Below are 56,997 nucleotides of genomic sequence, written 5' to 3' on the forward strand. Positions count from 1 at the left end.
GCCCCCCCCGCCCCCCCCGGACGCCGCCGCGCCCCCCGAGGCGGCCCCGCCACCCGCTGCCGCGCCGCCGCCGGTGGCCGCGGCCCCGCCGGAGCTGCCGCCCGAGCTGCCGGCGCCGCCCGTGGACGGCTTGCCGTCCACGATCTTGCAGTCCAGCGGCTGGCCCTTGGCGTCACAGGCGCTGGGCTGCGGGGCGCTGTCCAGGATGGTCAGCCGGCCGGCGGCGTTGAAGGTCGGGTTGTTGCAGTTGGAGAGGGTGTTGGGGTCGACCGGGCTGGCGTTGCCGGGGATGTGCTGGGCCTGGAGCAGTCCGCCGCGGACCAGGCCGCGCGGGATGGGCGAGTAGCCGAGGTCGTCGGCCTCGCCCTGGCCCTGGCAGAGCACGTAGGAGAGGAACTTGCTCAGTGCGCCGCCCTTGTCGTTGCTGAAACGCGGGAGCGCCTTGAGGGAGTTGGCCCGCGGCACCACCAGGTAGCTGTAGCTGGAGAGCGGGTAGGAGCGTGCGTCCGAGTTGGTGTAGACCTCGTCCAGGTTCTGCTGGAGGTAGTTCGGGTCGTCCGGCGAGGTGTTGTCGTCGACACCGCGGATCTTCGCGGCGGTGAGCGCGATGGCGACGTTGGGGGCGGTCGGCAGGACGTAGTAGCCGGCCGGGTTGAGGACCTTCACCACCGGCCAGTCGCTGCGCTTGGCGAACGCGTACTCGTCGTAGCCGATGGTGCCGTCGCCCGAGCTGGCCTTGATGTAGCCGGCCACCGTGTCCGAGCCGTTCTGGGCCGTCATCCGGCCGGACGGCGGGAAGAACTCGGTGAACTCACCGCAGGAGACCTTGTTGACGGACTTGCAGTACTCCTCCCACTGGGCGGGGAAGGTGTGGCTCATCCACCGGGTGAACTGGGCCGTCGCGCCGGAGCCGTCCGAACGGATCACCGGGGTGATCGGCAGGTTGGGCAGCGTCCGGCCGTAGTCGGCGGTGACCTTCGGGTCGTTCCAGTTGGTGATCTTGCTGGTGAAGATGTCCATGATGGTCTGGGGCGAGAGCCGCAGGTCGCGGACCTGCTTGCCACCGATCTTCAGGTTGTACATCAGTGCCGTACCACCGGCGGTGATCGGGACGTAGGAGTAGCCGTACACCGGGTTCTCCACGCCGCCGCCGCCGCTGCGCAGGACCTCCTCGCTCGCACCCGTGTCGATCTGGGTGCGGAACGGCACGTCGGAGGCGGTGAAGTCGTTCTGGCCGATGGACCACTCCTGGCGGCCACGGGCCGAGCCGACGGCGCTGAAGTCGATCTGGATGCCCTGGGGCCCGACGTCCTGGCGCCACTGGTCGATCGCCGGGTACGCCCAGCTGGAGCCGCTGGCGGTCAGCGCGACGGCCGCGTGCGCCGGGGTGGCCTGCCCCAGCAGCAGCGAGCCGGCCGCGAGCAGGGTGGACATCAGCACGGCCAACGGGCGTGCCAGGGGGCGGCGTTCGGCCTCCCGCGACATGGGAACTCCTCCGGTACTGAGGGTGGTCAATCGGAACATCAGTGCTCCACGGTGGCGACGACGGGACCGCCGAGGTGGGCGGGGGTGGGCTGCTCCGGCCGGGGGGCCCGAGCGGGTTGGGCGGCGCGGGCGAGCTTGCGCTTCTGGCGCCGGCTCATCTCTCCGGGGCCGCGACCGCCGAGCAGACGCGCGGTGACGAAGAGGATCATCACCACCGCCATCAGGGTCAGACCGGCGGCGAAGGCGCGCGCGGTCATCTCGGGGACCGGCAGCTTGACGTAGCTCCAGATGTAGAGCGGCAGCGAGATCTGCTGCCCCTCCAGGGGGTTGGCGTTGAGGCGCGAGGTGAAGCCGGCCGTCAGCAGGACCGGCGAGGTCTCGCCCACCGCGCGCGCCATGCCCAGCACGACGGCGGTCACCAGACCGCGCCGCGCGGTCGGCAGCACGACGTTCCAGACGGTCCGCCACTGGCTGCCGCCGAGCGCGTACGAGGCCTCCCGCAGGGTGCCCGGCACCAGGCGGATGACGACCTCGGCGGCCCGGGTGACGATCGGCATCATCATCACCATCAGCGCCAGGGAGGCCGCGAAACCGCTCTTCTCGAACCCGAAGGTGAGGATGACGACGCCCAGGATGAAGAGGCCCGCGACGATCGACGGCAGCGCCGTCATCGCCTCCACCAGCGTCCGGACCGGACGGGCCAGCCGGCCGCCGATCTCCGACATGAAGACGGCTGCGGCGATGCCCAGCGGGACGGCGAACAGCGTGGCCAGGCCGAGCTGTTCGAGCGACCCGACGACCGCGTGGAGTGCGCCGCCGGAGGTGATCGGGGAGAGCGAGGCCGTGCTCACCATCGTCTCGGTGAAGAAGTTGCTGTGCTGGGCCGCCTCGAACCCCTTCGAGGCGACGTAGCCGATCTGGTCGGCGATCAGCCCGACGACGAACAGGCCGGAGCTCCAGGCGACCACGGCCACCAGTCGCTCACGGACCAGGAGCGGGCCCCACTGCATCCGGCCGAGGAGGAAGTAGCCGACGAGGAAGAGCACGTACCAGCAGAACAGGAAGCCCAGGGCGCCGCTGAACGGGAGCACCCGCTCGTACAGCACCCAGTCCAGTCCCAGCGCGCCGACCAGCGCGCCGGCGATCGTGAGGAAGTCGTCGCGGGTGGTCCCGCCGAGCTTCAGTTTCCGCTCCGGACGCGGGTCCTTCCGGTCCGGTTCGGCGTGCGGCTCGTCCGGCAGGGGCGTCGCGGGTGCCACGGCGGGCGGCCTGTCGAGGGTGGTCATCGGTGCGTCCCTTCACGGCGGAGCGGAAGCGGTCGGCGGGCCCGGCGGCGGGTGCTCCGGCCCGCCCCGGGGTCCTGGTCGGCCGCGGCGCCCTTTCGGGGCGGCCGCCCCCGGTCGGTCGTGCTTCTCTGGTCGGCCACGGCTCAGTCCACCGTCGCCGAGCCGGAACGGGAGCGCGAGATCACGAAGCTCGCCGCCACGTTGACCAGCAGGGTGATCCCGAACAGGACCAGGCCGGCCAGCATCAGCGCGGAGAGGGCCAGCCTGTCCGACTCGCCGAACCGCAGCGCGATCAGCGCGGAGATCGAGTTGCCGCCGTTCTCCAGCACGTGGGTCATGGTCTTGAAGCTCGGCGAGATGATCAGCGCGACGGCGATGGTCTCGCCCATCGCGCGGCCGAAGCCGAGCATCACGGCCCCGATCACACCCCCGCGCCCGAACGGCAGGACGACCGTGCGCACCATCCCCCAGCGGGTGGAGCCGAGCGCGTACGCGCCCTCGCGTTCGCCCTGCGGGGCCTGCGAGAACACCTCACGGCTGAGCGAGATGATGATCGGAATGATCATCAGGGAGACCACCACGCCCGCGACGAAGGTCGACGAGGTGTAGGAGGTGGCGATGTCGCCGGTGCGCACCTTGAGGAAGGGGATCACGTCACCGAGGTGGTTGGAGGCCCAGCGCGCGAGCCCGATGATCTGCGGCTGGAGGAAGAACAGCCCCCAGAGCCCGTAGACGATGCTGGGGATCGCCGCCATCAGGTCGACCAGCGAGATCAGCGTCGCGCGCAGCCGCACCGGTGCGTACTCGGAGATGAAGACCGCCGTGGTGATGGCGACCGGAACGGCGATCGCCAGCGCGATCACGGCGATCAGGATGCCGTTCGGCAGAACGGCCGCGATGCCGAAGTTACCGGCCTGGGTCTGCCACTTCTGTTCCGTGAAGAAGTCGAAACCGACCACGCGCAGGGCATCGGCGCCGCGCAGGATCAGGAAGAACGCGATCAGCCCCATGATCACGAAGACCGAGAGGCCCGCGGTCCGCAGCATGCCGCGGAACACCCGGTCGCCGGGCGTGGCGGGGGCGGTGATGGTGCGGGGTACGTCGGGGTCGGGCTGGCGTGGAGCCTCGGCGAACGGTGCCGCGGGCTCGGCGGCGGCTGTCATGGTCTGCTCTCCGGCGCACTCGGTGGGAACTGCACGGTCCAGGGATCACGGTGGTCGGGGGAGGACGCCGGGCGCGATTCCCCGGGGAAGGGCGCCCGGCGACGGGAAGCGGACTCGGCGGGGCCGGGACGGCGGCCCCGCCGAGTCCTCACCGACCGGGCGGCGTCAGGGGCTGCGGCGGATCCGCGCCCAGACCCCGCGGGTGGCGGCGGTCAGCCGCGCACCGGCCGGGGTACCGCCCAGAACGAGCGCCGCCGGGCCGCCGACCAGCAGCACCAGGCCGGCGATCAGGGCGATCGGCAGCAGCAGCCGGGCACTGCCCGAGCGGTCCGCCGACGGCGAACCGGCCGCCACCGGCGCCGCCGCGAGCGGCCCGCCGTTCTGGCTCGGAGCGGCGCTCGGCGCCGGCTTGGCGGCGGCCGGTGCGGTCGCCGCCGGAGCGGGCGCGCCGCCCGCCGTTGCGCCGGAACCGCCGGTGGCCGAGCCGCCGACGCCTCCCGACGTGCCGGAGCTCCCCGACGTGCCGGAGCCACCGGACGTGCCCGAGGTGCCGGACGTGCCCGACGAACCGGAGGACGAGGCGCTGCCGTCCGTCACCGGCGTACCCGTCGTCCCGGTACTGCCCGTCGTGCCGGTGCCCCCGGTCGTGCCGGCGCCGCCCGTGCCCGAGCTGCCGCCGGTCGAGGCACCACCGGTCGACGTGCCGCCGGTCGTCCCGGCCCCGCCGTCCGTGCCACCGGTCCCGGAGGGGTTCTCCCCGCCGCCCGGTGTGGTCGGCGGCTTCTGGTTGCCCGGCCACTTGCCGTCCTGCGCGGTCACGTGCTGGACCGCGTCCTGGGCCTGCGCCCGCTGCTCCTTGGTCAGCGCGAGGAAGCCCTCGGGCAGCCGGCCGGGCTCGACGCCGTACAGCTGGCCGGTGTCGGTGACGGTCTTGAGGAACGTCCCGATCGCCGCCGCCTTCTCCGCCGGCACACCGCCGGTCGGCACCATCGCGTACTGCACCGTGGTCAGCGGGTACGCCCGCTGGTCACGGGCGTAGGCGCTGTCCGTGGCGCCGTAGGGCAGCAGCTGCGTCCCGGTCGCGGGGTCCACCGGCATGTCCGCGACGGCGGACTGCAGGGTGTCCCGGGACGGCGAGACGAAGGCACCGGCCGCGTTCTTGAGCGAGGCCTCGGGGATCGCGTAGGCCTTCGCCTGGGCGCTGTCCAGGATCGCGAACAGCATCCGCTCGCCGATCACCTGCGGGTAGAACGACGGGTGGTTGCCCTGGGCGTCCGGGTTGGCCTGCTTGGCCGTCACCTGGCCCTGCTGGATGAACCGCAGCACCTGGTTGAGGCTGGTCTGCAGCGGGTTCCACTCGAACTGCTTCCAGTGCTTCACGTGATCCGGCAGCGGTGTGCCTCCGGGCGTCTCCACCCCGCCGCTGTCGTCCTCCCGGACCAGCTGGTCGGTCGGGTAGCCGCCGAACTCGGGCCGCATGTAGCGCGTGTTGACCCGGGTGCCCCACGGGTCCTGCTCGCCCTCCAGGAACCGCGCCGCCTCCGGGTCGCTCGCGATCCACGAGGTCAGCTGGTAGGTCAGGTCGGTCGAGGTGCCCAGCACGATCGGCAGGGACTTCTCCGGGCCGCCGCCGCACTCGGGCCAGGCGAGGCCGCTCGTCGGGGGCAGCGGGTTCAGCGAGCGGAACTCCTCGTCGGCGAAGATGCAGTTCGGGTTGTTGCCGACCGTGGGCATCTCGATCCCGGGGGCCCGGTAGCTCTGGGTCAGCAGCTTCGCGACCAGCCGGGCGTTGAGCTTCATGTCCCGGATCTGCCGACCGGTCGGCGAGTCGACCAGGAAGGCCACCGAGATCCCGGTCGTCGCCAGCGGCGCGTAGACGTACGGCCGCGTCGGCGGATCCCGGTCAGGGAGCGCGGTGAGGCCGACGTCGCGGGTCCCCCGCAGGAACGACTGCCGGGCCTGCGGCTCGCCGCCGCCGGAGGAGTACTGGACGGTCAGCGGGGTCTTGCCGAGGCACAGCCCCGTGATCCACTGCTGCATGGCGCGGTTGAGCATCTCAAGGCCGGACACCACGAAGTCGTTGGCCCGGACGCCGCAGTCCTCGGGAGTGGCGTTGAAGGTGAGCGGGATGACGACCCGGTTGGCCCACGCGCACTGCTCGTTGCCGTTCATCCCCGTGAACGGGTTCTCGTACCCGGTCATGATCACGTCGGTGGCCGTGTAGAAGATCGCCCCGTCGTTGTCGATCATGTGGTCGGCGCAGTCCGGCTGGCCGTTCCGCATCCCGTAGAGGTCCAGCGGATCGCCGCCGTAGTTGGCCTCGACCACGATCGAGCAGGGGTGGGCGGCGTCGCAGCCGAGCGAGGGGCTCAACCGCGAGGACCGCACCTCGATCGGCGCCGTACCGGATCCGTCCGCCCCGGTGACCGCGATCGCCATGTTGCTCGGCAGGTCGGGGGCGGTGGTGCCCTGGGGGGGGTACTTCTGCTCGAAGCCGGCCGCCGGGTCGGCACCGAACATGGTGCTGCCGTAGCAGTCCATGACCTTCGGGTCGGTCCCGCGGCACTGGTAGATCCGGACCGGGTACATCACCTGGTCGGAGTTCTGCTGCACGGCCGTGGCCTGTTCCCCGGTCCTCAGCACGCTCGGCGTGAAGCCGCTCCAGGAGACCTGGATCACCTGGTCGGTGAGGCTCTCCGTCTGCGAGACGGTGACGCTCCCGTGGGGACCGTACGTTCCCGTACCCGGCTCCGCGCCCGGTATCCAGACCTTCGGCCCGGTCACCGTCTTCGCCGAGGCCGCCAGGGCCTGCGGGGCGGTGCCGAGCCCGATCGGCACCGTCACCAGGGCACCCACCACGGCGAGGACGAGTGTGAGCGAGGGTAGTCGCCGGCGCCACCGCCCTCTTTCTCTCGGGTCGGGTACGCGGATTCTCATGGCGGGTACCTCCGGGAATCGCGAGCCGCGCACGAGGGCGGCACGAGGGAATGGTCGCGTTGAGGGGTGACGGCTCCGGTTGCCTACTATTCGGCCATCCGGACATGGCCGGATCAGGTCGACCGGATGTACGAGAACACAACGCGACGACTCCGTACCGGAGTTGGGAACTCCGCATACGAGCGGGCCCGCGCCGGAGCGCGGGCCCGTCATGGTGCGGCGATCACTGACGGGCCGCGGTTCAGCTGCCCTGAGTGAACGTCAGGGCGAAGGTGCCGACCGACTGGCCGGCCTTGAAGAAGCTGGTCTTGAGCTTGGAGTCCAGGTACTCCGCGCCGGCGGCGTCCAGCTGGAGGTCGGTGGTGTTGAGCGTCTGGACGGCGCCGTTGCGGCCGATCTGGCTGTCGCCGGCCGGGTCCAGCAGGGCGACGGGCGCGGTGCCGCCGACCGGCACGCCGGAGATCTGCCAGGAGTCGACACTGAAGTGGAGCTGCTTGAAGGTGGCGCTCTTGCCGGTGAAGACGTTGATGAAGAGCAGGCCGCCACCGAGGTCGATGTCGCCGTAGTAGCCGGAGAGGTTCGCCGAACCGCCGGTCACCGGGAAGGTGGTGGAGATGCCCGTGGTGCTGTCGTACGACGGGGCGGCGGTCGGCAGCGGGATGACGACGATGCCGTTGAGCGCCTGGTCCTTCAGGAAGGTGGTGCTGGAGTTGACCACCGCGCTGCCGGTGGACGGCGTGCTCGCCGGGGCCGCGTCGGCGACGGCCGCACCACTCATGCCGGTGACGGCGAGGACGACGGCGGTACCAGTGGCGGCGAGACGGGCGCGGGTACGGGACATGCTGGACTCCTAAGGAGAGGTGAAAGGTTGTGCTGGGTGGAGCAGACGACCAGGAGGTCGCCTCGTCGGCGCCGGCCCCGCACTGCCCGGCGGGGTCGGCGGCCGAAGATCTGGCCCCCGGCAACGGCGTCGCGGCGCGGCTGCGGGCCCGGCGCCCGGCGCGGCCGGAAGCCGGTCAGGAGAGGGTGCCGCAGAGGCCGGCGGGCAGCGGGAGGAAGCCGTGGGTCTTGATGTCGGTCACCGCGGTCGCGTTCCCGCAGATCCAGCCGGTGGTCCCGAGGAAGTTCCGTAGGGCGGTGCCCTGGGGGGTGTTCGCGACGTAGGCGGCCTGCCGGACCACGTCGTGCACCAGCCCCCCGTAGAGCGACGAGGCGAGCGGCGCGTTGATCGCGGTGGTCGTGGTGTCGACCGGCGGGATCCCGTCGACCGCGCGGACGGTCAGCGGGCCCGGCGCGTCGCCCGGGAGGCTGCGGCCGAAGTACACCTGGCCGATGTAGTGGCCGACCGAGTAGGGGAACACCGCGTCCGGGTCGTTGAGCAGCGGGTGGAGGCCCTGGTTCTCGACCGGGGTGGTCGTGACACACCCGCCCGGGATCACCGAGGTGCCTCCGCCGACGGCCCTCAGGAAGCGCAGCCGGGTGCCGGAGTCGGCCGGCGGCAGGAAGGGCTTGATGACGGCGTTCGGCAGCAACGGGTTGATCTGCTGCCAGTTGGTGAAGGTGCACTCGTAGATGCCCTTCAGCTCGGTCGAGGTCAGACCCACCGGCGCGTTGCCGCCCGACGTGGCCGCCCAGGAGACCGCGTCCTTGGCCAGCGCCACGAAGCTGTTGGTCGCGGGGTCGGAGGGCAGCCGGCCCCGGTCCGACCTGACGAAGTCGACCCCGTTGGGGATCGCCTGGAGCGCGACCAGACCGTTCTGGAGTCCGAGGGGCCGGGAGGCGGCGGGGAGGCCCGTCTTCAGCGTGATGATCTGCGTTCCGACCGCGTCGAAGCTGTACGCCCGCGGCGCGGTCACGTTGCCCAGGGACGTCAGGTACGCGTTGTAGTCGGCGGTCAGCTGGTTGAGCAGCGGGGCGGTGGTCTGCGAGCCGACGCCGACAATGGAGTTCGGTGCGGGGACGACTCCCGCGGGCGGGTCCGCGGCGGCGGAGCCGCTCCCCAGGCCCGCCAGTGAGGCGGTGACCGCCGTGACGGCGAGCAGCTTGCCCAAGACTGTGCGCATCGTTCCCCTGCTCCCTGTGCGGCGGTCGTCCGGTGGGGCCGGCGGCCACGGGCGCGAGGCCCGTGACCGCCGGGTGGTGCACTCGGTACTGATCGTGCGGGTGGCGCGGTGGATCAGATGTGGGTGGTGGAGCCGCAGGCGCCGTTCGGGAGGGCCAGGAAGCCGTAGTCCTTGATGATCGCGGAACCGGCACCACCGTTGGTGCAGATCCAGCCGCCGACACCGAAGATGGCGCGCAGCGCGACACCGTGGGCGTCGGTCGCGGTCCACTCGGCCTCGCGGACCACGTTGTAGATCACGCGGCCGTAGGCGGTGGCGGCGAAGGAGGAGTTGATGACCTTCGGGGTGGCGGTGCTGACCGGCACGATGCTGTTGATGTCACGGATGGTCAGCGGGCCCTGGGCGTCGCTGCCCGAGGCGTGGCCGTTGAAGACCTGGCCGATGTAGTGGGCGACGGAGTAGGGAACGACCGCGTTGGCGTCGTTCAGGACCGGGTCGGTGCCCTGGTTCTCCTGGACGAGCGGGTTGGCCGTGACGCAGGCGCCCGGGACGACGGCGGTGGCGCCGCCGATGGCCTTCAGGAAGAAGGACCGGGTGCCGGAGTTGGTCTGCGGCAGGAAGGGCTTGATGGTGGCGTTCGGCAGGGTCGCGCTGATCTGCGTCCAGTTGGTGATGGTGCACTCGTAGATGCCCTTGAGCTGGGCGGTGGTCAGGTTGGACGGCGCGTTGCCGCCCGACTTGGCCGCCCAGGAGACCGCGTCCTTGCCCAGGGTGACGAAGATGTCGGTGGCCGGGTCGCCGAGCTGCGGGCCACGCGAGGAGCGGGCGAAGTCGACCGTGGTGCTGGTGTTGGTGTTCAGCGCGTTGATGCCGGCGCCGGAGCCGTTCGGGCGGGCGATCGAGGTCGCACCGGTCTTGGTGGTGATCGGCGAGGAGCCGGTCGCGTCCCAGCTGTAGAGGCGCGGCAGGGTGCTGCCGGCCGGCAGGGAGGCGTTGTAGCCGACCGAGAGGCCGTTCAGGACGGCCTGGGTGGTGTCCGAGCCGACGCCCACGATGTCCTGGGCGAGCGGCAGGGTCGGCAGCGTCGACGGGTCGGCGACGGCGGTGCCGCTCGCGACGGTGACGACCGAGGTCGCGATGGCGGCGGCGGCGAGCAGCTTGGCAGCGGTCTTGCGCATGTTCCGGTTCCTCCGGTGGGAGAGACGTACATCGCTTGCCCGGGTACTGGTTGTCAGTCCCGGGGCCGGGTGACCGCGTCCGCGGCGGCCTCTCCGGCAGTGCCGATCCTGTCGGTCGGCGCGGTTCCGTCGGAAGGGTGGTCAGTGACCCGGGGGGATTGTCGATATCTCGGTTCGGAGAGGTTTAGCGACTGGTCAGGATGGTCGAGCAGGGTGGTAAATCCGCAGGTGGGAGGCCGGTTACGTTCTTCTCCAGGTGGCGACTCGGGGGTTTGCCGGAAACCTGCGCTTCACCGGAAAAGGGGGGAAGGGGAGAGGTGGGGCGGAGCGGGAACGGGCGCGGGACCGCGACGAGCAGGAAGAACGGGCCGCACCGGCGAACGGGCCACCGGGAGGAGCACGGGCGCAGCTCCGCAGCGGCACCGGAGCGGGCGGGGTGGGCGGAGCGGGCGCGGCGGGGAGAGGAGGGGCGACCGGAGGCCCGGACTACCAGGGCCAGGTGCCGTCGCGCCCGAGCCGGCGCAACTCCTGGCCCAGGTGCTGGAGCCCGGCGCGGAAGCCCTCCACGCCGGCCTGGCACTGGTCCCGTCTCAGGTAGCCGCGCGCGCTGCGCGCCACCGGGCCGGCCGCGTCGGCGGCGCCCGGACGGGTGGTGCGGACCGGCAGGTAGGCCGTCCAGACCCAGAGCCGCGCGTCGGACTGGCCGACGGTACATCGCAGCGCGGTCCGTTCGATGATCAGTTCCCGGAGGGCGTCGGCGAGTTCCGCCTCGCTCCGGTAGGTCCGCACGCCGACGCCGAGTTGCCGCCCGTTGGCGGCGCGCAGCGCCCAGCCGAGGCAGCGGTCCCCGGCCGGGACGGTCAGCAGCTTCGGTCCGCGTCGTTCAGCGGACATCGGGGAACCTCAACGACACTCCACGGTCCGGGAGTTCGAGAGCGGGTTGCTTCGCCAGCAGCACCACGAAGCGACGGAAGGCGTTCTGACAGGTCGCGTACCGCTCGTACGCGCGGCTGGACCGGACCTCCGGGAGGGCGCGCGAGCCGGGGATGACCCAGACCCACCCGATGCCGTCCCGGACGTGCGTGATCCGGGCGGTGAGGCTCTCGGCCCCGGCCCGTAAGCCGTCGAAGCCGCGCTCCGCCTCCCCGGCCGTGTCGTACGCCGCCGCGGTCACGGCCACCACCCGGCCGTTGGGCGCCTTCAACTGCCAGCGGTACCGCCCGTCCGGTGCACGTTCTGCTCGAAACCCCCCTCGACTTGCCCCCGCTGCGGTGTGACCGCGGCCAGACGCGTCCACTGCTCCCCCACAGTCCGGTACCTCTCCGAGACGGGAGTAAAGCTATGTGTGCACACGAGACCGCCGGAAGCCCAGGAAATGCACAACTTGCTCCGTTGGCCGGGAAGTTCTCTCTCGTTAAACTTTCACCGGGTGCACACCAACCGCGCGCCAACCACTCCCGGAGCCGCTCCGCACCGTCCACAAACAGTTCGAACCGGGCCCATCACCTGCACGGGTGTTCAGAGCCGGGCCGTCCAGCGCACCCTGGTGCCCCGCCCGTAGGGCCCGGGCTCGTGCCAGGCGTCGCCGCCGAGCGCCTCGGCGCGCCGGGTCAGGTTGCGCAGGCCGCTGCGCCGGCCGCCCTCGGGGATGCCGACGCCGTCGTCGGTGACGGTCAGCAGCACGCCGGGCCGGCCGCCGCGGTCGAGGGACTCCGGGTCCCCGCCCACCGGGTGCCCGGCGTCGTCCAGGTGCACGGTCGCCTCCACCTCCACCCCGACCCGGGACGCCCGCGCGTGACGGGCCGTATTGGAGAGCATCTCCCTCAGCGCCGCCAGGAGTTGACGACCCGGTTTCTCGCCGACCAGGCTCTCCACCGGCCCCATGAAGGAGACCGAGGGCTTGAAGCCGAGCGCCGCCGCGGCCTGGCTGCACTCGCGCAGCACCCGGGTGCGCAGGGTGTCGGGCGCGTCGCCGTGGTTGTCGTGCTGGAGGGCGTAGATCGTGGTGCGGACCTCCTGGATGGTGGCGTCCAGCTCGTCCACCGCCTGGCCGATCCGGACCTTCACCTCCGGCACCACGGCCCGCCGGGCGGCGCCCTCCAGCATCATCCCGGTGGCGAACAGCCGCTGGATCACCAGGTCGTGCAGGTCGCGGGCGATCCGGTCGCGGTCCTGGAAGACGGCGAGGCGCTGCTGGTCCCGCTGGCCCTCGGCGAGCCGCAGGGCGAGCGCGGCCTGCGAGGCGAAGGTCTCGGCGAGCTGCTTCTCGGCCTCGGTGAACGGCAGTGCGCCGCGCGGGCGCCAGACGCAGAGCCCGCCGAGCACCCGGCCGGCGGCGACCATCGGCACCGCCAGCGACGGGCCGAAGCTGCGGGCCGCCCGGATCACCACGCTCGGGTCGGTGGACATGTCGTCGAGGTGGACGCTCTCCCCCTTGAGCAGCCGGGCCGCGAAACTGTCCGGCGGGAGCAGCTCGCCGCGGACGAACTCGGCGGCCTCGCCGGAGGCGTGGGCGATCCGCATCTGTGCGGCCTCGGCGCCTGCGTCGGCGTCCACGTCCGCGGTCGGCAGCAGGATCATGCCGAGCGCCGCGTCGGCCAGCTCGCGGACCTGCTCGGCGGCGACGGTCAGCGCGACCTCCGCCTCCTCGGTGGAGAGCAGCGCGGTGGTGACGGCGGCGGCGCCAGCGATCCAGCGCTCGCGGCGCCGCCCCTCCTCGTAGAGGCGGGAGTTCTCGATCGCGACGCCGGCGGCGGCGGCGAGCGCGTGCACCACCTGCTCGTCCTCGGGGGTGAAGGCCCCGCCGCCCTTCTTCTCGGTGAGGTAGAGGTTGCCGAACACCTCGTCGCGGATCCGGATCGGCTCGCCGAGGAAGGTCCGCATCGCCGGGTGGTGCGGCGGGAAGCCGTACGAGCGCGGGTCGGCGCCGAGGTCGCTCAGCCGCAGGGGCTCGGGGCGGTCGATCAGGACGCCGAGGATGCCCCGTCCGACCGGCAGCTCGCCGATCTCGGCGGCGTTGCCGTCGTCGATCCCCACGTGGATGAAGTCGGACAGTCCGTGCCCGCCCGGGGCGATCACGCCGAGGGCCGCGTACCGGGCGTCGACGAGTTCGGCGGCGCCGGTGGCGATCCGGTGCAGGGTGGCGTGCAGGTCGAGCCCGGCGCCGACCGAGACCACCGCCTCCAGCAGGCGCTGCATCCGGTCGGTGACGGCGGCGGCGGACTGCAGCCGCTCGGCGACCTCGGTGACCAGGGTGTCCAGGCCGAGCGAGGCGATCTCGGGCACCCGGTGCGGGGCCGGGTCGGTGCCGGGTTCGGGCGCCGGTTCCGGCCCGGCGGGCGCAGCGGGCACGACGGGCACGGCGGGCACGGCACGGCCGGTCCGGCCGGTCGGGCCCGGTGTCACGACGGGGTCGGCGGGAACGGCGGGGTCGGGCGGCAGGGATGGCGAGGGGTCCATGGTGACGAGCGTAGTTTGTACGGTTTTCCGCCGAAGTAGCGACGCGACCGTCGCCGGTCAGGCCGCCACCGGCACCAGCAGGCCGTCCGCCTCCCGCTCGCGCTCCCGCATCGCCCGCAGCCGCCCGCCCGGCTCGGCCACCAGCTCCGACCACCGGCCCCGCTCGACCACCCGGCCGGCGTCCAGCACCAGCACCTCGTCCACCGTGGAGTCGTCCAGCCCGGCCAGCCGGTGGGTGATCAGGACGGTCGTCCGCCCGGCGGTGGCGGCCAGCAGGTCCGCGGTGAGCGCGTCGGCGGTGGGCAGGTCCAGGTGCTCGGCGGGCTCGTCGAGGACCAGCACCGGGAAGTCCGCGAGCAGCGCCCGGGCCAGCGCCAGCCGCTGCCGCTGACCGCCGGAGAGACGGGCGCCGTGCTCGCCGACCATGGTGTCCAGCCCGTCCGGCAGGGTCAGCGTCCAGTCCAGCAGCCGGGCCGCGGCGAGCGCGGCCCGCAGCTCCGCCTCGCCCGCCGAGGGCCGGGCGAGGCGCAGGTTCTCCCGGAGCGAGCTGTCGAAGACGTGCGCGTCCTGGGCGCAGAGGCCGATCACCCGGCGGACGTCGTCCCCCGCGAGCTCCCGGCTGTCCACAGCCTGTGGACAGCCGGCGGCGAGGACCACGCTGCCGGCGCTCTGGTCCAGGAAGCGGAGCAGCGCCTGGGCGAGCGTCGTCTTGCCGGAGCCGGACGCCCCGACCACGGCGATCCGCCGGCCGGGGGTGAGGTCGAGGTCGAGACCGGCCAGCGCGTCGACCCGCTGCCCCGGGTACCGGGCGGTCAGCCCGCGCACCGCGATCGGGAGCGGCCGCTCCGGCAGCGCCGCCGGGACGGCCGGCTCGGCGACGGCGGGCGGCGCGTCCAGCACCTCGGCCAGCCGCGCCGAGGCCGCCCGGCTGCGCCGGCGGGCCTGGACGGCGAGCGGCATCCCGGTGACCGCCTCGAAGGCCGCCAGCGGGGTGAGCACGACCACCGCGAGGCAGACCGGCGCCAGTGTGCCCGCCTGGACCCCGCGCAGGCCGACGGCCGCCGCGGCGGCCACCGTGACGCCGGTGAGCAGGGAGATCAGGCCGGTGCCGAGCGCGGCCGTGGTCGCCGAGCGGGCGGCGAGACCGGTCAGCGTGGCGTCGGCGGCCCGGACGGCGGCGAGCCGGCCGGGCAGGGCGCCGGCCACGGTGAGCTCGGCCGTCCCGCTGAGGGCGTCGACCACGGTGGTGGCGAGCCGGCCCCGGGCGGGCGCCTGGCGGCGCTCGGCGCCGGCCGACCAGCGGGCGGCCAGCGCCGGGACGACGGCGCCGGCCAGCAGCAGGCCGACTCCGAGGACCAGCCCGGCGGCGGGCAGGAAGGCACCCATCGCCGCCGCCGCGGCCAGCGACACCACGGCGGCCACGGCGGCCGGGAGCCGCCAGCGCAGGTAGTGGTCCTGGACGGCGTCGACGTCGGCGACCAGCCGGGAGAGCAGGTCGCCGCGCCGGAAGGCGGGCAGCCCGGCCGGGGCGAGCACGGTGAGCCTGCGGTAGACGGCGGCGCGCAGGGTGCCGAGGGTGCGCAGCACGGCGTCGTGCGAGACCAGCCGCTCGGCGTAGCGGAAGACGCTGCGGCCGATGCCGAAGGCGCGCACCGAGGTGACGGCCATCATCAGGTAGAGGACGGGCGGCATCTCGGAGGCGTAGGAGATGAGGTAGCCGGAGGTGGCCATCAGGGCGACGGCGCACCCGAGGGCGAGCGCGCCGAGCAGGACGGAGAGCGCCAGCCGGGGCCGGACCACGTCCGGCCCCGGTGCGTCGTCCTCCGCCGCCGGGGCGTCCGGGGTCGGCCGCCCGCTGTGCGCGAGCGCGTCCGCCGGAGCGGCGACCGGGCCCCCGGGAGCGACCGCCGGACCGGCCAGGTGGGCCCGCCGGTCGGCCGCCGCGAGCAGCGCGGGCCGGTGCGCGACCAGCAGCACGGTGCGCGCCGGGTCGGCGGACAGCTCCCGTACGGCGTCGACGACCGCCGCCTCGGAGGCGCCGTCCAGGTTGGCGGTCGGCTCGTCGAGCAGGACGAGCGGCCGGTCGCCGGCGAGCAGGACCCGGGCGAGCGCGAGCCGCTGCCGCTGCCCGGCGGAGAGTCCGGCGCCGTCCTCGCCGAGCACGGTGGCGAGCCCCTGCGGCAGCCGCTCCACGAAGTCGAGGGCGTGCGCGGCCCGCAGCGCCTCCCGCAGCTCCGCGTCGGGGGCGTCCGGCCGGTAGAGCGCCACGTTCTCGGCGACGGTGCCGGCGAAGAGGTGCGGGTGCTGCGGCACCCAGGCGATCTGCCGCCGCCAGCTCTCCGGGGCGAGGTCGGCGAGGTCGTACGTCCGCCCGTCGGCGGCGGTGATCCGGACGGTGCCGGCGTCCGGGGCGGTGAGGCCGAGCAGGACGCCGAGCAGGGTGGACTTGCCGGCGCCGCTCGGTCCGGTGAGGGCGACGGTCTCGCCCGGGCGCAGGGTGAGCGAGGCGTCGTCGAGGGCGGGCGCGGTGCGGCCGGGGAAGGCGACGGTGAGCCCCTCCAGCCGGACGGTCGCCCCGGCCAGGGCGGGCGCCGGGGTGACGCCGGCGGCCGGCCGGTCGGTCTCCAGCACCCGGAAGATCTCGTCGGCGGCGGTCAGCCCCTCGACGCTGGAGTGGTAGAGCGCGCCGACCTGCCGGATCGGGGCGTAGACCTCGGGGGCGAGGATCAGGATCAGCAGCCCGGTCTCCAGGTCGAGCGTGCCGTCGACCAGCCGGAAGCCGATCGAGACGGCGACCAGCGCGACCGACAGGGTGGAGAGCAGCTCCAGCGCGAAGGAGGAGATGAAGGCGATCCGCAGGGTGCGCAGGGTGGCCCGGCGGTAGTCGGCGGTGATCCGGGCGATGGTGGCGGCCTGGGCGCGGGCCCGGTTGAACACCTTGAGCGTGGGCAGCCCCGCGACCACGTCCAGGAAGTGGTGCGAGAGCCGTGACAGGACGGACCACTGCCGGTCCATCCGCGACTGGGTGGCCAGACCGATCAGCACCATGAAGAGCGGGATCAGCGGCAGCGTGCCCGCGATGATCGCGGCGGAGGCGAAGTCGGCGCCGACGATCCGCAGCAGCACGATCACCGGGACGACGACGGCGAGCGCCAGTTGCGGCAGGTAGCGGGCGAAGTAGTCGTCGAGCGCGTCCACGCCCCGGGTGGCGAGGGCGGTGAGCTCGCCGGTGCGCCGGCCCGCCAGGTAGGCCGGGCCGAGCGCGGTGGCGTGGTCGAGCAGCCGGCGCCGCAGGGTGGACTTCACCCGGGCGACGGACCGGTGGGCGGTCAGTTCGGTGAGCCAGCCGACCAGCCCGCGGCCCACCGCGGTGAGCACCAGCAGCGCCAGCGGCGTGCCGAGCTCGTCCAGCCCGGCCCCCTGCTGGAAGCCGCGGACCACGATCTCTGCGATCAGGCTCGCCTGGACGACCACCAGGGCGGCGCCGGCCGCACCGAGCAGGACCGATCCGGCGAGGAAGGCCCGGGTGGTACGGGCGTACCCGAGGAGTCGGGGGTCGACGGGCTTCACGGCGTCAGGCCTGGTCGAGCGCGGCGGCCGGGTCGTGCCCGGGGATGTGCTGGACGCCGATCCGCTTGCGGAACACCCAGTACGTCCAGCCCTGGTAGAGCAGCACGAGCGGGGTGAAGACGGCGGCCACCACGGTCATCAGCTTGAGCGTGTAGGCCGAGGAGGCGGCGTTGGTCACGGTCAGGCTCCAGCTCTCGTTCAGGGTGGACGGCATGACGTCCGGGAAGAGCGAGAGGAAGAGCATCGCGACCGCGGCCACCACGGTCGCCCCGGAGAGGACGAAGGCCCAGCCCTCGCGACCCAGCTGGTTGGCGACCAGCGCGCCGACCAGGGCGAGCACGGCGATCACCAGGGCGGCGAGGCTCCAGCCGTTGCCGCTGTCGGCCTGGGTCCAGATCAGGAAGACCGCGGCGAGCGCCGCCGCCGTCAGGCCGAGCCCGAGCGCCATGGCCCGCGCCCGGTCGCGGATCTCGCCGACCGTCTTCAGCGCGGCGAACACCGCGCCGTGGAAGGTGAACAGGCTGAGCGTGACCAGCCCGCCGAGCAGCGCGTACGGGTTGAGGAGGTCCCAGAAGGTGCCGACGTAGTTCTTCTGCGCGTCGATGTCGACGCCGTGGACGATGTTGGCGAAGGCGACGCCCCAGAGGAAGGCGGGGATCAGCGAGGTCCAGAAGATCGCCTCCTCCCAGTTCCGCTGCCAGCGCGGCTCCGGCCGCTTGGCCCGGTACTCGAAGGCCACGCCGCGGACGATCAGGCAGACCAGGATCAGCAGCAGCGGGATGTAGAAGCCGCTGAACAGCGTCGCGTACCAGTCCGGGAAGGCCGCGAAGGTCGCGCCGCCGGCGGTCAGCAGCCAGACCTCGTTGCCGTCCCAGACCGGGCCGATGGTGTTGATCAGCACCCGCCGCTCGGCGGTGTTGCGGGCGAGCGGCTTGGTGAGGATGCCGATGCCGAAGTCGAAGCCCTCCAGGAAGAAGTAGCCGATCCAGAGGACGGCGATCAGGACGAACCAGACGTCGTGGAGTTCCATGGTCAATCGGTCCTATCGATCCTCAGTAGTCCTCAGTGGTCCTCGGTGGTCTGCGGTGGCTCGCGGTCGGCCCGCGGTCGGCCCGCGGTGCTGCCCGGGGCCGGCCGGTGCAGCTGCCGGGGCGTCAGTAGGCGAAGGCGAGCGGCTTGTCGGCGTCGTCGTCCGAGGACGGCCCCCGCAGCGACGGGTCCTCGGTGGGCGGCTGCTCGGAGGTCACCGGGCCGGCCTTCGCGTACTTGACGAGCAGCCGCACCTCGACGACGGCGAGGATCGCGTAGAGCGTGGTGAAGGTGGCCAGCGCGCCGATCTGGGTGCCGATGCCGACGTTCGGCGAGACCGCGCTGGCGGTCGTCATCAGACCGAAGACCGCCCAGGGCTGACGGCCCATCTCGGTGAAGATCCAGCCGAAGCTGTTGGCGATCAGCGGGAATCCCATGGTGAGGATGCCGATCCGCCAGCTCCACTTGGTGAGGAACGGGCCGAGCTCGCGCTTCGGGGTGAGCATCAGCCGCGGCACCTCGGTGTCCCCGGTGCGGAACTCCGGGGCCAGGAGCCACTTCCGCCGGGTGGTCCAGAGCCCGATCACGCCCGCCACGAAGGAGGTCATCCCGAAGCCGATCATGAGGCGGAAGCCCCAGTAGGTGACGAAGATGCTCGGGATGTAGTCCTTCGGGTCGCCGCCGTACTTGGCCGCCTCGGCGTTGGCGGTGTCGTTGATGCCGGGGACGGAGGAGCTGAAGTCGCTGTTGGCGAGGAAGGACAGTATCCCGGGGATCTCCAGCTCCACCGAGTTGTGGCCCTTGCCGACGTCGCCGACCGCGAAGATCGAGAACGGCGCGGGGGCCTGGGCGTCCCAGAGCGCCTCGGCGGCGGCCATCTTCATCGGCTGCTGGCGGAACATCACCTTGGCGAGCGAGTCGCCGCTGAGTGCGGTGCCCAGACCGAAGACCACCGCGAGGACGAGGCCGAGCCGCAGCGAGGTCCGCATCACCGCGACCTTCTTGACGTCCGCGGTCTCCGGCTTGCGCTTGGCCTTCCAGAGGTGGAACGAGGCGATGCCGACCATGAACGCCGCGCCGGTGAGGAAGGCCGCGGTCAGGGTGTGCAGCACGACGGTGACGGTGGTGTCCTGGAAGAGCACCCGGACGATGTCGGTGAGCTGGGCCTTCCCGGTGACCGGGTCGACCGTGTAGCCCACCGGGTGCTGCATCCAGGAGTTGGCCGCCAGGATGAAGTAGGCGGAGAGCACGGTGCCGAGCGACACCATCCACATGCAGGCGCAGTGCAGCTTCCTCGGCAGCTTGTCCCAGCCGAAGATCCAGAGCCCGATGAAGGTCGACTCGAAGAAGAAGGCGATCAGCGCCTCCATCGCGAGCGGGGCGCCGAACACGTCACCCACGAAGCGGGAGTAGTCGGACCAGTTCATGCCGAACTGGAACTCCTGGACGATGCCGGTGACCACGCCCATCGCGATGTTGATCAGGAAGAGCTTGCCCCAGAACTTGGTGGCGTGGAAGTACTTCTCCTTGTCCGTCCGCACCCAGGCGGTCTCCAGCCCGGCCACGATGGCGGCGAGGCTGATGGTGAGCGGGACGAAGAGAAAGTGGTAGACGGTGGTGATGCCGAATTGCCATCGCGCAATGGTTTCGTGAGCGATTGCCAGTTCCACGTCGCCCTCTCTCCAACCGACCTGTCGAGGTCACATTTCGGACAAACTTCATCTATAGCTGTAGACCGCTGCCCAACCGCGCATGCTTGTCCGCTTGTGAACGTGAACACGTTCACAAGCATCAGTATCCATCATCCTTACGAGTGATTGGTGGGCGGGGTGCGTGAGGCCCGCCACTGACCGGCGGCGATGCCGTGCGCACAGTCTGCGAAGCCGACCGCCCGGCCACAACGAGCGGCCGGGCGGGTGGAAGTGGCTTCTTGGACGATCCGGCACATTGACAACGTCCGGACCGTACGGAACGACGCAATCCCGGGGGGGCGCCGCTCCGCGCGGGGGCGTGCCGCCGGGTCGGCGCGGCGGGACCGGCTAGGCCCGGCCGAGCAGCTGGGTGCCGGGGGCCGAGGCCGCCCGGGCGGTGAAGTAGTCGACGAACGCACGGAGGAACTCGTCCGCCGTGATGACACCGTCGCCGTCGGTGTCCAACTGGCGGAACCCGTGCGACAGTTCGGCCGGGTGAACGCGCCGGCTGCCGAACAGCACGCGGTACTCGGCGAAGTCCAGCCGCCCGTCCTGGTCGGTGTCGGCGGCGGCCAGCACGGCCCGCAGCGCGGGGAGCAGCCCGCCCTCCAGGTAGGCCGGGTCCCGGTCGCACCCGGCCAGGGTCGCGGCGACGAACTCGGCCTGGCTGATCCGGCCGTCGCCGTCGGCGTCCATGGTCGCGCGCAGCTGCTCCCACCAGACCTCGAAGGCGGTGTACACGCGCGCCTCGCCGTCCTCGGAGAGTTCCAGCTGCCAGCAGACGTTGTGCGCCATGGCCTGCAGGTCGCGCACGGTGAGGTGGCCGTCGCCGGTCTGGTCGAGGACCTCGCGGAAGAAGCGGTCCAGCCGGGGCGGCCGGGTGTCCCGGCCGGACGGCCGCCGGGGCGCGGCGGGCGGCCGTCCGGCCGCGGAGCGGTAGCGGTAGCGGTCGGGCAGCCCGGTCATCAGGACGCGCCCGCCGCGGTGCAGCAGCCGGGAGAGGAGGGCCGCGCGGCGCGTGCGGACCAGCCCGAACCGCTCCCGGTAGACCGGCGGGAGGTCGGCGACGGTCAGCTCGGTGACCAGCCGCCCGAGCACCGCCCGCAGCAGCCGCCAGCCGACCGGCCCGAGGAACCGCAGCCGGCGCGGGCAGGGGGCCTCGTGCAGCATCTCGTACAGCAGGTGCCGCGCCGCGTCCGTGAACTCCAGCTCCTCGGCCGCCGTCCGGACCAGGTAGGCCGGAAGGTCGGCGGCGGTCGGTGGCAACGCGCCGTCGGGCAGCCCGAAAACGCCCACGACCTCCCTGAACTCCCGGTACAGCTCTTCGAGTTCATCTCCGCTGTACGGGTCTCCGCCCAACTCCCGCATGGTGACGACGGATTCGAAGAGGGTGAGGAGCACCCAGGCCCGGGTGCCGGGGTCGTGGGCGTCGTACGGGCGACCGTCCCCGCCCGTCCCGCGGATCCGCCGGTGCGCCCGGTCGAGGCGCTGCACCTCCCGCCACAGCTGCTCCTCGTCCGCCTGGAACAGCCGGCGCCCGCTGCCGAGGGTGTGTTCGATCCGGCGCCACGGGTGGCCCCGGTAGGTGGAGTGCTCGGCCATCCCGGCCCCGACGACCGGGTGGGAGGCCTGCAGCACCAGCAGCCGCCAGGCGACGAGCCCGATCCGCCACTCGCCGAGGTCGCGCCGGAACGAGACCGCTGGTCCGGCCGCCGGGCTGGTGGGGGGTTTCGACGCCATCCGGACTCTCCAAGGGGCTGCTGGGCCTTCCCGTGCCGGGGGCGGCATTCCCGGCGGTCCGTCGGGGAAACGCCCACTGGATTAGTCGGATCGTCCTACCGGCTGGCGCTCTGCCGGCCCCCGGGAGACCTCGCCCCGGCCCCGCTCACGTCCTCGCGACGGGCTCCGCAGCGAGCGCCCCCAGCTCCGCGAGGTCCGCGGCGTCCAGGTGCAGCCCCGCGGCGGCGATGTTCTCCACCAGGTGGGCCGGCGAGGAGGTGCCCGGGATCGCGAGGATCACCGGCGAGAGGGCGAGCAGCCAGGCCACCATCACCTGGGCCCGGGTGGCGCCGTGGCGCTCCGCGACCCGGCGCAGGGCCGGGTGGTCGGGCACCCCGGTGCCACCGAGCGGGTAGAAGGGGACGAACGCGATGCCCTTCGCCTCGCAGTCGGCCAACAGCCGGTCGCCGGCCTCGGTGTGCTCCAGCACGCTGAACTTGTTCTGCACGGCGACCACCGGCGCGAGCGCCTCCGCCTCGGCGAGCTGGGCGGCGTCGACGTTGCTGACGCCGAGGTGCCGGATCAGGCCCTCCGCCCGCAGCTCGGCCAGGGCCGCGAAGGGCTCCGCGATCGAGGACTGACTGGGCATCCGGCGCAGGTAGACGAGGTCCAGCCGGTCCACGCCGAGCTCCCGCAGGTTGCGGTGGACGGCCGCGCGCAGGCCCTCCCGGTCGGCCGGGAGGAGCCAGTTCCCCTCCGGGTCGCGGCCCGGTCCGACCTTGGTGGCGATCACCAGGTCGTCCCGGTACGGGTGCAGGGCCTGCCGGATCAGACCGTTGGCGGAGACGTCCCGGTGGAAGTAGAACCAGGCGGTGTCGATGTGGTCGATGCCGAGCTCGACCGCCCGGCGCAGCACCTCGCGGCTCTGCCCGGGGTCGCAGGCGGGGCCGTCCCAGTCGTGGGAGGGCAGCTTCATCGCGCCGAATCCCATCCGGGACACCGGCAGGTCGCCGCCGAGGTGGAAGGTGCCGGCCGCGGAGACATCGGGTGTGGTCGTCATGGCACCAAGCCTCGGGCGGGCTCGCGGGGCCGCCCTCCGATCTGGCAGGTTGCTGCCATGAGCACCGATCGGATCATCACCCTGCACGGCGAGAGCGAACTCGTCCGACGGGCCGGCCACCTCTTCGTCGCCTCGCACGAGGAGTTCCTGGTCGCCGCCGCCGATCTGATGACCTGGTCGGCCGGCGTCAACGCGGCCTTCCGCGAGGGCAAGCGGCCGCACGTCGTCCCCGGCCTCACCATGCGCAAGCTCTACACCCGGCGTGCCCTCGCCGATCCCGAGTCGCACCGGCGGCTGCTGCGGATCGCCGCCTCCGGCATCGAGGTCCGGATCTCCGACGGCCCGCTCACCCGCGAGGCGATCATCATCGACCGGCGCACCGCGATCCTGGCCGGAGCCCCCGTCCGCGGCGTCCGCACGTACACCGTGGTGAACACCCCGGAGGTCGTCGACGGCGTGCGCTCCCTCTTCCGCGCCACCTGGGAGACGGCCACCGACCTCGCCGACTGCACCCCCGCCCCGACCCCGCTGACCGAACAGGCCCGCCACATCCTGCGCGCCCTCGCCGCCGGCCACACCGACGAGACCGGCGCCCGCCTGCTCGGCGTCTCGCTGCGCACCTACCGCCGCCGGGTCGCCGACCTGATGACGTCCCTCGGCGCCACCTCCCGCTTCCAGGCCGGCCTGCTCGCCCAGGGACTCCTCGACGAGCCGCTCACCCCCGACGCGCCCCGGTGACGTCCGGCCCGATCACGAAGCCCTTCGCCGGCCCCTCGGGGATCACCGCGCCCTCCCCGTACGGGGTCCGCACCGAGCAGGCGTAGGCGCCGCGCCCGGAATCGGGGCCGGTGAGGACGGTGACGGCGCCGCCGTCGTCGAAGTCGTCGACGATCCGCCGGTTGATCGTCATGTGCCGGGCCCGCCCGCGGGTGACGTCTGGATGGCTCCCTCAAGGATCTCCGCGTGGAAGCCCTCGGGAACATCCATGGCCCTCCGCAGTGGACGATCGGGGTTCACCCGACCGGGGGGTTTCAGCGCTGGTGGGGAAGTTCCAGGCGGAAGGTGGCGCCGGCGCCCGGGGCGGTGTGGAGGGTGAGGGTGCCGCCGTGGGCGTGGGTGAGGGCCGTCGCGATGGCGAGGCCGAGACCGGCCCCGCCGCGCTTGTCGGGGCGGCTGCGGGAGGCGTCCACCCGGTAGAAGCGGTGGAACACCAGGGCCGCCTGGTCCGCGGTGAGACCGGGCCCGGAGTCGGCGACCTCCAGCAGGCAGAGACCGCCGTCGGTGCCGACGCCGATCCGTACCGGGGTGCCGGGCGGGGTGTGCTTGACGGCGTTGCCGACCAGGTTGGTGACCACCTGACGGAGCCGGGCCTCGTCGCCGAGCACGGGCGCGGGTCCGGGCGCGCCGGTGCCGGCGGGGCCGGTGAGCGCGACCGGGCGGGACGGGTCGAGGGCGGTGAGGTCGTGCAGGGCGTCCGCGGCGAGGGTGCGCAGGTCCATGGGGGCGAGGTCGAGCGGGCGTTCCTCGTCGAGCCGGGCCAGCACCAGCAGGTCCTCGACCAGCGTGCCCATCCGGACGGCCTCGTTCTCGATCCGCCCCATGGTGCGCTTGACGTCGGCCTCGGTGGGGAGCGCGCCCATCCGGTAGAGCTCGGCGAAGCCGCGGATCCCGGCCAGCGGGGTGCGCAGCTCGTGCGAGGCGTCGGCGACGAACCGCCGCATCCGGGCCTCGGACTCGGCCCGGGCGGCGAACGCGGCCTCGATCTGGGTGAGCATGCCGTTGAGCGCGACGGACAGCCGGCCGACCTCCGTCCGCGGGTCGAACTCGGGCATCCGGTGGGAGAGCTCCCCGGCGGCGATCCGCTCGGCGCCCTCCTCGATCCGGCTCAGCGGACGCAGCCCGGCCCGGACGGCGAAGAAGCCGAGCGCGGCGATCAGGACGAGCACCGCGCCGCCGATGCCGACGAAGGCGGTGTGCAGCCGGGCGACGGTGCCGTCGATGTCCTCGCGGGAGACGGCGACCATCAGGTAGGAGGGGGTGGGGGCGGGGGCGGCGAACATGCTGGGCTGGGCCGGCGGGCGCTGGAGCGGCAGGACCAGTGCCCGCCAGGTGCGCCGGCCGCGCTGGTCGGGCAGGTCGAAGGGGGTGTCGGGGTCGGTGGCGGCCGGTTCGAGGCCGGCCAGCTGCGGTGCCGGGTCGTTCTCGGAGACGGGCTGGCGGACGACCAGCTGCACCTTGCCGTCCGCCGAGAGGTACTGGACCAGGTACTGGCTGGGCAGCGCGGCCAGGTACTGCGGGGCGGCGCGCTTGGCGCCGGGGGAGGGCGACTGCTGCTTGTTCTCCTGCCAGTTCACCCGGGACGGGGCGCGGTGCGCGAGCGGTTCGCCGAACCGCTGCAGCTGCTCGTCGAGCCGCTGGACCAGCTGGACCCGCACCGTGCCGAGGACCACGGCGTCGCTGACCACCAGGCCGGTGGTGACCAGGACGAGCGCGAGGACCAGCAGGCGGGCGCGCAGCGACAGCCGGCCGAGCGTCCGGGACGGACGGCGGAGCAGGGCGGGCAGCGAGAGCAGCAGGCGGCGCATACGGGGGCGGGGCGGGGCTGTCAGGCCTGCGGCGGACGGCGCAGCGCGTAGCCGATGCCGCGCACGGTGTGGATCAGCTTGGGGCCGTGGGCCGGGCCCGAGTCGAGCTTGCGGCGCAGGTAGGAGATGTACGACTCGACGATGGAGAGGTCGCCGCCGAAGTCGTAGGCCCACACGTGGTCGAGGATCTGAGCCTTGGAGACCACCCGGCCGACGTTGGCCATCAGGTAGTGCAGCAGCTTGAACTCGGTCGGGGAGAGCGCGACGGGGGCGCCGCCGCGGGTGACCTCGTGGGCGACCGGGTCGAGGGTCAGGTCGGCGACGATCAGCCGGCCGTCCTCGGCCGGTCCGCCGGAGCGGCGCAGGATCGCGCGGATCCGGGCGATCAGCTCCTCCAGGCTGAACGGCTTGGTGACGTAGTCGTCGGCGCCGACGGCCAGGCCCTGGACCTTGTCACCGACCCCGTCCTTGGCCGTGAGGAACAGCACCGGCAGGTGGTCGCCGGGATGGCCGTGGACGGGCCCGGCTATGAGGCCGCGGCTGGTCTGCTCGCGGAGCCGTTCGACGACGGTGAAGCCGTCGAGGTCGGGGAGCATCACGTCGAGGACGACCAGGTCGGGCCGCTCGGCCGCGATCAGTTCGAGCGCCTCGGCGCCGCTGGCGGCGGAGGCGACCCGGAAGCCCGAGAAGCGGAGCGAGGCGGAGAGCAGCTCGCGGATGTTCGGTTCGTCGTCGACGACCAGGAGGAAGGCCTCCCCAGGACCGCCGCCGTTCACCGCCGGGGTTCCTGCTGTGGACACAGTGCCTTGCACGGGGGTTCCGCCTCCCGGTCGGACGATGACATTCGGATCGAGGCTAGCCCGGGGAGGGTATGAGCCATCGATGAATGTTGGATTAACACCTTATCGGGCGGTTTTAGGCGGCCGGGCCCACAGGGTCCGCCTGGATGGTGTGCGCACGGCTCCGGGAGGCCCCCGGGCCGGGAGCGAACGGCCCGGGGGCGGGCGGTCCGGGGGCCGCGCGGCCCGGCCCCCCGGGGAGGTTTCGGCCGGGCCGCGCGGGGTCGTCGTCCGGGGTTGCCGGGCCGGGTTCAGCCCCCGGACGGGTTCCTGGTGCCGGCTCCGGCCCCGGGTACGGCACCGGCACCGGCGAAGCCGCCCGCCCCGAAACCGGTGGCGCCCTGGACCAGCTGGGTCGCGGCGTAGCCGCCGTCGGCGGCCGGGGTGCCGACCACGGTGACGCTCTGACCGGGCTGGAGGTCGGCGACCTTGCCCTCCTTGTTGAGCTGGACCTTGGTGGTGTCGCCCGTGGTCACCTTCACGGTGTTGCCGTTGGCGTCGGTCAGGTAGACGGTGGTGCCGTCCACGGCCTTGACGGTGCCCCGGGTGAAGCCGCCCTGACCGCCCTGACCGCCCTGACCGGCCCCCGTTCCCTGGCCGCCCTGGCCGCCCTGGCCGTTCCTGCGGTTGCCGTTGGCCCCGAAGCCGCTCGCCGCCGCCCGGGGCTGCTGCCCGCCGGAGGCGGCCGTCCGCCCGGAGCCCTCGGAGCCGTGGTCCCGCTGGTACCAGGCGCCACCGGCGAACGCGGCCGTGGCGATCACCGCCCCGGCGAGGACGAGCGTCACCCAGGGCAGCCGGCGGCGTGGCGGTGCGGCCAGCTCCGCGGAGACGTCCCGGGCGTCCGGCGGGGTGGCGAGCAGGGTGACCTGCTCGGCGGGGGTGCGCGGCTCGATCTCGTGGCTCATGGTCTGCGGTCCTTGGTCACTCGTGGCGGAGGGCGTCGATGGGGCGCAGCGAGGCGGCCCGGTTGGCGGGGTAGCTGCCGAAGAACAGACCGATGGCGACGGCGATGCCGAACGCTCCGAGCACCGACTCGGGGATCACCACCGGCTCGATGCCGACGATCCTGACGTGCGAGCCGGCGATCCCGACCAGCACCCCGAGCCCGGCGCCGATCACCGACAGCAGGGTCGCCTCGGTGAGGAACTGCCCGAGGATCACCCCGCGCGGGGCGCCGAGCGCCTTGCGGATGCCGATCTCCCTGGTCCGCTCGGTGACGGTGACCAGCATGATGTTGGTGATGCCGATGCCGCCGACCAGCAGCGAGATCGCCGCGACCGCGCCGAGCAGGACCGTGAAGGTCCTGGTGGTGGACTCGCGGGCGGTGAGCAGCGAGGCCTGGCTGCTGATCCGGAAGTCCGCCCTGCTCGGGTCGGCGATCGCGTGGGTACCGAGCAGGACGCGGGTGATCTCGGCCTGCGCCGCGGTGGTGGACTCCGCCGAACTCGCCTGCACCAGGATCTGGTTGACGGCGCCGAAGCCGGTGAACGCGTTCTGCACCGTCGGCAGCGGGGCGATCAGCACGTCGTCCGGGTCGGTGAAGCCGGAGCCGCCCTTGGCCCGGAGCACGCCGACCACGGTGAGCGGCGTTCCCCCGACGGTGACCGTCTTCCCGACCGGGTCGGCGGCGGCGAAGAGCTGCCGGGCGGTGGTCGACCCGAGCACCGCGACCTTGCGGGAGTTGAGGACGTCGTCCGGGGTGAAGTACTCGCCGTGCGCGATCCTCTGGTTGGCGGTCTCGAAGTACGCGGGGTAGGTGCCGACGATCGACCCGGGGCTGTACGAGATGTCGCCGTACAGGGCGGTGCCGGAGGCCGTCACCACGGGGGCGACGGACTTGACCGCCTGCGCGTCCGCGTCGGTCGCCAGTGCCCTGGCGTCGGCGACCGTGAGCTTCTTGGCCCCGGCGGCGGCCCGCTGCCCGCCGGAGGACGCCCCGGACGTGACGGTCAGCGCGTTGGTGCCGAGCGAGGTGATCGACTCCTTGACCGCGACCGAGGACCCGTTGCCCACGGCGAGCAGCAGGATCACCGCGGCGACGCCGATCAGCACGCCCAGCACGGTGAGGGCGGAGCGCACCTTGTTGGCGGCGAGACCGCCGACGGCGAAGCGGAGCATCTGCCAGACGATCACGCGGACACCTCCGCCCGGCGCAGGGCGGGCGGCGGCCCGTCCGCCGGGGCCTGCCGGACGTCGGCGACGACCGCGCCGTCCACCAGCCGGATCACCCGCTTGGCGTGCCGCGCGACCTCGTCCTCGTGGGTGATCAGGACGATCGTGCGGCCGGTGGCGTTGAGGCCGTCGATGATCGCGAGCACCTCGCCGGTCGAGCGGCTGTCCAGGTTGCCGGTGGGCTCGTCGGCGAGCAGCATCGCGGGTGCGGTGACCAGCGCCCGGGCCACGGCCACGCGCTGCTGCTGACCGCCGGAGAGCTCGTTGGGCCGGTGCCCGGCGCGCTCGGCCAGGCCGACCAGTGAGAGCGCCGCGAGAGCCCGGCGGCGCCGCTCGGCGGCCCGGACGCCCGCGTAGGCGAGCGGGAGCTCGACCTGGGCCAGGGCGGTGGTGCGGGGGACGAGGTTGAAGGACTGGAAGATGAAGCCGATCTTGCGGTTGCGGACCAGCGAGAGCTGCCGCTCGTCCAGGTGACCGACGTCGGTGCCGTCCAGCAGGTAGTGGCCGGAGGTGGGCACGTCGAGGCAGCCGAGGATGTTCATCAGCGTGGACTTGCCGGATCCCGAGCTGCCCATCACCGCGACGAAGTCACCCTGCTCGATGTCGAGGTCGACGCCCTGCGGCGCGCCGGTGGCCGGGTCGTCCGGGCCCCGCAGGGCGTGCACGGTCGCGTCGCCGTGGCCGTAGGACTTGGTGAGCCGGCGGATCCGGATGACCGGCGGAGCCGTGCCCGTCCGGGCCGGGAGGGTCCCGCGCGCCATCAGCGGCCACCACCCCGGCCGGTGCCCGCGCCGCCCGCAGCGCCGCCCGCCGCGCCGCCGGCTCCGGGCACACCCGCACCGGCGCCCCCCGCACCCGCACCGGCTCCGTTCCGGCCGCCCTGACCCCCGCCGGCGCCCGGGAAGGAGCCGTTGGGGAACCCGTTCGACCCGCTGGTCGAGGCCAGCTCGACCTGGTCGCCCTCGCTCAGCCCGGAGACCACCTGCACGGTGGTGTCACCCTCGACGCCCACGCCCACGGTGATCCGCTCGGTGGCGCCGTCGGGGTGGACCAGGGTGGCCGTCCGGTCGGCGCCGGTGCCGGACAGGGCCGCCGTGGGCAGCGAGAGCGCGTCGGCCGCCTCGCCGGTGACCACCGAGACGGTCGCGCTGAGACCGGTGCGCAGCTTGCTGGTGTCCCCGGTGATCCCGAGCGTCGCCGCGTACTGGACGGCGGCCGAGCCCCCGCCGCTGCCGCTCACCGGCAGCGGGCTGACCGCCAGCACGGTGGCGTTGAGCTTGGTGTCGGACTGCGCGTTCAGCGTGACGGTGGCCGCCTCGCCCTTCTTCAGCTTCAGCGAGTCCAGCTCGGAGAAGTTGGCGGTGACCTGCATCCCGGTCGGGTTGGTCAGCACGATGAAGCCGCTGGGCGCGGTGGTGCCGGAGGAGGCGGACTTGGCGGCGGTGGAGCCGCTGCCGGTCGCACCGACGGTGTCGCCGGCCTTCGCCGAGACGGAGGCGACCGTGCCGTCCACCGAGGCGGTGAGCGTCGTCCCGGCCAGGGCCGCCTGGGCGTTGGCCAGGTTGGTCCGGGCGGTGGCGAGCTGCTGCTCGGCCTGGGCGACCGCCGCCCCGTCGACCTTGGTGGTGCTGATCGTCGTGGTCTGCGGCTCCGGCACGGCGGCCTGCGGCGCCTGGACGGCGGCCTGCGCGGACGGACTGGCCTGCGCGGACGGGTCGGCCTGCGGGGCGGACGCGCTGCTCCCGCCCGCCCCTCGGCCGCCCGCTCCGCCGCCCGCCGCTCCGCCGCCCGCCGAACCCGCGGACGAACCGGACCCCGCGGCCGCGGCCTTCGCCGGCAACTGCTGGACGGTCGTCGTGGTGACGCCCGCCCGGGCCTTGGTCAGGTTGGCGTCGGCCGTGGTCAGCGCCGACTGCGCGGCGTCCACCTGCTGCTGGGCCGCGGTGGTGTCGACCGTCGCCAGCACCTGGCCCTTGGTCACCGTGTCGCCGACCGCGACGCTGACGGCGGTGAGCCGGCCACCGGTGGCGAAGTCCTGGGCCGCGTCGGTCGGCGACGCCAGGGTGCCGGTTCCGGACACCGTGGCCAGGACGGTGCCCCTGGTCACGGTCGCCGTGCGGGCCGGGGCCTTGGCGGTCTGCCGGGCGGAGCCGTCGTCCAGCGTGGTGTACGCCAGGGCGGCCGCACCGAGCAGGGCCACGCCGAGCGCGGAGTTGACGAGGACGGCACCTCGCCGTCGCGGGAACACCTTCATGGCGGACAGCTTCCCGGGGCGCTCTTGGGTCGTCCTGTACGCCGGCTGGGAGAACGCTGACCGGCCGAACCGGGGCAATCCCGCACGGCCCACCCGGCCCGGGCACCCGGCTTGGCCGCCGTCGCACCGGCCGTTGACCGATCTCCCAGCGGCCTCCCAGCCATCCACAGCCTCTCCCGATCCTCCCGGGGGTCCTCCCGAGGTCCTCCCGGGGTCCTCCCGGGGTCCTCCCGGCCGACGCGGCGCGCCGGGAGGGCGGAGCGGGACCGGAACGGGAGGAGCCGGGTCCGGCAGCTGCTGCCGGACCCGGCTCCCGGGACCACCGTCGCGGACCGGACGGTCAGAGCTCCTTGCGGAACGCCTCCGCCACCGCGAGGAAGATCGAGTTGCCCTCGACCTCGCCGATCGAGATCCGCACGCCCTCCGGGAACGGCCGGACGATCACGCCGGCCTCGGCGCACGCGGCCGCGAAGTCCTGCGAGCGCTCACCGAGCGCCAGCCAGACGAAGTTGGCCTGCGAGTCCGGGATCTCCCAGCCCTGGGCGCGCAGCCCGGCGACCACCCGGTTCCGCTCCTCGACCAGCGCGTCCACCCGGACCATCAGGGCGTCCTCGGCGCGCAGCGAGGCGACGGCCGCGTCCTGGGAGAGCTGGGTGACGCCGAACGGCACCGCGGTCTTGCGCAGCGCGTTGGCGACCGGCTCGTGCGCGATGGCGAAGCCGACCCGCAGGCCGGCCAGGCCGTACGCCTTGGAGAAGGTGCGCAGCACGCAGACGTTGGGGCGGTCCCGGTAGAGGTCGATGCCGTTGGGCACCTCGGGGTCGCGGATGAACTCGATGTACGCCTCGTCGATGACGATCAGTATCTCGGCCGGGACCGCGTCCAGGAAGCGCTCCAGCTCGGCGCGGTGGATCACGTTGCCGGTCGGGTTGTTCGGGTTGCAGACGAAGATCAGCCGGGTCCGCTCGGTGACGGCGGCGAGCATCGCGTCGAGGTCGTGGTCACCGCCCTCGGTCAGCGGCACCGGCACCGGGGTCGCGCCGGCGACCTGGGTGATGATCGGGTAGGCCTCGAAGGAGCGCCAGGCGAACATCACCTCGTCGCCGGGGCCGGCGGTCGAGAGGATCAGCGACTGGGCGACGCCGACCGAGCCGGTGCCGGTGGCGATGTGCTCGGCCGGGACGCCGAAGTGCTTCGCCAGCTCGGCGGTCAGCTCGGTGACGGCCATGTCCGGGTACCGGTTGAGCTTGCCGGCGGCGGTGACCGCGGCCTCCAGCACGCCGGGCAGCGGCTCGTACGGGTTCTCGTTGGAGGACAGCTTGTAGGCGTCGGCACCGGCGGGCTTGCCGGGCTTGTAGGTGGGGATGCCGTCCAGGGTCGGCCTGAGGCGGGGGCCCTGTGCTGCGGTCACGGTCGTTCTCCTTCGTTGTATCCGCTGCGTTCGCCCGCCACGGTCGGGATCGCCGCCGTGCCCGGGAAGTCGGAACGCACCCGGTCCACCCCGGTCGGGTGCCTTGAACGATACCGACAGCGCTCACCCGTAGGAGTGAGATGCCCGGTCGGGTTACCGGCGCAGATCAGCCATTCTGTCGGGTTCCTATGGCACATGTCAGAGGTAAGACGGCTGGTTTCGTGCGGGTATCGAAGGGGCGCGCACCGGCTCACTCGTGGAGAAACGTATCTCCGAGGGCTCCCGATGCGCCGGTCACAGACCCTTGTCAGGAGCCATACGATCGGTCCGCCATGACAGCAGCAGCCAACCAGAGCGGTCGGCGGCCCACCACCTCACGGCGTCTTGAGCGGGCCGGCATCCGGGATGTGGCAGCAGCCGCCGGAGTGTCGATCACCACCGTCTCCGACGCGCTGAACGGGAAGGGCCGCCTGCCCGACGAGACCAGAAGCCGGGTGCGCGAAGTCGCCGAGCGCCTCGGCTACCGCCCCTCGGCGGCCGCCCGAACCCTGCGCACCGGACGGTCCGGCCTGATCGGGCTGACCGTCACCACCTACGGCGAAGAGCCGTTCACCTTCACCGAATTCGCCTACTTCGCCGAGATGGCCCGGGCCGCCACCAGCGCGGCCCTCGGCCGTGGCTACGCGCTGGTGGTGCTGCCCGCGTCCTCCCGGCACGACGTCTGGGGCAACATCGCGCTCGACGGCACCGTGGTGATCGACCCGCCGGACCAGGACCCGCTGGTCAGCGAGCTGTACCGGTCCGGCGTCCCGGTGGTCAGCGACGGCAAGCCCGGCAACTGCCCGGTCACCGCCTGGGTCGACAACGACCACGAGGCCGCCGTGCTCGGCATCCTCGACCACCTCTCCGAGGCCGGCGCCCGCCGGATCGGCCTGCTCACCGGCACCAGCACCGACACCTACACCCGGCTCTCCACCGAGGCCTACCTCGGCTGGTGCGCCAAGGTCGGCCAGGAGCCGGTCTACGAGACCTACCCCGCGCACGACCCGGCCGCCGGCGCCGTCGCCGCCGACCGGCTGCTCGCCCGCCCCGACCGACCCGACGCCGTCTACGGCCTCTTCGACCCCAACGGCACCGACCTGCTCGCCGCGGCCCGCCGGTACGGCCTGCGGGTGCCGGACGACCTGCTCCTGGTCTGCTGCAGCGAGAGCGACGTCTACGCCACCACCGAGCCGCCGATCACCACGCTCTCGCTCAAGCCGCGCCGGATCGGCACCACCGTGGTGAACCTGCTCATCGACGCCATCGAAGGAGTGGACTCCGGCACCGGCGTCGACATCGCCCGGCTCTTCCCGCCCCGTTTCCGCACCGCCGGCACCGGCCCGCCGCCCGGCACCCTGATGCCCACCGAGCTCATCGTCCGCGCCTCCTCGCAACGACGGAGCCCGCGCACCACGGTCAGCCCGCCCCGCTTGCCGGGCGAGGTGTGACCCCGGGACGGCGCCCCCTCGGGGTCGCGGTCTAGACCATGCCCAGTCGGGACAAAACGGACCTGACGGACCGCCCGGCTGACGCTCCGGAGGATTGGATACCCACCAGGTGACGACGCCGGGAGAGTGGTCTTCCTATGATGGGCGAATGACACCCGAGGACCGCTTCCCCGGGCCTGAACACCCGGACTCAGGCCCCCGCCACCAGCCGGACCTCGACGTGCTGCCATACGGCACCTATTACGAACCAGAGCCCGCCAGCGGCTACTCCGAGGCCCCGTACGAGGCCGAGACGTACAGCGGCTACGGCGGCGCCCGCTACCTCGAACAGCACTGGCCGGTCCCCGGGACCGAGCACGGCCACGGGGCCGGGGACGGCCACGGGGGGCACGGCGGGCACCAGGGCTACGAGCCACCGGCCCTGTCCGACCACCCCGCGACCGCCCACGGCGGCAACGGCGGCCACCAGGGCCACCCCGAGCAGCAGGAACGGCAGAGCGACGACCCGCCGACCATCGAACTCGGCCCCCCGCTCGCCGAACCCGGCCTGCCCTACCACCCCTACCCGGCCCCCGGCCCCGGCGAGCCGCCCGGCCCGCTCTACGTCGTCGGCGACGTCCACGGCTACCTCGACGAACTCCTCGCCGCCCTGCGCCACCAGGGACTGGTCGACGCCGACGGCCACTGGTCCGCCGGACGCTCCCGGATCTGGTTCCTCGGCGACTTCACCGACCGCGGTCCGGACGGCATCGGCGTCATCGACCTCGTCATGCAGCTCGCCGCCGAGGCCGCCGCCGCCGGCGGCTACTGCCGCGCGCTGATGGGCAATCACGAGCTGCTCTTCCTCGGCGCGGCCAGGTACGGCGACGAGCCCGTCCAGTCCACCGCCGGCACCGCCTCCTTCCTCGCCGCCTGGCGGCTCAACGGCGGCCAGCAGCACGACCTGGAACGGCTGGAGACGCACCACATCAGCTGGCTCTCCCGGCTGCCCGCGATCGCGCTGGAGGACGACCACCTGCTGCTGCACTCCGACACCACCGCGTACCTGGAGTACGGCGAGTCCATCGCCGAGGTCAACGACGCCGTCCACGACCTGCTCGCCGACGAGGGCGTCGACGAGTGGTGGGACTGCTTCCGGCGGTTCACCAAGCGGTTCGCCTTCCGCGGCGACGCCGGCCCGACGGCCGTCCGCGAGCTGCTGGCCTCCTACGGCGGCGCGCGCGTCGTGCACGGGCACAGCCCGATCCCGTACCTCACCGGCGCGGTCCACTCGGACGACGGCATGCCGCCGCACATCCCCGGCCCGTACGTCTACGCGGACGACCTCGCCGTCGCCATGGACGGCGGCGTCACCATGGACGGCCGCCTGCTCGTCGCACGGCTGCCCATCTGACGTCCGGCCGGGCACCCGGCAGCAGGGACCGGACCGTTCACGGTCCGGTCCCTGCCGTTTGACGCGGCGTCAACCGAACAGGCGTTCCCGGCGCCCGGGCGGTCGCGCCCGCGCGGCCGGGGCGCGAAATTCCGGAAAGCCACTGTCGATCCGGCCCCACCCGCCCCTACCATCAGGGACACACCACACCCGGCCGCCCGTGTGGCGGCCCGTCTCCCGTGCCCCGCCCCCACGCCCACGAGGCGGAGCGAACGGGGTTCTGCATGAACGGGGTCCCCATGAACGACGCCCCGCACCTGCTCGCCGAGGACCGCCCGGACTTCGAGCGCCTCCTGGACGAAGCACTGCGCGACGACACCGTCCTCACCGTCCTCCGCGCGCCCGGCGCGCCCACCACCGACCGACTGCGCGACCGCGCGCTGCACGACGCCGACACCGCCGCCGCACCCGCGGCCACCGAGTACGAGCACTACCTGCGGCTGCGCGAGAACCTGCGCAGCACACCGCCCCCCGACGGGCCGGTCGGCCCGTCCGGCGAAGCCACCGCGCCCGGCCTGCTCGCCCAGCTGAGCTCGTCCGACGGCGGTGCCGGACTCCTCCCGGTGCTCACCGTGCTCACCCCGATCCTCGCCTGGGCCGCCGCGCTGGTGCTGCTCCTGCTCGGCTACGGCCTCCGGGCCGCCGACCCGGACCTCGCCCTGGGCCGCTCCCTGCTCACCGCGGGGTGGCTGGCGCTCGCCACCGGGGTGGCCGCGATGGCCGTGGGCATCGTCGGACTGATCCTCACCGCCCTGCGGGACGGCTCCGCCGCACCCGTCCCGGCCGGCGCCGACCCTGACCTCGCCGCCGAACTCGCCGACGCCCGGCGCGACTGGCAGCGCGCGCTGCGCGAACGGGCCCTGCCCTCGTACCTGGCCGCCGCCGCCCGGGCCGGCGGGCCGGACGGCGCCCCCGGAGGCAACGGGCTCACCTCGCGCGCCCTCACCGGCCCCGACGACGTCTGAGGTCCGCCGGCGCCCGGGGCGGCGTCCGTCCGGGGTCCGGTCCGGCCGGCCCGGTGCGGCCCGGTGCGGTGCGGCCCTCCCCGGCCGGCCCGACCGGAGGAGGGCCCGCGACGGACCTCCCCCGGCGGGGGGAGACGGTCCGCCCGCCGCGACGACGCCTCCGGCCACCCCTCGCTGGAATCGTCGGAACCGGCCGGTCCACCGGGCCACCCGGGCCGCCGGAGCCACCCGGTCAGTCACCCGGTCAGTCACCCGCTGCCGCGGCGTCCGCCGCCGCCCGGACGAACTCCCGCACCCGCGCCGTGGTGTTGCCCTCCGACCAGACCGGCCCGCGTTCGATCGGCGGCGCGTCGTGGATCGGCACGTAGGCGAGATCCGGGCGCGGGTAGTACCGCCGGGAGTGCTCGCCGACCGGCAGCACGCCCCGGCCGAGGGCGACCAGGGTGAGCATCTCGGAGAAGGTCCCGCCGGCCGGCCCCTTCGGCACCGGCCGCCCCGACGGCGTGCGGTCCGGCGTGCGGTCCCGCTTGAACGCCACCGAGGTCACCGCCGGGTACTGCACCACCGGGTGGTCCGCGAGGACCTCCAGCGACACCGACTCCCGCTCCGCCAGCGGGTGGCCGGCCGCCACGGCCAGCACCCGGCGCTCGGTCATCAGCACCGGCCCGCAGGCCATCCCGTCGAACGGGTAGGACGCGATCAGGACGTCCACGGAGCCGTCCAGCAGGCTGGACCGGGTGTTCGCCAGCTGGGCCTCGCGGACGTCCACCCGGCAGTCCGGGTGCCGCTCGGCGAACAGCGCCACCGCCTTCAGCAGCACCGGCGCCGTCCCCTCCCCGAGGAAGGCGACCCGCAGCTCGCCGGTGACGCCCCGGTTCGCGTCCACCGCCCGCCGGACCGCCTCGTCCATCCCCGCCACCAGCGGCGCCAGGTCGTCCGCGAGCCGCCGCCCCACCGGCGTGATCCGCACCGTCCGGCTGGTCCGCTCGAACAGCGGCCCGCCGACCCGCCGTTCGAGCTGCCGCACCACCTGGCTGACCCGCCCCGTGGTGAGCAGCAACCGCTCCGCCGTCCGCCCGAAGTGCAGTTCCTCGGCGAGCGTCAGGAAGATCTCGACCTCCAACCGTTCCAGCACCGGCCCCGCCCCTCCCCGGCGTTTAGCCCGGCTCAACGATCCTTGGCCGATCCCGCCTTGATGGCGACGGCCGCCCGGCGGATCGTAGAGGACACGAACCGCCACCGCCTCTCCCCGACTGGAGCCACCGTGACCGCCCTCCGCGTCAAGGCCTTCGACCACCTCGTGCTCAACGTCCGCGACATCGAGCGCTCGCTGGAGTTCTACGGCGGGCTGCTCGGCCTGGCGCCCGTCCGCGTCGACGAGTGGCGGGCCGGCGAGGCCCCCTTCCCGTCGATCCGGATCACCCCCGAGACCATCATCGACCTGATCAGCCGCCCCCGGGGCGAGTCCAACGTCGACCACATCTGCCTGACCGTCGAACCGCTGGACTGGCAGGAGGTCATCGACGCCGGCACCTTCACCGTCCTCGAAGGCCCCGTCCCCCGCTACGGCGCACGCGGCACCGCGACGTCCGTGTACGTGCAGGACCCGGACGGCAACACCGTCGAACTCCGCTGGTACCCCGAGGACGCCGCCTGACCCCGACCTGACCCCGCCCGTCGGCGGGGGCGCCCGGAACGGGCCGAGGGCGCGGCGGCCCGGGGGCCCGGCGCGCTCGATTCGAGCCCCGGGGGATCCCGCGCACCGGCGCCGCCCGTCCCCGGCGGGGGGTCGCGCTCCGCTGCGCGGCCTCCGTCAGCCGGTGCAGCGGGGTCCGCACCGGCAGGTCGTCACGGATCTCACCGACCCGGTGCCGCTCCTCGGGCACGCGTGGCAACTCCGGCGCCGCCCGCTCGCGTTCCTGCGATCGCTCCCACGACACGGCGACCTCGTCGAGATCGGACTCGGGCCGCGCAGAGCCTGTGCGGTGTGCCACCCGGACCTGGTGCGGCAGGTGCTCACCGACGCGAGGACCTTCGACAAGGGCGGGCCGGTCGACGACAAGCTCCGGCAGCTGCTGGGGAGCGGCCTGGGCACCAACGCCCGTGAACCACACCGCAGGCAGCGCCGGTCGGGACCGGTGTCCCGGTCCGCGAGGTCAGGCGAGGGCGGTGGCCAGGAGGGTGAAGGCGGCGACGATGACGGCGACGCGGGCGTAGTGGAAGCGGTCCCAGCGGTCGCTCTGCTCCCTCCAGTCCGCGGGCCGGTTCTCGGGGGTCCACGTCTTGCTCCGGTTGTTGATCGGGACGAGCAGCAGGACCGACATGAGCACGCTGATGACCAGCAGTGCGGCGGCGGTCACGACGAGGCCGACGCCCGGGCGGTGCCATCCGGCTACGGCCCACACGGCGCTCAGGGCGAGGGAGGTGAAGTACCAGACCGGCATCAGGGCGCCGAGCATCCGGCCACCGTGGGCGCGGCCGAGCTGGTAGCTCTCCTCGGGCAGTGCGCCGAGGATCCGGTTGACGACGAAGGCGACGGAGAACTCCACCCCCACCATCACTCCGACAACCACGATGGTGACGACCTTGAGTGCGTCGAGCATGATGACCCCTCCTGGGATCTAGCGCCGCTAGGTGATGAGAGCAACGCTAGTACTACTGCCGCTCACTTGTCTAGCGGTGCTAGAATCAGGTCATGTCGGTACAGGAACGCAAGGAACGCGAACGGGCGGCCCGCGAGCACCTCATCGTGGCAACGGCCCGCGAAATCGCCGAGCAACAGGGCTGGGACGCGGTCACCACCCGCCGGCTCGCCGAGCGCATCGAGTACAGCCAGCCCGTCCTCTACAGCCACTTCCGCGGCAAGCGCGAGATCATCGGGGCCGTCGCCCTGGAGGGTGCCGCCGAGATGGCCGCGGCGCTGCGGGCCGCGACCTCGGCCGCCGACGGCCCCCGCACCCGGGTCACCGCTCTCGCCCGCACCTACCTCGACTTCGCCGAACGCCACCCGGCGGTCTACGACGCCATGTTCCAGCTCGACGGCGGTCTGGCCTTCGCGGCCGAGGACACCCCGGCGCCGCTGAAGGACGCCTTCGCCGCCCTGCTGGAGAGCCTCGGCGAGGTCGCCGGGGAGGGCGTCCACCCGGGGCTGTTCACCGAGGTGTTCTGGGCGGCCCTGCACGGGCTGGCCACCCTGACCCGGGCGGGACGGCTGCCGCCGGCCGAAGCCGAGCAGAGGGTGGAGCTGTTGGTGGACCGACTCGCCGTGATCTGACACCCCGGTCGGACGGACGGGCAGCCGCAGGCCCTCCCGGCTGCCCGTCTACGAGTCCCCGCCCCGACACGACCCCGACACGACCCCGAACCCGAACCCGAATCCGCCCGCGGTCAACGTTCGCCGCGACCCGTCAAGCCCCCGGCGAAACGGGTCAGCGGCACCCGAACCACACGGCTGCCGTCCGGGCCGACGCCCCGTTGCACGGCAGTGACGGCCGTCTCTTGGTAAGCAAACGATTCTCCTGAGAAGATCCTCCCGTCGCAGCCGCCGGACCCGCAGGGAGAGCGGCGGACCGACCTTCAGCACGCACCCGCGTTCGGTTCTTCCCGGGGGGAATCCGCTCATGTCCGCACGCCCGCTCACCCGCCGTTCCCGCCTGCTCGCCACCGCCACGCTGGTGGTCGCCGCCGGCACCTCCGCGCTCGCCCCGGCGACGGCCTTCGCCGACACCCCGGCGCCCTCCGCCTCCGCCACCGCCGCCGCCTCGGACACCCCCGCCCCGAGCACCGCCCAGCCCCTGACGGCCACCCTGGAGCCGGCCGCGGGACAGGCGCCGCTGACCCGCGGCGGCGTCGGCGCGACCCTGACGATGACCGTCACCAACAACTCCGACCAGGAGCGCCCGTTCCACCCGGCGGTGACCGTCACACCGGTGGGCGCCGCCCCGACCGGATGGAACTGGATCGACTTCAGCGCCAAGGCGATCTCCGCGCCGGCCACCTACGGCCTGACCAGCTTCAACGGGAGCAACTTCTCCGGCCACGTCCTGCCCGAGAACCGGATGTCCCACGTGCCCTTCACGGTGCCGGCCCGCACGACCTACAGCTGGGCGGTCTCCTTCACCCTGAGGGCCGCCCTCCCGGCGGACGACACCGCCGTGAAGGTCGCGCTGGTGAACGACCTCGGCAACAGCACCGCCGTCGAGCCGGTGACCCTGCCGGTCGCCTCCCCCACCGGCGCCCTCGTCCAGAAGTTCACGAACAACCTGGGCACCGTCTCGTACAAGAAGCCCTTCGAGACCGACCTCGACCTGACCAACAACGGCGCGGCCATCGGCGCCGCGATCAATCCGACGCTCCGCTTCAGTGACGGTTCCCGCCCGATCTCCGCCGTCCTCAAGCTGGAGGTGTCCCAGGGCGGTGCGTGGGTCACCGTCCCGGGCTCGGACAACGTCTGGAAGCTGCCGCCGGTGACCGGCGGCCTCGGCAAGGGCACGAGCCACCGCTACAAGGTACGGCTGTCGCTCACCGGCTACACCGGGCAGTGGTCCGGCGTCTCCGGCTCGCTCAGCCTCGACCCGGACACCGACCAAGGCCCGGTCGACACCATCCTGAAGGCGTCGGTGACGCTGGACGGCAACGGTGCCCCGTCCATCTCGCCCTCGGCCTCGCCCTCCACCGCGACGGCCAAGCCCAGCCCGACCGCGACGACCGCCGCCCCGACGACCTCCACCACCCGGCCCAGCCCGACCGCGACGACCAGGACGCCCGACGCCCAGGTCGTCCCGGCGGCCGCCAACACCCCCTCGGCCCCGGCCGCCGCCAACACCACCGCCCCGGCCGGCACCAACCTCGCCGCCACCGGGGCCGGCAACTCCGGCGCCCTGTTCGGCGCGGGCGCGGCCCTGGTGCTGCTCGGCGCCGGCGCGGTCCTCTACGCGAAGCGCCGCCGCACCGCGTCCCAGGGCTGACCCGGCCCCGGTGCCCCGGCGCCCGCCGCCGGGGCACCGGCCCGCCGGCTCGGCCGCAGTGCTGGGAAGCCCCCTCCACCTCCCAGCACCGCTGTCGGTCTGCGCGCGAGCTCGACCCCACTCCCGCCCGATGCCGACGGCGGAGCCCGTCAGTCGGCCAGCGGGAGGTAGACGCGGTTGCCCTGGGCGGCGAACTCGGCGGACTTCTCGGCCATGCCGGCGACCGCGTCGGCGCCGTAGCCGGCGTTGACGGCCGTGGAGCCGTCGCCGTGCTGGTCGCGGATCTGCTGGGAGATCTTCATCGAGCAGAACTTCGGCCCGCACATGGAGCAGAAGTGGGCCGTCTTGGCGGGCTCGGCCGGGAGGGTCTCGTCGTGGAACTCGCGGGCCGTCTCCGGGTCGAGGGCCAGGTTGAACTGGTCCTCCCAGCGGAACTCGAAGCGGGCGTCGGAGAGGGCGTCGTCCCAGTCCTGGGCGCCCGGGTGGCCCTTGGCGAGGTCGGCGGCGTGGGCGGCGATCTTGTAGGTGATGACGCCGGTCTTCACGTCGTCCCGGTTCGGCAGGCCCAGGTGTTCCTTGGGCGTGACGTAGCAGAGCATCGCGGTGCCCCACCAGGCGATCATCGCCGCACCGATGCCGGAGGTGATGTGGTCGTAGCCGGGCGCGACGTCCGTGGTGAGCGGGCCGAGGGTGTAGAACGGGGCCTCGTCGCAGATCTCCTTCTGGAGATCCATGTTCTCCTTGATCTTGTTCATCGGGACGTGGCCCGGACCCTCGATCATCACCTGGACGTCCCTGGCGCGGGCGATCCGGCCCAGCTCGCCCAGCGTCTCCAGCTCGGCGAACTGCGCCTCGTCGTTGGCGTCGGCGATCGAACCGGGGCGCAGGCCGTCACCGAGCGAGAAGGTGACGTCGTAGCGCGCGAGGATGTCGCAGAGCTCCGCGAAGTTGGTGTAGAGGAAGTTCTCCTGATGGTGCGCCAGGCACCAGGCGGCCATGATCGATCCGCCGCGCGAGACGATGCCGGTCTTGCGGCGGGCCGTCAGCGGAACGTACCGCAGCAGCACGCCCGCGTGGACGGTCATGTAGTCGACGCCCTGCTCGCACTGCTCGATGACGGTGTCGCGGTAGACGTCCCAGCTGAGCTCCTCCGCCCGGCCGTCGACCTTCTCCAGCGCCTGGTAGAGCGGCACGGTCCCGATCGGCACGGGGGAGTTGCGCAGGATCCACTCGCGGGTGGTGTGGATGTTGCGGCCGGTGGAGAGGTCCATGACGGTGTCGGCGCCCCAGCGGGTGGCCCAGGTCATCTTCTCCACCTCCTCCTCGATCGAGGAGGTGACGGCGGAGTTGCCGATGTTCGCGTTGATCTTCACCAGGAAGTTGGTGCCGATGACGGCCGGCTCCACCTCGGGGTGGTTCACGTTGACCGGGATGACGGCGCGCCCGCGGGCGACCTCGTCGCGCACGAACTCGGCCTCCAGGCCCTCGCGCAGGGCGACGAACTCCATCTCGGGCGTCACGACGCCGCGCTTGGCGTAGGCCAGCTGGGTGACGGCCTCACCGCTCCGTCCGCGCAGCGGGCGGCGCGGACGGCCGGGGAAGACCGCGTCGAGGTTGCGCAGGTTTCCGCCGCGCGGCGAGGTGTGCTTGATGCCGTCGTCCTCGGGGCGCGCCTCGCGCCCGTCGTACTCCTCGACGTCGCCGCGCTGACGGATCCAGGAGTCGCGCAGGGCCGGCAGACCGCGCCGCACGTCGGGTTCGTAGGCCGGATCGGTGTACGGCCCGGAGGTGTCGTACAGCGGGACGGTCTTCCCGTTGGTGAGCACGACCTCGCGGTACGGAACGCGCAGGTCGGGGCGGGACCCGTCGCGGTAGGCCTTGCGCCAGGCCGGGGTCGGGTAGCCGGTACCCGCGCTGGAGACGGCGGAGTTCCGGGCAGACTGCGGCTGTGCGTCGAACGTGGTCATCAGACCTTCTACTCCCTACGCCGGCATTACCCGGTCAGGTTCCTGCGGTCGACGCAGCGGTCGGCACGTCGGACGACGTTCCGGTCAGCGCCCTCTCAGCCCGGTGCTCCGAGCTCCCGTGTCCGCAGGCCGTGTTGCCTGCGCATGACGTCCAACACCGTAGCGAGCGGAACGCCGGAGGTCCAGAGGGGGTCGGAACGGCCGGACGACGGGTGTCGAATCCGGCAAACCGGACGGTCGCGGCCGAGCGGACCGGCAATCGGGCCCCGGCCGGGCAGACTGGCAGTCGCGGGGTCGACGGCGGGGACGACGAGAGGGAGGCCGGCGTGGTCGGAAGCACGGGGCGGGTCACCGGGACGGTTGGCACGGGGCTGGTCGGCGAGGTGATGGTGCACGTCCCGGAGCGGCAGGGCGCCGAGGCGTTCCTCGCCTACCTCGCCGTGCCGGGGGACCGACTGCCGGTCGGCACACCGGTGTTGGTGATCGAGTACCAGCCGCCACGCACCGTGTACGTAGCGCCCATAGGCCCGTGACGACCTTGTGACAGGGCGTCATGTCACTTCCCTTTCCATCGGTTTGGCTCCGGCGGAGAATCCGATTCGGCGCATCTCCTGCGCCGGAAGGGGGAGTTGAACCATGGTGTACCTCATCCCCGGAGCGGTGGTCGCGACACTGCTCCTCGGAATCACACTCTTCAAACTCATGTGGCGGGTGGCCGAGCCGAACGAGGCTCTGATCATCTCCGGCTCCCGGCACCGGACCGAGGGGGTCGGCGACGGGCTGGGATTCCGGATCGTCACCGGCCGGGGGACCCTCGTCACCCCCGGCCTGCAGGGCGTCCGGCGGCTCTCGCTGGACCTCAACGAGGCCGAACTGAACGTCGAGTGCGTCACCACGCAGGGCATCCCGGTCCGGGTGAAGGGCGTGGTGATCTTCAAGGTCGGCGACGACGACGTCTCGATCGCCAACGCCGCCCGCCGTTTCCTCGACCAGCAGAAGCTGATCAGCCAGCGCGTCCACAACGTCTTCGCCGGACACCTGCGGTCGATCGTCGGCGGGCTCACCGTCGAGGACATGATCCGCGACCGCGAGCGGCTCACCGGGGAGACCAGGGCCGCCTCGGGGCTGGAGATGGAGAAGCTCGGGCTGATCATCGACACCCTGCAGATCCAGGAGATCATCGACCCGACCGGCTACATCAAGAACCTCGCCATCCCGCACGCCGCAGCCGTCCAGCGGGACGCCCGGATCGCGCAGGCGCACGCCGACCGGCTGGCCACCGAGGCCGAGCAGGAGGCGGCCGCCCGCAAGGCCGAGGCGACCCGCAACAGCGAGATCCAGCAGGCCTCCTACCAGGCCGAACGGGACACCGCCAACGCCAGGGCCCGGCAGGCCGGCCCGCTCGCCGACGCCGGCGCCCGGCAGCAGGTGGTGGTCCAGGAGACCCGGGTCGCCGAGCTGGAGGCCCAGCGGAAGGAGCAGCAGCTCCAGATCGACGTCCGCAAACCGGCCGACGCCCGGGCGTACGACACCCGGACCACGGCGGACGCCGACCGTGACGCCCGGATCTCCGCCGCCCAGGCCCAGGCCCAGGAGACCGAGCTGAAGGCGGCGGCCGAGGCCGGCCGGGTCCGCATCGCGGCCCAGGCCGAGGCGGAGGCCACCAAGCTGCGAGGCCTGGCCGCCGCCGAGGCCACCAGGGCCACCGGCGAGGCGGAGGCGGCGTCCGCCGAGGCACGCGGTCTGGCGGACGCGCAGGCCGTCCGGGCTCTCGGTCTCGCCAAGGCCGAGGGCCTCAAGGCCCGTGCCGACGCGCTGGCCGAGAACCAGGAAGCTCTGGTCGCACAGGAGTTGGCGGAGAAGTGGCCGGACATCGTGCTGGCCGCCGCCGAGTCGTTCGGCCACGTCGAGCACATGGTGCTGCTCAACGGCGCCGACGGAATGGGCGAGCTGTTCGCCAAGGCGCTCACCATGGGCGGCACCGGACTCGGCCTGGCCCGCCAGCTGCTGACCACCATCGGGCCGGAGGCCGCACCGGCCGCGGCACCCACCGCGGCACCGGCTGCGGCCGTCCAGCAGATTCCGGTCGACCGCACGCCGGCGGACCGGGTGCCCGCGGACCGGACCACGGAGGAGTGACGTGATTGGGTAGCCGCCCGCGCCCACCTGAGTACGGGTACTCAGGTGGGCGCGGGTGCGTCCGCCGGACGATGGGGACATGCACCCTGCAGCCACCGCGCGGATCGGCATCACCGCCGTCGGAGCCCACCTGCCCGCCCGCCGCCTGACCTCCCAGCAGCTCCAGGACGAGGTCACCGCCGGCGGCCGACTCCGCCTGCCGGAGCGGACGTTCGAGAAGGCCACCGGCATCGTCACCCGGCACTTCGCGGCCGAGGGCGAGTACGCCTCCACGCTGGCCGTGGGCGCCGCCCGGCGCGCCCTCGCCGCCCGCGGACTGGACCCGCTCGACCTCGACCTGCTGCTGTACGCATCGGCCACCCGGGACGTCTGCGAGCCCGCCACGGCCCACCTCGTCCAGGCCGAACTCGGCTCCCGCGCACACGCGCTGGACGTCAGCAACGCCTGCAACAGCTTCCTCAACGGCATCGACCTGGCCCGCGCGATGATCCTCGCCGGCCGGGCCCGGCGCGCCCTGGTGGTCACCGGCGAGACGCCGAGCCGGGCCATGCGGCGCGACCCGGAGGGCCTCGCCGACTTCCGCGACGGGTTCGCCGGCTACACCTTCGGCGACGCCGGCGCCGCCGTCGTGGTCGAGGCGGTGGAACGCGGCGGCATCCTCGACATCGAGACCGAGACCGCCTCCGAACACTGGGAGGTCGGCGGGATCCCGGGCGGCGGCTCGCGGCACCCGCGCGGCGACGAGTACAGCTACTTCCGGGGCGGCGGCAAGGAGTTGCGCGGCGTCTTCGAGAAGATCGGCGGGGACATCCTGACCCGGGTGGCCGCCCGCACCGGCCTCGGCTGGGACGACTACGCCCGGGTGCTGGTGCACCAGGTGACCGTCCCCTACCTGGAGCGGTTCGTCGAGCTCACCGGGGTGCCGGCGGAGAAGCTGGTGGTCACCGTGCCCGAGCTGGGCAACGTCGCCAGCGCCACGCTCGGCATCCAACTCGACCGAATAAGAGACGAGTTGAATCCCGGAGACAAGGTGCTCCTGCTCGGCCTGGGCGGCGGCGTCAGCCTGATGACGATGGTCTGGGAGGCGTCGTGAGCACCCCGGCGACCCCCCGGACGGACGGCCACCGGCTCTGGGTCGTCGTCCCCGCCTACCAGGAGGAGGCCCGGATCACCGGCACCCTGGACGCCCTCGCCGCCCAACGGGACCGGGAGTTCACCCTGCTGGTCGCCGACAACGGCTCGACCGACGGCACGGTGGCCGCCGTCCGCGCCTTCGCCGCCCGGGCGCCCTTCCCCGTCGAGGTACTGGTCGAGCCGGAGAAGGGCGTCGGCTCCGCGGTCGACACCGCCTTCCGGCACGCCATCGCGCACGGCGCGACGCTGCTCGCCCGCACCGACGCCGACTGCCTGCCCGAGCCCGGCTGGAGCGCCGCCGCCCGGGCCGGGATGTGCGCCGGGGGCGGACTGGTCTGCGGCCGGGTCACCGCCCGCCGCGACGAGCACGGGCCGACCGGGCGGGCCGTCTTCCTGCTCCTGGTCGCGCTGGGCGCGTTCTTCGGCCGGATCCGGCCCGCGCACCGGCGCCGCCACGGCTACCTCACCCCGTACCGGATGCACGCCGGCAACAACATGGCGATCACCGCCGAGCTGTACCAGGCCGTCGGCGGCATGCCGCGCCGGCCCTCGCCCACCGACCGCACGTTCATCAACCGGGTCCGCCGGCACAGCACGGCGATCGTGCGCCGCCGGGACATGGTGGTGCAGAACTCCACCCGGCGGATCCGCGCCTACGGGGTGGTCGGCACGGCGCGCTGGTACCTGGAGCGCGGCGCCGGACCACGCTCCGTCGACGTCCGCTGAGCACGGCGGACCCCGGCAACCCTCCCGGTACCGGCGCCGCCCCACCCCTCGCCGCCCGGCCCTCCGCGCCGACCCGGGTCCCTGTCCCGAGCCCCTGGCCCGGCCCCTGATCCTGACCCTGATCCTGCCCCTGACCCAGCACCCGCCAGACTCCCTCGCCGAGGACACCCGATGCTCGACCGGCTCGCCCACGCGCTGCGCACCGTCCACCCCGACCGCCCGGCCGTCCTGCGGCACACCCGGCTCGGCACCACCCGGGTCCGGATCCGTCGCGGCGAACTCGCCGACCTCGCCGACACCTACGCCACCGCCCTGCACGCACGCGGCCTCACCGAAGGCACCACCCTCGGCGTCGCCGTCCGCCCCGGCCCCCGGGCCCTCGCCGTCATGCTCGCCGCGCACCGGCTCGGTCTGCGGATCGCCGTCCTGGACCCGGCCGCCGGCCCCGACGTGCTGGCCGCCCGGCTCGCCCTCGCCCAACCCGACCTGGTGCTCGCCGACGCCGCCGCCCAGGCGGTGGCCGGCTGGGCCGAGCCGCTGGCCCGGCGCGCCGGCCTCGCCCTGCCCCCGCTGGACGTGATCGGCCCGGTCGCCACCCTCGGCCGACGACTGCCCGGCTGCGCACCGGGGCTGCGGCTCGGCCGGTTCGGCGCCTCCGTGCCCCGCGCGCCCGGCCGCGACACCCACGAGCGGGACGCCGACGCCGTCATCGTCTTCACCTCCGGCACCACCGCCCGCCCGCGCGCCGTGGTGCACACCCGGAAGGGCCTGGCCGCCGGGCTGCGCACGGTCACCGACCTGGTCGACCCACGGCCCGGAACGACCGTCGTGGGCGGCACCTTCTTCGTCCTGGTCCCCGCCCTGACCGCCGGTGCCGCCGTCGCCCTGCCGGCCCGCACACCGGCCGCGCTCGCCCGCCAACTCGCCCGGCTGGCACCGGCCCACACCTATCTCACCCCGCCGCAGCTGCGCGCGGCCCTGGCCGCCGGAGCCCGGTTCACCGGGCGGGTCTGGACCGGCTCGGCGCCCGCCGACGCCGCCCTGCTCCGCCGGGTCAAGCAGGCCGGCGCCGACCAGGCCTGGGGCGTGTACGCGCTCACCGAGCTGTTCCCGGCGGCGGCCGTCGAGGAGGTCGAGAAGAGCGCCTTCACCGGCCCGGGCGACCTGGTCGGCGCCCCGCTGCCGGGTGTCCGCACCGACCTCGGTCCGGACGGCGAACTGCTGCTCACCGGCCCCGGCGCCCGTCACCGCTACCTGGGCGAGGAACCCGACCCGTGGGTGCGCACCGGCGACCGTGGCGCGCTCGACGGGAACGGCCGGATCGTGCTCGGCGGCCGGCTGAAGGACATGGTCCTGCGCCGCGCCGAGAACATCTATCCCGGCCTCTACGAACCGGCGCTGCACCTGCCGGGTGTCGCCCTCGCGGTGCTGGTCGGAGTCCCGTCCGGGGACGGCGACGAACGGCTGGTCGCCCTCGTCCAACCCGTTCCCGGCACCGATCCCGACCGGCTTCGGGCCGCGCTGAACGCCCCGCTGGACCGGATGGGCACGGCCCGCCCGGACGCCGTCCTGTTCGGCGAGGTACCTCTGACCGGCCGTTCCCGCAAACCCGACCGGGCAGCCGCATCCGCCTACTGCGCAGGGGAGTTGTCCACGTGAACACCGTCGTCCCGGACGCGCCCGCCGGCCGCCGGACCGCACCCTCGCCGGCCCCGACCGGCGCAGCAACGCCCGGCCGCACCGACCCCGGCCGCACCGACCCCGGCCGCACCGACCCCGGCCGGACGGACCCCGACCGCAGCGCCCTCGACCGCGCCGCCCTCGACCGCGCCGCCCGCCGGCGGGACCGCCGGGTCTACCTGCACAGCCACCCGGTGCTCTTCGCCCTGCTCGCCGCCACCCGCCGACGCCCGGTGGTCCGGCTCGGCCGTACCGTCCTGGTCCACGACACCGAGGCCTACCGCGAGGCGCTCACCCGGATCCCGCTCGACCGCACCGCGCCCGGCACCACCGGCGGAGCCGCCGCCCGACTGACCGACGGCGGGCTCCTGTTCGACCAGGACGGCGCCGAACACCGTTCCGCCCGAAGGGTGTTGGCAGGAGGACTCGACTCTGCGGCGGTGCGGCGGCTGCGCCCGCACTGGCTGGCCGTGCTGGCCGGACGGGTGCCGGCGATCGCCGACGGGCCGATCGACCTGGTCCGCCTGGCCCAGGAGCTGTCCGGGGTGACGGCCGCCGCGCTGACCGGCTCCCCGGCCGCCCCGCACGCCCTGGCCGGTGCCGCCGCCCGGGCCGCCGAAGCCGCCGCCCGCGACCACCTGCCCGGACCGCGGCGCCGCCGCCGCACCGCCCGGGCGTCCGCCGCGCGCGCCGCCGACCTGGCCGCGCTGCTGCCCGACCCGCTGGACACGATGGTCGCGGTCGCCACCGTCAACACCACCGTCGCCGCCCTCCCCCGGGCCGCCGCCTGGTGCGCGGACGCCGGCCTCTGGCCGTCGGTCGACGCCGCCACCGCTCCCGCGCTCGCCGCCGAGCTCCTCCGTCTCACCGCGCCCTCGCCCCTGCTCCCCCGGGTGGCCGCCGAGGACGCCGTCCTGGCCGGCCGCCGGGTCCGGGCCGGCGACCGGCTGATCCTGGTCGCCCGGCACGCCGCCCGGGCCCACCGGCCGGAGGCCGCCCCCGGTCCGGGCGCCACCCAGGCCGTCTTCGGCGCCGGACCGCACGCCTGCCCCGGCGCGGGCCTGGCCCGGGTGCTGCTCGCCGACCTCCTGCTCGCCCTCGCGCCGTACCGCCCGGTGGTCACCCGTGCCCGGGCCGACCGCCGCGCCGCGCTCCCCGGCTGGGCGGAACTCACCGTGCGCCGCACCCGCACCCCCACCGCCCGCACCCCCACCGGCCGGGCCGACACCGCCCGGGCCGACGCGGCCGCGCCGACCACCACCGTCACCCCCGCCACGACCGGGCCCGCCGTCACCGTTCCCCCCGGTCCCGCGCCCCCGGCGCCCGCACCCACCTGTCCCCACGCCGCAGCCGCCGCCCTCCACCGAGGAGCCCCCCGATGCGGATAGCCGTCACCGGAGCGAGCGGCTTCTGCGGCTCCCACGTCGTCCGCGCCGCCGTCGCCCACGGTCTGGACGTGGTCGGCTACGGCCGCCGCCCCGGTCCGGCCGGCCGCCACGTCCACTGGGACGCCGCCGTCGCCGACCCTGACCTCACCGGCGTCGACGCCGTGGTGCACTGCGCCGCCGCCGTCGCCGACCTGCCCCCGGGCTCCGCCGCCGAGGCCGGGCAGTTCGCCGTCAACGTCACCGGCACCGAGCGCCTGCTGCGCGCCGCCGCCGGGCGCCCGGTCGTCTGGGTCTCCAGCGCCAGCGTCTACGACCCCCGGATCGCCCGCGAGTCCGTCCGGGAGCACCACCCCACCGAGGGCGGTCACCTCAACGCGTACGGTCGCACCAAGGCCGCCGGTGAGCGGCTCGCGCTCGCGGCGGGGGCGGTCGTCCTGCGTCCGCGCGCCGTCTACGGGCCGGGCGATCCTCACCTCGTGCCCCGGCTGCTGGAACGGGTCCGGCACGGGCGACTGCTGCTGCCCGGAGGGGACGTCCGGCTCAGCCTCACCGCCGTGCAGAACCTCGCCGACGCCTGTCTGGCCGCCGCCGGGACAGGCCGCCCCGGCAACCGCCCGTGGGCACCGGGCGCCTACAACATCGCCGACGCCCGCCACTACCGGCGCGACGAGGCGGTCCGCGCGGTGCTCGCCGCCCACGGCGTGCACGCCGGGCTCCACCACGTCCCGGCGCCGCTGGCCCGGCTGGCCGCCCGCACCGGCCGGGTCCCGGGTCTGACCCCGTACGCGGTCGACCAGCTGTCCCGCAGCGTCACCCTGGACCTGGCCCGCGCGCGCACCCAGGGCTGGCGCCCGCTCTGGGATCTCGACACCGTCCTGATGCTCGACCGCGCGGCGCCCGCGGCCGCACCCCCCGGAACCGCCGGCCCGGCCTGAACCGCCGACCCGGCCCCCGACGACGGACGCCCGCACCCCGGTGAGGGGTGCGGGCGTCCGCGCAAGGCCGGTCGAGACCGGTGGAGACCGGTCGAGGCCGGTGAAGGCCGGTGAAGACCGGTTCCGGCCGGGTCAGTTCCTGGCGGCCTTCTTCACCAGGATCACCACCGCGGCGGCGATGCCCACCACCACCAGCAGCTTGATCGCCAGGCTCAGCAGGGCACCGACGACGCTGAACACCAGGCCGAGGATGTTCCAGGCGAGTACCAGCACCAGCACCGGCACGACGATGTTCCGCACCCACGAGGGCAGCGACTTCCAGAGCTCAGCCATGTCCGTTCCTTCTCTCCCCTTGGGGTCGGCTGCCGTCCGGTGCCGCATCCCGCTCGTTCTCGGTACTTCGATCGTACGGTGACGCAAGTGGCCGAACGAGAGCCAACGGCCCGGAGAGAACCCGGAGATCACCCCTACCCTGAACCCCGGGTGAACCCCCGGGGCCGGCCCCGGGGCCGGCCGTCCGGCAGCGCCCCGGACAAGCACCGGACGGGCCCCGGACGACACCGGCGACCTGCGGGGACGGCCCGCACGGGGGTCAGACCGGCCAGGTCTCCCGCCGCCACGCGGCGTCCCAGAACATCCACTCGTACCGCGAGGTGGTGACGAAGTGCTCCACCACGCGTCGCCGTTCGGCCGCGGACATCTCCTCACCGAGCCGGTCGGTCAGCGCCAGCACCCGCCGCACCACCGACTGGAACGCCTCGTCGCCGTAGGTGGCGATCCACTTCGCGTAGAGCGGGTCCGGGGAGCCCTGGGCCAGCAGCCGGTCCCCGACCCGGGCGTAGATCCAGTAGCACGGCAGCACCGCGCCGACCGCCTCGGCGAAGGAGCCGCCGTAGACGGTGGCGAGCAGGTAGCTGGTGTACGCGCGGGTGGTGGGGAGCACCGGCTCGGCGGCGGCCTCCTCGGCGCTGTCGCCGAAGGCCTCCAGGAAGTCGGCGTGCATCCCCTGCTCGGCCGCCAGCGCGCCGATCGCGTCGTCGGCGAAGGCCCGCACCTCCTCCTCGCCGGGGGCCTTGGCGGCGCAGACGGCGAGGGCGCGGGCGTAGTCGCGCAGGTAGTGCGAGTCCTGCACGACGAAGTGGCGGAACGCCTCGCGCGGCAGGGTGCCGTCGGTGAGGCCGGCGATGAAGGGGTGGTCGAGTATCTCGGCGTAGACCGGCTCGATCGCCGCCCAGAGTTCTTCCGTCAGGCTCAGGCTCATGCTCCGACCCTAACCGGCGGGTCCGGGCTTCCGGAGGGCCGGTCGGGGCCCGGTCCGCGGCGGCCGGACGTCCGGCCCCGTTCCTCCGGCCCCACGTCCCGGCGTCAGTCCTCCGGCGGGGAGAACACCACCAGGACCCGCAGCTCCTCGGTGATGTGGTGGAACCGGTGCGGCACCCCGGCCGGCACGTACACCACGGTGCCCCGCCCCACCGCGGTGGTCTCGTCCCCGACGGTCAGCTCGGCCCGGCCGCTGATCACCTGGTAGATCTCGTCCTGGGTGTGCGCGGTCTGCGTGTCGGTGTCGCCGGGGGAGAGCGCGTAGAGGCCGGCGGACATCCGCGGCTCGCGCAGGAACCTCAGGTACGCACCGTCGTTGGCGGCACGCTCGGCGTCCAGTCGGTCCAGCCGGAACACCTTCATCGGGGCACCCCTCCTCGTCCGGGCGTCGGTCCAGGAGGCATTCAACACCACCACGACGCCCGGGGCTCTCGCCCGTCCCTTGACCGACCTGGGACGCTGGCCCCATGAAGGGTTTCCTCATCAAGACACTGATCAACGCGGCGGCCATCTGGGTCGCCGCCTGGATCGTCTCCGGCATCACGCTGGCCGGGGACGACTGGCAGCACAAGACGCTCACGGTGGTCGCCGTGGCACTGCTCTTCGGGGTGGTGAACTGGCTGATCAAGCCGGTGGTGAAGTTCTTTTCCTTCCCCCTGTTCATCCTCACCCTGGGTCTGTTCACCTTCATCGTGAACGCGTTGATGCTCTGGCTGACCTCGTGGGCGTCGGACAAGCTCGACCTCAGCTTCCACGTCGACGGCTTCTGGGCCGCACTGTTCGGCGCGCTGATCATCAGCCTGGTCTCCTGGGGCCTCAGCCTCGCCCTCGACGACGACTGAGCGAGTCACCGTGCCGGCCCGTGCGAAGGGGCCCCGACCCGGTCGTTCACCGGGAAGGGGCCCCTTCCGTGTTCCCGCCTCCCCGGTCACCCGGCGTTCTCACGCCCTCGGAGGATGAGCGCGAGCTGGGCGTCGAGTTCGCCGGCGGTGACCTCCTGGCCCATCGGCACCAGCCGGTCGGTGCGGGTCAGGAAGGCGACCAGCGGCGGTGCCGGCGACCGCAGCACGGCGGCCCCCTCGGGGGAGTGCAGCACGATGCAGACCTCGGCGAGCTCCCCGCCGGCCGGATGGATGTGCACGTCGCCCTCGCCCGCCGGGCGGCCGATCCCGTCGAGCAGCAGCTCGCGCGCGAACACCCAGGTCACCGGCTCGTCGCCGGGCAGGTGGAACGTGAAACGGACCGCGTACGGGTCGACGGGGTCGTAGGCGAGGTCGACCACGATGCGGAAGGAGAGCTCGTGCGAGACCACCAGGTTCATCATCAGGTGGCCCTGGACTGTGCTGTGCTGCATGGCGCCAGTACCTCTCGTTCTGCCCGGCCGTGCGGGTGTGGGTCCCGCGGGTGGCCGGACAAGGCAGTTCGCTGACAGGGGGAGGGAGTGCGTGCGGTACGTCCGTCCTCATCGTCCACGTTTGGGGACGTAGTGGACAAGACGTGCTTTTTCAAATGGTGAACGAGGGGCGCCCCCGGGGCCGGTCCGGTCGGGTCACGGCCCGTCAGAGGACGAACGACGGCGTCATCGCGCCGACGCTGCGGCGCAGGTGACCGGCGGCGGCGGTGAGCCGGTCGGCCTGCGCGACCGGCAGCGAGAGCGCCATCGTGGCGACCACCGAGCCGACCGTGATGGGAACGGCCGCACAGACGGTCCCGAGTGCGTACTCCTGGCGTTCGATCACCGGCATGGTGGGCCGGAGCCCGGCGAGCCGGCGCAGGACGGTCGACTCCTCGGCGAGGGTGGAGGGCGTGAGACCGACCGGGGGGTGGCGGGCGAGGTGGTCGCGCCGGGCCTCCTCCGGCAGCTGGCCCAGCAGGCACTGGCCGATGGCGTGGGCGTGGGCGGTGGCCCGGAAGTCGGCCCACGGTTCGACGGCGGGCTGGTGCGGGCCGGCCGCGACGTCGACGACGGAGACCTCGCCGTCGCGGTAGAGCGCGAAGTAGACGGCGGCGCCCAGGTCGTCCCGTAACCGTTCCATCCGGGCGCGCAGGTCGAACCGTTCGGACTGGCGGTCGTCGGCCCGGCCTATCCCGTCGACCGCCTCGCCGTAGTAGAAGCGGCCGTCGGCCCGCCGCAGATAGCCCTCGTGGGTCAGGGTGCGCAGCAGGTGGTAGGTGGTGCCGAGCGGGAGTCCGGCGGCGCGGGCGAGCTGTTTGGCGGTGGCCCCCTGGAGGAATCCTCCGACCGCCTCCAGCAGGCGCAGCGCCCGCTGGACCGAGGAGATCAGGGTGGGCTGCCGCTCCTTGCGCGAAGGACTGGTGGGGCCGGAAGGGCTCGACGGACCCGTGGGACCCGCGGGGCCCGTCGGACTCGTGGCCCCCGGAGGCCGCGCCGGCGGTGACGTGCGCTCTGTGATCCGATCCATGGCCACACCCAGCCCCCAGCCCGAGTCCTTGCACAGGAGGGCATGCGGAGTGAATCGCTCCGATTTGCCCGATAGTCGCTCATTGCAGCACAGCCACGACATCCCTGCAATCACTCTCGCACCGTTCGCTCGGTAAAATCCTTCGAATCAATGGCTAAGTATGGATTGAATCTTTGATTCAAAGATCAGTTTAAGCTTCATCTTCGCTATCCAAGATCCATCCAGGGTCCGAACCCTCCCCTAACGGACGCACCCCGGGCGGGCCGCGTTTCGGCCCGCCCGGGCCGCGGGAGACTCCCGCACAACGCTCCAGCCCCGGAGGCCGCCATGCGCACCCCGCCTCGCCCCGTCGTCAAACGCACCGCCCGGGCGATCCTGCTGGAGGTGGACCCCGCCGACCCGTACGGTCCGGCCTCGATCCTGCTGATCAAGCGCACCCGGCCGGACTCGCCGCACCCGTACTGGATCACCCCCGGCGGCGGCGTCGAGCGCGACGACCGCACCGTGGTGGAGGCCCTGCACCGCGAGGTCGACGAGGAACTCGGCGGCAAGGTGGTCGACGTCGTGCCCGCCTTCGTCGACACCGTCAGCCACACCCTCCCCCACCTTCCGGACCCGGGGACCACGGCCGACGACGGCACCCTCCCGCACCCGCACGGGGTCAAGGTGCAGCACTTCTTCGTCTGCCGGCTCGCCTCGATGGACCTCAGCCGCCGCCACGGGCCCGAGGTGGACGAGCCGAACGGCAAGTACGAGGTGGTCCGGGTGCCGTTCACCCGCGAGGGCGTCACCTCGGTCAACGTGGTGCCGCCGAGCCTTCGGGCGTACCTGGCCGCCAACATCGAGGGCGTCCGCGCCCTGCTCGCGCCCGACCTGGCCTGACCCCTCCGGCCCTGCCCGCGCCACCGGTCCTGCCCGCGCCACCCGCGCCACCGGTCCTGCCCGCGCCACCCGCGCTACCGGGCGGGCCTAACCGGCGGCCCGGTCACCGACCAGGTCGTGCCGGATCCGCTCGGTCGGCACGCCCGCGCGCAGCAGCACGCCGACCGCGCGCCGGACCATCGCGGGCGGGCCGCTGAGGTACGCCTCGCGTCCGCTCCACGGACCGAACCGGCCCACCACCTCGGGGAGTTCCCCCGTGAGCAGCCCCGCATCAGACAGGTGCCCGCCGGACCCGCCGTACCCGCCGACGGGCGTCCGCGGCCCGGGGCCGGACAGCACCGGGCGGACCGAGAGCCAGCCGTGGCGCCCGGCCAGCTCGCGCAGCGCCGCCAGCTCGTACAGCTCGGCGGCCTGCCGCGCACCGTAGAAGACCTCCACCGAACGGCCCGCCGCGCCGTGTTCGGCCACCTCCTCGACCAGCGCCCGGACCGGGGCGATGCCGGTGCCTCCCCCCAGCAGCAGCAGGTCCGCGCCGGCGCCGTGGTCGAGGGTCATCCCGCCGGCCGCGGGACCGAGCCGCAGGACGTCCCCGGGCGCCGCCCGGTGCACCAGCGCGTTGCTCACCCAACCGGCCTGCACCGCCTTGACGTGGAAGGTCAGCAGGCCGTCCGGCCGGGGCGCGGAGGCGAACGAGAAGTGCCGCCAGACCCGCGGCCACCAGGGCGTCTCCAGACTGGTGTACTGCCCGGCCCGGTACGGGTAGGCCTGGTCCGGGCGGACGGTGAGGACCGCCACGTCCGGGGTGCGGCGCTCGTGCGCGACCACCTCGCCCTGCCACCAGGCCGGCGAGGTACGGGCGTCCGACTCGGCGGCCTCGATCATGATCGACGAGACCAGCCGGTAGACCCGGCGCCAGGCCAGCTCGGTCTCGGCCGTCCACCGGGTGCCCGTGTACCGGGCCAGCGCCGCGACCAGACACTCGCCGACCGGGCCGTAGTGTCCGGTCAGGGTGCCGTACCGGCGGTGCCCCCGGCCGAGCGCGCCCAGGTGCGTCCGCAGGCCGTCCGGGTCGTCGGCGCTGCGGGCCGCCATCAGCAGGGCACGGAAGAGCCGGTCCCGCTGGACGTCCATCGCGGCCGGGAAGAGCGCGCGGACCTCGGGGTGGTGCAGGAAGATCAGCGCGTAGAAGTGCGCGGTGGCCCGGTCGGCGACCGGCTCGACCACCGCCAGGCTGGCCCTGATCAGCTCGATGTCCCGTGCGGTGGGCGGTTGTTCGGCCGCTTCGCGCGGTCCGGACGCATGGTGCGGTCCGGCCGCAGTACGCGGGTCGGCCGCGGTCCGCAGGTCGGGCACGGGCGGGGGCGGGGCGCCGACGGGGCCGAACGCGGTCGCGGGCGGCCCGGCCGCGGGGGCGGTACCGGCGTCGCCCAGGGTCTGCAGCGCCCAGGCGCGGGACCACTGGTCGCCCGGGCCGGCCCAGTTGAGGCCGGGCGCGCGGGTGAACAGCGGTTCGATGACCGGCCCGAGCGCCGGTCCCGTCACCGGACCGGTCGGATCGGGCCGGGACGGCGCGGGGGCGACCGGCGGCGCCGCAGGGGGCGGCGGGACGGCGGGCGGAGCGGACGGCGGGTCCGGGATCACGGGGCGG

General features: G+C 73.6%; 48 protein-coding genes and 1 riboswitch. Of the genes, 16 read left to right on the forward strand and 32 right to left on the reverse strand.

The window, feature by feature from the left end:
- The 15 genes from ABZY91_RS01015 to ABZY91_RS01085 form a co-directional block, all read right to left on the reverse strand.
- The coding region (locus ABZY91_RS01015) for a phosphate ABC transporter substrate-binding protein PstS (RefSeq protein WP_355398870.1) at nucleotides 1-1,485 on the reverse strand (1,485 nt) is incomplete at its 3' end.
- Between the two features lie 38 nt (nucleotides 1,486-1,523).
- Complete coding sequence (gene pstA, locus ABZY91_RS01020) at nucleotides 1,524-2,771, reverse strand: phosphate ABC transporter permease PstA (RefSeq protein ID WP_355398871.1); 1,248 nt, start codon at nucleotides 2,769-2,771, stop codon at nucleotides 1,524-1,526.
- A gap of 143 nt (nucleotides 2,772-2,914) precedes the next feature.
- Complete coding sequence (pstC, locus tag ABZY91_RS01025) at nucleotides 2,915-3,934, reverse strand: phosphate ABC transporter permease subunit PstC (protein WP_329884713.1); 1,020 nt, start codon at nucleotides 3,932-3,934, stop codon at nucleotides 2,915-2,917.
- A gap of 165 nt (nucleotides 3,935-4,099) precedes the next feature.
- Entirely contained in the window at nucleotides 4,100-6,871 is a 2,772-nt protein-coding gene (locus ABZY91_RS01030; protein WP_355398873.1) for a hypothetical protein, read from the reverse strand.
- Nucleotides 6,872-7,112: 241 nt separating this feature from the next.
- Nucleotides 7,113-7,712, reverse strand: a complete 600-nt coding sequence (locus tag ABZY91_RS01035) for a hypothetical protein (protein ID WP_355398875.1) — start codon at nucleotides 7,710-7,712, stop codon at nucleotides 7,113-7,115.
- Between the two features lie 175 nt (nucleotides 7,713-7,887).
- On the reverse strand, nucleotides 7,888-8,934 hold the full coding sequence (locus ABZY91_RS01040; RefSeq protein ID WP_355398877.1) for a substrate-binding domain-containing protein: 1,047 nt from the start codon (nucleotides 8,932-8,934) through the stop codon (nucleotides 7,888-7,890).
- A gap of 113 nt (nucleotides 8,935-9,047) precedes the next feature.
- Nucleotides 9,048-10,112: a substrate-binding domain-containing protein gene (locus tag ABZY91_RS01045; RefSeq protein ID WP_329884717.1), complete on the reverse strand. Its 1,065-nt coding sequence runs from the start codon at nucleotides 10,110-10,112 to the stop codon at nucleotides 9,048-9,050.
- A 486-nt stretch (nucleotides 10,113-10,598) separates the two neighbouring features.
- Nucleotides 10,599-11,006 (reverse strand): hypothetical protein, encoded by a 408-nt coding sequence (locus ABZY91_RS01050; protein WP_329884718.1) that lies wholly within the window; start codon nucleotides 11,004-11,006, stop codon nucleotides 10,599-10,601.
- Complete coding sequence (locus ABZY91_RS01055; RefSeq protein WP_329884719.1) at nucleotides 10,996-11,409, reverse strand: DUF1508 domain-containing protein; 414 nt, start codon at nucleotides 11,407-11,409, stop codon at nucleotides 10,996-10,998. The genes ABZY91_RS01050 and ABZY91_RS01055 overlap by 11 nt, the downstream gene beginning before the upstream one ends.
- 221 nt (nucleotides 11,410-11,630) lie before the next feature.
- Nucleotides 11,631-13,310 (reverse strand): GAF domain-containing protein, encoded by a 1,680-nt coding sequence (locus tag ABZY91_RS01060; protein WP_355399105.1) that lies wholly within the window; start codon nucleotides 13,308-13,310, stop codon nucleotides 11,631-11,633.
- Between the two features lie 318 nt (nucleotides 13,311-13,628).
- Nucleotides 13,629-17,141, reverse strand: coding sequence for a thiol reductant ABC exporter subunit CydD (gene cydD, locus ABZY91_RS01065; protein WP_355398879.1), 3,513 nt, complete (start codon nucleotides 17,139-17,141; stop codon nucleotides 13,629-13,631).
- Between the two features lie 4 nt (nucleotides 17,142-17,145).
- Complete coding sequence (cydB, locus tag ABZY91_RS01070) at nucleotides 17,146-18,171, reverse strand: cytochrome d ubiquinol oxidase subunit II (RefSeq protein ID WP_329884721.1); 1,026 nt, start codon at nucleotides 18,169-18,171, stop codon at nucleotides 17,146-17,148.
- A gap of 124 nt (nucleotides 18,172-18,295) precedes the next feature.
- Nucleotides 18,296-19,840 carry a cytochrome ubiquinol oxidase subunit I gene (locus ABZY91_RS01075; RefSeq protein ID WP_355398881.1) on the reverse strand — a complete coding sequence of 515 codons (1,545 nt, stop codon included), beginning with the start codon at nucleotides 19,838-19,840 and terminating at the stop codon, nucleotides 18,296-18,298.
- 369 nt (nucleotides 19,841-20,209) lie between these two features.
- Complete coding sequence (locus ABZY91_RS01080; RefSeq protein ID WP_355398883.1) at nucleotides 20,210-21,601, reverse strand: oxygenase MpaB family protein; 1,392 nt, start codon at nucleotides 21,599-21,601, stop codon at nucleotides 20,210-20,212.
- A gap of 145 nt (nucleotides 21,602-21,746) precedes the next feature.
- Entirely contained in the window at nucleotides 21,747-22,640 is an 894-nt protein-coding gene (locus ABZY91_RS01085) for an oxidoreductase (protein ID WP_329949657.1), read from the reverse strand.
- Nucleotides 22,641-22,697: 57 nt separating this feature from the next.
- Here ABZY91_RS01085 and ABZY91_RS01090 point away from each other — a divergent pair, with 57 nt between their 5' ends.
- Complete coding sequence (locus ABZY91_RS01090) at nucleotides 22,698-23,378, forward strand: helix-turn-helix transcriptional regulator (RefSeq protein WP_355398886.1); 681 nt, start codon at nucleotides 22,698-22,700, stop codon at nucleotides 23,376-23,378.
- On the opposite strand, the gene ABZY91_RS01095 is transcribed toward ABZY91_RS01090, so the two are convergent.
- The 8 genes from ABZY91_RS01095 to hisC all read right to left on the reverse strand — a co-directional run bounded on the left by ABZY91_RS01095 (nucleotide 23,356) and on the right by hisC (nucleotide 31,901).
- A complete protein-coding gene (locus ABZY91_RS01095; protein WP_355398888.1) occupies nucleotides 23,356-23,550 on the reverse strand; it encodes a hypothetical protein in 195 nt (64 codons plus the stop codon). The two genes, ABZY91_RS01090 and ABZY91_RS01095, sit on opposite strands and share 23 nt — an antisense overlap.
- Nucleotides 23,551-23,671: 121 nt before the next feature.
- Nucleotides 23,672-25,225 carry a HAMP domain-containing sensor histidine kinase gene (locus tag ABZY91_RS01100; protein ID WP_355398890.1) on the reverse strand — a complete coding sequence of 518 codons (1,554 nt, stop codon included), beginning with the start codon at nucleotides 25,223-25,225 and terminating at the stop codon, nucleotides 23,672-23,674.
- A gap of 20 nt (nucleotides 25,226-25,245) precedes the next feature.
- Nucleotides 25,246-26,025 carry a response regulator transcription factor gene (locus tag ABZY91_RS01105; RefSeq protein ID WP_329884728.1) on the reverse strand — a complete coding sequence of 260 codons (780 nt, stop codon included), beginning with the start codon at nucleotides 26,023-26,025 and terminating at the stop codon, nucleotides 25,246-25,248.
- Nucleotides 26,026-26,315: 290 nt separating this feature from the next.
- Entirely contained in the window at nucleotides 26,316-26,969 is a 654-nt protein-coding gene (locus ABZY91_RS01110) for a hypothetical protein (protein ID WP_355398892.1), read from the reverse strand.
- 16 nt (nucleotides 26,970-26,985) lie between these two features.
- On the reverse strand, nucleotides 26,986-28,197 hold the full coding sequence (locus ABZY91_RS01115; RefSeq protein ID WP_355398894.1) for an ABC transporter permease: 1,212 nt from the start codon (nucleotides 28,195-28,197) through the stop codon (nucleotides 26,986-26,988).
- A complete protein-coding gene (locus ABZY91_RS01120) occupies nucleotides 28,194-28,997 on the reverse strand; it encodes an ABC transporter ATP-binding protein (RefSeq protein WP_329949652.1) in 804 nt (267 codons plus the stop codon). Before ABZY91_RS01120 ends, ABZY91_RS01115 begins: the two co-directional genes overlap by 4 nt.
- On the reverse strand, nucleotides 28,997-30,490 hold the full coding sequence (locus tag ABZY91_RS01125) for a biotin/lipoyl-binding protein (protein WP_355398896.1): 1,494 nt from the start codon (nucleotides 30,488-30,490) through the stop codon (nucleotides 28,997-28,999). Before ABZY91_RS01125 ends, ABZY91_RS01120 begins: the two co-directional genes overlap by 1 nt.
- Before the next feature lie 340 nt (nucleotides 30,491-30,830).
- Entirely contained in the window at nucleotides 30,831-31,901 is a 1,071-nt protein-coding gene (hisC, locus tag ABZY91_RS01130; RefSeq protein WP_329884733.1) for a histidinol-phosphate transaminase, read from the reverse strand.
- 332 nt (nucleotides 31,902-32,233) lie between these two features.
- Here hisC and ABZY91_RS01135 point away from each other — a divergent pair, with 332 nt between their 5' ends.
- The 3 genes from ABZY91_RS01135 (at nucleotide 32,234) to ABZY91_RS01145 (ending at nucleotide 35,788) form a co-directional block, all read left to right on the forward strand.
- On the forward strand, nucleotides 32,234-33,391 hold the full coding sequence (locus tag ABZY91_RS01135; protein WP_329884734.1) for a LacI family DNA-binding transcriptional regulator: 1,158 nt from the start codon (nucleotides 32,234-32,236) through the stop codon (nucleotides 33,389-33,391).
- 148 nt (nucleotides 33,392-33,539) lie between these two features.
- Nucleotides 33,540-34,784: a metallophosphoesterase gene (locus ABZY91_RS01140; protein WP_355398899.1), complete on the forward strand. Its 1,245-nt coding sequence runs from the start codon at nucleotides 33,540-33,542 to the stop codon at nucleotides 34,782-34,784.
- Nucleotides 34,785-35,047: 263 nt separating this feature from the next.
- The gene (locus ABZY91_RS01145; protein ID WP_355398901.1) at nucleotides 35,048-35,788 is read left to right on the forward strand and encodes a hypothetical protein; all 741 of its coding nucleotides are present in this window, start codon (nucleotides 35,048-35,050) and stop codon (nucleotides 35,786-35,788) included.
- A gap of 244 nt (nucleotides 35,789-36,032) precedes the next feature.
- On the opposite strand, the gene ABZY91_RS01150 is transcribed toward ABZY91_RS01145, so the two are convergent.
- Complete coding sequence (locus tag ABZY91_RS01150; protein ID WP_355398902.1) at nucleotides 36,033-36,923, reverse strand: LysR family transcriptional regulator; 891 nt, start codon at nucleotides 36,921-36,923, stop codon at nucleotides 36,033-36,035.
- 129 nt (nucleotides 36,924-37,052) lie between these two features.
- Here ABZY91_RS01150 and ABZY91_RS01155 point away from each other — a divergent pair, with 129 nt between their 5' ends.
- The gene (locus ABZY91_RS01155) at nucleotides 37,053-37,445 is read left to right on the forward strand and encodes a VOC family protein (RefSeq protein ID WP_329884739.1); all 393 of its coding nucleotides are present in this window, start codon (nucleotides 37,053-37,055) and stop codon (nucleotides 37,443-37,445) included.
- A gap of 499 nt (nucleotides 37,446-37,944) precedes the next feature.
- Here the strand turns inward: ABZY91_RS01155 and ABZY91_RS01160 are convergent, their stop codons facing one another.
- Nucleotides 37,945-38,391, reverse strand: coding sequence for a DUF1772 domain-containing protein (locus ABZY91_RS01160; protein ID WP_355398905.1), 447 nt, complete (start codon nucleotides 38,389-38,391; stop codon nucleotides 37,945-37,947).
- A 92-nt stretch (nucleotides 38,392-38,483) separates the two neighbouring features.
- Between ABZY91_RS01160 and ABZY91_RS01165 the strand changes: the two genes are divergently transcribed.
- Both ABZY91_RS01165 and ABZY91_RS01170 read left to right on the forward strand, forming a co-directional pair.
- A complete protein-coding gene (locus ABZY91_RS01165; RefSeq protein WP_329949644.1) occupies nucleotides 38,484-39,062 on the forward strand; it encodes a TetR/AcrR family transcriptional regulator in 579 nt (192 codons plus the stop codon).
- 346 nt (nucleotides 39,063-39,408) lie between these two features.
- Complete coding sequence (locus ABZY91_RS01170; RefSeq protein WP_355398907.1) at nucleotides 39,409-40,755, forward strand: LPXTG cell wall anchor domain-containing protein; 1,347 nt, start codon at nucleotides 39,409-39,411, stop codon at nucleotides 40,753-40,755.
- A gap of 149 nt (nucleotides 40,756-40,904) precedes the next feature.
- Here ABZY91_RS01170 and thiC read toward each other — a convergent pair whose 3' ends face one another.
- On the reverse strand, nucleotides 40,905-42,722 hold the full coding sequence (gene thiC, locus ABZY91_RS01175; RefSeq protein WP_355398908.1) for a phosphomethylpyrimidine synthase ThiC: 1,818 nt from the start codon (nucleotides 42,720-42,722) through the stop codon (nucleotides 40,905-40,907).
- Nucleotides 42,718-42,852: riboswitch (TPP riboswitch) on the reverse strand. It overlaps the preceding gene by 5 nt.
- Before the next feature lie 196 nt (nucleotides 42,853-43,048).
- Between thiC and ABZY91_RS01180 the strand changes: the two genes are divergently transcribed.
- The 7 genes from ABZY91_RS01180 (at nucleotide 43,049) to ABZY91_RS01210 (ending at nucleotide 50,724) form a co-directional block, all read left to right on the forward strand.
- A complete protein-coding gene (locus ABZY91_RS01180; protein WP_329949642.1) occupies nucleotides 43,049-43,255 on the forward strand; it encodes a hypothetical protein in 207 nt (68 codons plus the stop codon).
- 103 nt (nucleotides 43,256-43,358) lie between these two features.
- Nucleotides 43,359-44,861: an SPFH domain-containing protein gene (locus ABZY91_RS01185; protein WP_329949641.1), complete on the forward strand. Its 1,503-nt coding sequence runs from the start codon at nucleotides 43,359-43,361 to the stop codon at nucleotides 44,859-44,861.
- 79 nt (nucleotides 44,862-44,940) lie between these two features.
- Nucleotides 44,941-45,954, forward strand: a complete 1,014-nt coding sequence (locus ABZY91_RS01190; protein ID WP_355398911.1) for a 3-oxoacyl-[acyl-carrier-protein] synthase III C-terminal domain-containing protein — start codon at nucleotides 44,941-44,943, stop codon at nucleotides 45,952-45,954.
- Complete coding sequence (locus tag ABZY91_RS01195; RefSeq protein ID WP_355398912.1) at nucleotides 45,951-46,721, forward strand: glycosyltransferase family A protein; 771 nt, start codon at nucleotides 45,951-45,953, stop codon at nucleotides 46,719-46,721. The genes ABZY91_RS01190 and ABZY91_RS01195 overlap by 4 nt, the downstream gene beginning before the upstream one ends.
- Nucleotides 46,722-46,892: 171 nt before the next feature.
- Complete coding sequence (locus ABZY91_RS01200) at nucleotides 46,893-48,380, forward strand: class I adenylate-forming enzyme family protein (RefSeq protein WP_355398914.1); 1,488 nt, start codon at nucleotides 46,893-46,895, stop codon at nucleotides 48,378-48,380.
- A complete protein-coding gene (locus ABZY91_RS01205) occupies nucleotides 48,377-49,789 on the forward strand; it encodes a cytochrome P450 (RefSeq protein ID WP_355398916.1) in 1,413 nt (470 codons plus the stop codon). Before ABZY91_RS01200 ends, ABZY91_RS01205 begins: the two co-directional genes overlap by 4 nt.
- Nucleotides 49,780-50,724 carry an NAD(P)-dependent oxidoreductase gene (locus ABZY91_RS01210; protein WP_355398917.1) on the forward strand — a complete coding sequence of 315 codons (945 nt, stop codon included), beginning with the start codon at nucleotides 49,780-49,782 and terminating at the stop codon, nucleotides 50,722-50,724. Before ABZY91_RS01205 ends, ABZY91_RS01210 begins: the two co-directional genes overlap by 10 nt.
- A 132-nt stretch (nucleotides 50,725-50,856) precedes the next feature.
- Here the strand turns inward: ABZY91_RS01210 and ABZY91_RS01215 are convergent, their stop codons facing one another.
- The 3 genes from ABZY91_RS01215 to ABZY91_RS01225 form a co-directional block, all read right to left on the reverse strand.
- The gene (locus ABZY91_RS01215; RefSeq protein WP_329884753.1) at nucleotides 50,857-51,057 is read right to left on the reverse strand and encodes a DUF5326 family protein; all 201 of its coding nucleotides are present in this window, start codon (nucleotides 51,055-51,057) and stop codon (nucleotides 50,857-50,859) included.
- Nucleotides 51,058-51,316: 259 nt separating this feature from the next.
- Nucleotides 51,317-51,985 (reverse strand): thiaminase II, encoded by a 669-nt coding sequence (tenA, locus tag ABZY91_RS01220; protein WP_329884754.1) that lies wholly within the window; start codon nucleotides 51,983-51,985, stop codon nucleotides 51,317-51,319.
- Nucleotides 51,986-52,089: 104 nt separating this feature from the next.
- Complete coding sequence (locus ABZY91_RS01225; protein ID WP_329884755.1) at nucleotides 52,090-52,407, reverse strand: cupin domain-containing protein; 318 nt, start codon at nucleotides 52,405-52,407, stop codon at nucleotides 52,090-52,092.
- Nucleotides 52,408-52,511: 104 nt separating this feature from the next.
- On the opposite strand from ABZY91_RS01225, the gene ABZY91_RS01230 reads away from it, so the two are divergent.
- Nucleotides 52,512-52,886, forward strand: a complete 375-nt coding sequence (locus ABZY91_RS01230; RefSeq protein ID WP_329949636.1) for a phage holin family protein — start codon at nucleotides 52,512-52,514, stop codon at nucleotides 52,884-52,886.
- 86 nt (nucleotides 52,887-52,972) lie between these two features.
- Here ABZY91_RS01230 and ABZY91_RS01235 read toward each other — a convergent pair whose 3' ends face one another.
- Both ABZY91_RS01235 and ABZY91_RS01240 read right to left on the reverse strand, forming a co-directional pair.
- Nucleotides 52,973-53,398 (reverse strand): SsgA family sporulation/cell division regulator, encoded by a 426-nt coding sequence (locus tag ABZY91_RS01235; protein WP_355398920.1) that lies wholly within the window; start codon nucleotides 53,396-53,398, stop codon nucleotides 52,973-52,975.
- Between the two features lie 205 nt (nucleotides 53,399-53,603).
- Nucleotides 53,604-54,467: a helix-turn-helix domain-containing protein gene (locus tag ABZY91_RS01240; protein ID WP_355398922.1), complete on the reverse strand. Its 864-nt coding sequence runs from the start codon at nucleotides 54,465-54,467 to the stop codon at nucleotides 53,604-53,606.
- Nucleotides 54,468-54,794: 327 nt separating this feature from the next.
- On the opposite strand from ABZY91_RS01240, the gene ABZY91_RS01245 reads away from it, so the two are divergent.
- Nucleotides 54,795-55,349, forward strand: a complete 555-nt coding sequence (locus ABZY91_RS01245) for an NUDIX domain-containing protein (protein ID WP_355398924.1) — start codon at nucleotides 54,795-54,797, stop codon at nucleotides 55,347-55,349.
- 87 nt (nucleotides 55,350-55,436) lie between these two features.
- On the opposite strand, the gene ABZY91_RS01250 is transcribed toward ABZY91_RS01245, so the two are convergent.
- Nucleotides 55,437-56,891: a globin domain-containing protein gene (locus ABZY91_RS01250; protein ID WP_355398925.1), complete on the reverse strand. Its 1,455-nt coding sequence runs from the start codon at nucleotides 56,889-56,891 to the stop codon at nucleotides 55,437-55,439.
- Nucleotides 56,892-56,997 lie beyond the last annotated feature (106 nt).

This window comes from Kitasatospora sp. NPDC002965, from assembly GCF_040611255.1.
In the GTDB taxonomy this organism is placed as follows: Bacteria; Actinomycetota; Actinomycetes; order Streptomycetales; family Streptomycetaceae; genus Kitasatospora.

Coding starts and splice junctions, on each gene's coding strand:
- pstA (WP_355398871.1), bottom strand. CDS start 2,771: ATGACCACCCTCGACAGGCCGCCCGCCGTGGCACCCGCGACGCCCCTG.
- pstC (WP_329884713.1), bottom strand. CDS start 3,934: ATGACAGCCGCCGCCGAGCCCGCGGCACCGTTCGCCGAGGCTCCACGC.
- ABZY91_RS01030 (WP_355398873.1), bottom strand. CDS start 6,871: ATGAGAATCCGCGTACCCGACCCGAGAGAAAGAGGGCGGTGGCGCCGG.
- ABZY91_RS01035 (WP_355398875.1), bottom strand. CDS start 7,712: ATGTCCCGTACCCGCGCCCGTCTCGCCGCCACTGGTACCGCCGTCGTC.
- ABZY91_RS01040 (WP_355398877.1), bottom strand. CDS start 8,934: ATGCGCACAGTCTTGGGCAAGCTGCTCGCCGTCACGGCGGTCACCGCC.
- ABZY91_RS01045 (WP_329884717.1), bottom strand. CDS start 10,112: ATGCGCAAGACCGCTGCCAAGCTGCTCGCCGCCGCCGCCATCGCGACC.
- ABZY91_RS01050 (WP_329884718.1), bottom strand. CDS start 11,006: ATGTCCGCTGAACGACGCGGACCGAAGCTGCTGACCGTCCCGGCCGGG.
- ABZY91_RS01060 (WP_355399105.1), bottom strand. CDS start 13,310: ATGCAGCGCCTGCTGGAGGCGGTGGTCTCGGTCGGCGCCGGGCTCGAC.
- cydB (WP_329884721.1), bottom strand. CDS start 18,171: ATGGAACTCCACGACGTCTGGTTCGTCCTGATCGCCGTCCTCTGGATC.
- ABZY91_RS01080 (WP_355398883.1), bottom strand. CDS start 21,601: ATGGCGTCGAAACCCCCCACCAGCCCGGCGGCCGGACCAGCGGTCTCG.
- ABZY91_RS01085 (WP_329949657.1), bottom strand. CDS start 22,640: ATGACGACCACACCCGATGTCTCCGCGGCCGGCACCTTCCACCTCGGC.
- ABZY91_RS01090 (WP_355398886.1), top strand. CDS start 22,698: ATGAGCACCGATCGGATCATCACCCTGCACGGCGAGAGCGAACTCGTC.
- ABZY91_RS01095 (WP_355398888.1), bottom strand. CDS start 23,550: ATGACGATCAACCGGCGGATCGTCGACGACTTCGACGACGGCGGCGCC.
- ABZY91_RS01100 (WP_355398890.1), bottom strand. CDS start 25,225: ATGCGCCGCCTGCTGCTCTCGCTGCCCGCCCTGCTCCGCCGTCCGTCC.
- ABZY91_RS01110 (WP_355398892.1), bottom strand. CDS start 26,969: ATGAGCCACGAGATCGAGCCGCGCACCCCCGCCGAGCAGGTCACCCTG.
- ABZY91_RS01120 (WP_329949652.1), bottom strand. CDS start 28,997: ATGGCGCGCGGGACCCTCCCGGCCCGGACGGGCACGGCTCCGCCGGTC.
- ABZY91_RS01125 (WP_355398896.1), bottom strand. CDS start 30,490: ATGAAGGTGTTCCCGCGACGGCGAGGTGCCGTCCTCGTCAACTCCGCG.
- ABZY91_RS01135 (WP_329884734.1), top strand. CDS start 32,234: ATGACAGCAGCAGCCAACCAGAGCGGTCGGCGGCCCACCACCTCACGG.
- ABZY91_RS01140 (WP_355398899.1), top strand. CDS start 33,540: ATGACACCCGAGGACCGCTTCCCCGGGCCTGAACACCCGGACTCAGGC.
- ABZY91_RS01145 (WP_355398901.1), top strand. CDS start 35,048: ATGAACGGGGTCCCCATGAACGACGCCCCGCACCTGCTCGCCGAGGAC.
- ABZY91_RS01160 (WP_355398905.1), bottom strand. CDS start 38,391: ATGCTCGACGCACTCAAGGTCGTCACCATCGTGGTTGTCGGAGTGATG.
- ABZY91_RS01165 (WP_329949644.1), top strand. CDS start 38,484: ATGTCGGTACAGGAACGCAAGGAACGCGAACGGGCGGCCCGCGAGCAC.
- ABZY91_RS01170 (WP_355398907.1), top strand. CDS start 39,409: ATGTCCGCACGCCCGCTCACCCGCCGTTCCCGCCTGCTCGCCACCGCC.
- thiC (WP_355398908.1), bottom strand. CDS start 42,722: ATGACCACGTTCGACGCACAGCCGCAGTCTGCCCGGAACTCCGCCGTC.
- ABZY91_RS01185 (WP_329949641.1), top strand. CDS start 43,359: ATGGTGTACCTCATCCCCGGAGCGGTGGTCGCGACACTGCTCCTCGGA.
- ABZY91_RS01190 (WP_355398911.1), top strand. CDS start 44,941: ATGCACCCTGCAGCCACCGCGCGGATCGGCATCACCGCCGTCGGAGCC.
- ABZY91_RS01200 (WP_355398914.1), top strand. CDS start 46,893: ATGCTCGACCGGCTCGCCCACGCGCTGCGCACCGTCCACCCCGACCGC.
- ABZY91_RS01210 (WP_355398917.1), top strand. CDS start 49,780: ATGCGGATAGCCGTCACCGGAGCGAGCGGCTTCTGCGGCTCCCACGTC.
- ABZY91_RS01215 (WP_329884753.1), bottom strand. CDS start 51,057: ATGGCTGAGCTCTGGAAGTCGCTGCCCTCGTGGGTGCGGAACATCGTC.
- tenA (WP_329884754.1), bottom strand. CDS start 51,985: ATGAGCCTGAGCCTGACGGAAGAACTCTGGGCGGCGATCGAGCCGGTC.
- ABZY91_RS01225 (WP_329884755.1), bottom strand. CDS start 52,407: ATGAAGGTGTTCCGGCTGGACCGACTGGACGCCGAGCGTGCCGCCAAC.
- ABZY91_RS01230 (WP_329949636.1), top strand. CDS start 52,512: ATGAAGGGTTTCCTCATCAAGACACTGATCAACGCGGCGGCCATCTGG.
- ABZY91_RS01235 (WP_355398920.1), bottom strand. CDS start 53,398: ATGCAGCACAGCACAGTCCAGGGCCACCTGATGATGAACCTGGTGGTC.
- ABZY91_RS01240 (WP_355398922.1), bottom strand. CDS start 54,467: ATGGATCGGATCACAGAGCGCACGTCACCGCCGGCGCGGCCTCCGGGG.
- ABZY91_RS01245 (WP_355398924.1), top strand. CDS start 54,795: ATGCGCACCCCGCCTCGCCCCGTCGTCAAACGCACCGCCCGGGCGATC.